Source organism: Oryzibacillus soli, assembly GCF_051594765.1.
Taxonomy (GTDB): domain Bacteria; phylum Bacillota; class Bacilli; order Paenibacillales; family NBRC-103111; genus Paenibacillus_AR.
This window is the reverse complement of record NZ_JBPPGJ010000013.1, coordinates 115,344-173,014: the sequence shown is the minus strand read 5'-3', so window position 1 is coordinate 173,014 and position 57,671 is coordinate 115,344. Positions and strand designations below refer to the sequence as shown.

At 55.3% G+C, this 57,671-nt stretch carries 45 protein-coding genes and 1 pseudogene (2 of these 46 cut by a window edge); 33 read left to right on the top strand and 13 right to left on the bottom strand.

Features of this window, described 5'->3' with window-relative positions; translation table 11 throughout:
• A pseudogene (locus ACSEXW_RS18610) lies at positions 1-227 on the bottom strand (aldo/keto reductase) (its annotated part extends 505 nt beyond the left edge of the window); the annotation flags it as partial.
• Between the two features lie 392 nt (positions 228-619).
• On the opposite strand from ACSEXW_RS18610, the gene ACSEXW_RS18605 reads away from it, so the two are divergent.
• Positions 620-2,125 carry a ferredoxin-like domain-containing protein gene (locus ACSEXW_RS18605; RefSeq protein WP_438447669.1) on the top strand — a complete coding sequence of 502 codons (1,506 nt, stop codon included), beginning with the start codon at positions 620-622 and terminating at the stop codon, positions 2,123-2,125.
• A 23-nt stretch (positions 2,126-2,148) separates the two neighbouring features.
• Complete coding sequence (locus tag ACSEXW_RS18600) at positions 2,149-2,970, top strand: formate/nitrite transporter family protein (protein WP_438447668.1); 822 nt, start codon at positions 2,149-2,151, stop codon at positions 2,968-2,970.
• A 309-nt stretch (positions 2,971-3,279) separates the two neighbouring features.
• Here the strand turns inward: ACSEXW_RS18600 and ACSEXW_RS18595 are convergent, their stop codons facing one another.
• Positions 3,280-4,248 carry a helix-turn-helix transcriptional regulator gene (locus ACSEXW_RS18595; protein WP_438447667.1) on the bottom strand — a complete coding sequence of 323 codons (969 nt, stop codon included), beginning with the start codon at positions 4,246-4,248 and terminating at the stop codon, positions 3,280-3,282.
• A 165-nt stretch (positions 4,249-4,413) separates the two neighbouring features.
• On the opposite strand from ACSEXW_RS18595, the gene modA reads away from it, so the two are divergent.
• Entirely contained in the window at positions 4,414-5,283 is an 870-nt protein-coding gene (modA, locus tag ACSEXW_RS18590) for a molybdate ABC transporter substrate-binding protein (RefSeq protein ID WP_438447666.1), read from the top strand.
• 10 nt (positions 5,284-5,293) lie between these two features.
• Positions 5,294-5,968, top strand: a complete 675-nt coding sequence (modB, locus tag ACSEXW_RS18585; RefSeq protein WP_438447665.1) for a molybdate ABC transporter permease subunit — start codon at positions 5,294-5,296, stop codon at positions 5,966-5,968.
• Between the two features lie 151 nt (positions 5,969-6,119).
• Here the strand turns inward: modB and ACSEXW_RS18580 are convergent, their stop codons facing one another.
• Positions 6,120-6,614 (bottom strand): P-loop nucleotide/nucleoside kinase family protein, encoded by a 495-nt coding sequence (locus ACSEXW_RS18580; RefSeq protein ID WP_438447699.1) that lies wholly within the window; start codon positions 6,612-6,614, stop codon positions 6,120-6,122.
• A 374-nt stretch (positions 6,615-6,988) separates the two neighbouring features.
• Here ACSEXW_RS18580 and ACSEXW_RS18575 point away from each other — a divergent pair, with 374 nt between their 5' ends.
• The 3 genes from ACSEXW_RS18575 to ACSEXW_RS18565 all read left to right on the top strand — a co-directional run bounded on the left by ACSEXW_RS18575 (position 6,989) and on the right by ACSEXW_RS18565 (position 10,123).
• Positions 6,989-7,453, top strand: a complete 465-nt coding sequence (locus ACSEXW_RS18575; protein ID WP_438447664.1) for a tripartite tricarboxylate transporter TctB family protein — start codon at positions 6,989-6,991, stop codon at positions 7,451-7,453.
• Between the two features lie 15 nt (positions 7,454-7,468).
• The gene (locus ACSEXW_RS18570) at positions 7,469-8,989 is read left to right on the top strand and encodes a tripartite tricarboxylate transporter permease (protein WP_438447663.1); all 1,521 of its coding nucleotides are present in this window, start codon (positions 7,469-7,471) and stop codon (positions 8,987-8,989) included.
• Positions 8,990-9,055: 66 nt separating this feature from the next.
• On the top strand, positions 9,056-10,123 hold the full coding sequence (locus ACSEXW_RS18565) for a tripartite tricarboxylate transporter substrate binding protein (RefSeq protein ID WP_438447662.1): 1,068 nt from the start codon (positions 9,056-9,058) through the stop codon (positions 10,121-10,123).
• A 68-nt stretch (positions 10,124-10,191) separates the two neighbouring features.
• Here ACSEXW_RS18565 and ACSEXW_RS18560 read toward each other — a convergent pair whose 3' ends face one another.
• Entirely contained in the window at positions 10,192-14,478 is a 4,287-nt protein-coding gene (locus ACSEXW_RS18560) for a GGDEF domain-containing protein (RefSeq protein ID WP_438447661.1), read from the bottom strand.
• A 269-nt stretch (positions 14,479-14,747) separates the two neighbouring features.
• Between ACSEXW_RS18560 and ACSEXW_RS18555 the strand changes: the two genes are divergently transcribed.
• The 11 genes from ACSEXW_RS18555 to ACSEXW_RS18505 all read left to right on the top strand — a co-directional run bounded on the left by ACSEXW_RS18555 (position 14,748) and on the right by ACSEXW_RS18505 (position 31,370).
• Positions 14,748-16,106: an extracellular solute-binding protein gene (locus tag ACSEXW_RS18555; protein ID WP_438447660.1), complete on the top strand. Its 1,359-nt coding sequence runs from the start codon at positions 14,748-14,750 to the stop codon at positions 16,104-16,106.
• Positions 16,107-16,245: 139 nt separating this feature from the next.
• A complete protein-coding gene (locus ACSEXW_RS18550; RefSeq protein ID WP_438447659.1) occupies positions 16,246-17,136 on the top strand; it encodes a carbohydrate ABC transporter permease in 891 nt (296 codons plus the stop codon).
• A gap of 15 nt (positions 17,137-17,151) precedes the next feature.
• Positions 17,152-18,036, top strand: coding sequence for a carbohydrate ABC transporter permease (locus ACSEXW_RS18545; protein ID WP_438447658.1), 885 nt, complete (start codon positions 17,152-17,154; stop codon positions 18,034-18,036).
• A 169-nt stretch (positions 18,037-18,205) separates the two neighbouring features.
• Positions 18,206-20,071 (top strand): cache domain-containing sensor histidine kinase, encoded by a 1,866-nt coding sequence (locus tag ACSEXW_RS18540; protein WP_438447657.1) that lies wholly within the window; start codon positions 18,206-18,208, stop codon positions 20,069-20,071.
• Positions 20,049-21,218 carry a response regulator transcription factor gene (locus tag ACSEXW_RS18535; RefSeq protein WP_438447656.1) on the top strand — a complete coding sequence of 390 codons (1,170 nt, stop codon included), beginning with the start codon at positions 20,049-20,051 and terminating at the stop codon, positions 21,216-21,218. Before ACSEXW_RS18540 ends, ACSEXW_RS18535 begins: the two co-directional genes overlap by 23 nt.
• Before the next feature lie 217 nt (positions 21,219-21,435).
• Positions 21,436-27,714 carry an RHS repeat-associated core domain-containing protein gene (locus tag ACSEXW_RS18530; protein ID WP_438447655.1) on the top strand — a complete coding sequence of 2,093 codons (6,279 nt, stop codon included), beginning with the start codon at positions 21,436-21,438 and terminating at the stop codon, positions 27,712-27,714.
• A gap of 12 nt (positions 27,715-27,726) precedes the next feature.
• A complete protein-coding gene (locus ACSEXW_RS18525; RefSeq protein WP_438447654.1) occupies positions 27,727-28,095 on the top strand; it encodes a hypothetical protein in 369 nt (122 codons plus the stop codon).
• A gap of 522 nt (positions 28,096-28,617) precedes the next feature.
• Positions 28,618-29,130, top strand: a complete 513-nt coding sequence (locus ACSEXW_RS18520; RefSeq protein WP_438447653.1) for a hypothetical protein — start codon at positions 28,618-28,620, stop codon at positions 29,128-29,130.
• A gap of 213 nt (positions 29,131-29,343) precedes the next feature.
• Positions 29,344-29,787 carry a hypothetical protein gene (locus ACSEXW_RS18515; protein WP_438447652.1) on the top strand — a complete coding sequence of 148 codons (444 nt, stop codon included), beginning with the start codon at positions 29,344-29,346 and terminating at the stop codon, positions 29,785-29,787.
• A 54-nt stretch (positions 29,788-29,841) separates the two neighbouring features.
• Positions 29,842-30,531 (top strand): hypothetical protein, encoded by a 690-nt coding sequence (locus ACSEXW_RS18510; protein ID WP_438447651.1) that lies wholly within the window; start codon positions 29,842-29,844, stop codon positions 30,529-30,531.
• A 527-nt stretch (positions 30,532-31,058) separates the two neighbouring features.
• Positions 31,059-31,370, top strand: a complete 312-nt coding sequence (locus ACSEXW_RS18505) for a hypothetical protein (protein WP_438447650.1) — start codon at positions 31,059-31,061, stop codon at positions 31,368-31,370.
• Between the two features lie 108 nt (positions 31,371-31,478).
• Here the strand turns inward: ACSEXW_RS18505 and ACSEXW_RS18500 are convergent, their stop codons facing one another.
• Positions 31,479-32,384 carry a helix-turn-helix domain-containing protein gene (locus tag ACSEXW_RS18500; RefSeq protein WP_438447649.1) on the bottom strand — a complete coding sequence of 302 codons (906 nt, stop codon included), beginning with the start codon at positions 32,382-32,384 and terminating at the stop codon, positions 31,479-31,481.
• A gap of 266 nt (positions 32,385-32,650) precedes the next feature.
• On the opposite strand from ACSEXW_RS18500, the gene rhaA reads away from it, so the two are divergent.
• The 4 genes from rhaA (at position 32,651) to ACSEXW_RS18480 (ending at position 36,728) form a co-directional block, all read left to right on the top strand.
• The gene (gene rhaA, locus ACSEXW_RS18495) at positions 32,651-33,892 is read left to right on the top strand and encodes an L-rhamnose isomerase (protein WP_438447648.1); all 1,242 of its coding nucleotides are present in this window, start codon (positions 32,651-32,653) and stop codon (positions 33,890-33,892) included.
• 173 nt (positions 33,893-34,065) lie between these two features.
• Complete coding sequence (locus ACSEXW_RS18490) at positions 34,066-34,833, top strand: stalk domain-containing protein (protein ID WP_438447647.1); 768 nt, start codon at positions 34,066-34,068, stop codon at positions 34,831-34,833.
• Between the two features lie 143 nt (positions 34,834-34,976).
• Positions 34,977-35,612, top strand: a complete 636-nt coding sequence (locus ACSEXW_RS18485) for an FMN-dependent NADH-azoreductase (protein ID WP_438447646.1) — start codon at positions 34,977-34,979, stop codon at positions 35,610-35,612.
• Between the two features lie 147 nt (positions 35,613-35,759).
• Positions 35,760-36,728 carry a 2-hydroxyacid dehydrogenase gene (locus ACSEXW_RS18480; RefSeq protein WP_438447645.1) on the top strand — a complete coding sequence of 323 codons (969 nt, stop codon included), beginning with the start codon at positions 35,760-35,762 and terminating at the stop codon, positions 36,726-36,728.
• Between the two features lie 76 nt (positions 36,729-36,804).
• On the opposite strand, the gene ACSEXW_RS18475 is transcribed toward ACSEXW_RS18480, so the two are convergent.
• Complete coding sequence (locus ACSEXW_RS18475) at positions 36,805-37,620, bottom strand: PadR family transcriptional regulator (protein ID WP_438447644.1); 816 nt, start codon at positions 37,618-37,620, stop codon at positions 36,805-36,807.
• Between the two features lie 117 nt (positions 37,621-37,737).
• Between ACSEXW_RS18475 and ACSEXW_RS18470 the strand changes: the two genes are divergently transcribed.
• Positions 37,738-39,213, top strand: a complete 1,476-nt coding sequence (locus tag ACSEXW_RS18470; protein WP_438447643.1) for an MDR family MFS transporter — start codon at positions 37,738-37,740, stop codon at positions 39,211-39,213.
• A gap of 43 nt (positions 39,214-39,256) precedes the next feature.
• On the opposite strand, the gene ACSEXW_RS18465 is transcribed toward ACSEXW_RS18470, so the two are convergent.
• Genes ACSEXW_RS18465 through ACSEXW_RS18455 form a run of 3 tightly spaced genes read right to left on the bottom strand, consistent with a single transcriptional unit; the run spans position 39,257 to position 40,656 of the window.
• Positions 39,257-39,901, bottom strand: a complete 645-nt coding sequence (locus ACSEXW_RS18465) for a hypothetical protein (protein WP_438447642.1) — start codon at positions 39,899-39,901, stop codon at positions 39,257-39,259.
• A gap of 3 nt (positions 39,902-39,904) precedes the next feature.
• On the bottom strand, positions 39,905-40,330 hold the full coding sequence (locus ACSEXW_RS18460; protein ID WP_438447641.1) for a permease prefix domain 1-containing protein: 426 nt from the start codon (positions 40,328-40,330) through the stop codon (positions 39,905-39,907).
• Between the two features lie 2 nt (positions 40,331-40,332).
• Positions 40,333-40,656 carry a PadR family transcriptional regulator gene (locus ACSEXW_RS18455; RefSeq protein ID WP_438447640.1) on the bottom strand — a complete coding sequence of 108 codons (324 nt, stop codon included), beginning with the start codon at positions 40,654-40,656 and terminating at the stop codon, positions 40,333-40,335.
• Positions 40,657-40,980: 324 nt separating this feature from the next.
• Between ACSEXW_RS18455 and ACSEXW_RS18450 the strand changes: the two genes are divergently transcribed.
• The 5 genes from ACSEXW_RS18450 to ACSEXW_RS18430 all read left to right on the top strand — a co-directional run bounded on the left by ACSEXW_RS18450 (position 40,981) and on the right by ACSEXW_RS18430 (position 47,602).
• Positions 40,981-42,834, top strand: a complete 1,854-nt coding sequence (locus ACSEXW_RS18450; protein WP_438447639.1) for a sensor histidine kinase — start codon at positions 40,981-40,983, stop codon at positions 42,832-42,834.
• Entirely contained in the window at positions 42,809-44,134 is a 1,326-nt protein-coding gene (locus tag ACSEXW_RS18445; protein ID WP_438447638.1) for a response regulator transcription factor, read from the top strand. Before ACSEXW_RS18450 ends, ACSEXW_RS18445 begins: the two co-directional genes overlap by 26 nt.
• 153 nt (positions 44,135-44,287) lie before the next feature.
• Positions 44,288-45,157, top strand: a complete 870-nt coding sequence (locus ACSEXW_RS18440; protein ID WP_438447698.1) for a carbohydrate ABC transporter permease — start codon at positions 44,288-44,290, stop codon at positions 45,155-45,157.
• A gap of 1 nt (position 45,158) precedes the next feature.
• Positions 45,159-46,031, top strand: coding sequence for a carbohydrate ABC transporter permease (locus tag ACSEXW_RS18435; protein WP_438447637.1), 873 nt, complete (start codon positions 45,159-45,161; stop codon positions 46,029-46,031).
• A gap of 131 nt (positions 46,032-46,162) precedes the next feature.
• Complete coding sequence (locus ACSEXW_RS18430) at positions 46,163-47,602, top strand: ABC transporter substrate-binding protein (protein ID WP_438447636.1); 1,440 nt, start codon at positions 46,163-46,165, stop codon at positions 47,600-47,602.
• 171 nt (positions 47,603-47,773) lie between these two features.
• On the opposite strand, the gene ACSEXW_RS18425 is transcribed toward ACSEXW_RS18430, so the two are convergent.
• Positions 47,774-48,622, bottom strand: coding sequence for a helix-turn-helix domain-containing protein (locus tag ACSEXW_RS18425; protein WP_438447635.1), 849 nt, complete (start codon positions 48,620-48,622; stop codon positions 47,774-47,776).
• Between the two features lie 164 nt (positions 48,623-48,786).
• Here ACSEXW_RS18425 and ACSEXW_RS18420 point away from each other — a divergent pair, with 164 nt between their 5' ends.
• Genes ACSEXW_RS18420 through ACSEXW_RS18410 form a run of 3 tightly spaced genes read left to right on the top strand, consistent with a single transcriptional unit; the run spans position 48,787 to position 51,745 of the window.
• Complete coding sequence (locus tag ACSEXW_RS18420; RefSeq protein ID WP_438447634.1) at positions 48,787-49,950, top strand: Gfo/Idh/MocA family protein; 1,164 nt, start codon at positions 48,787-48,789, stop codon at positions 49,948-49,950.
• A 12-nt stretch (positions 49,951-49,962) separates the two neighbouring features.
• Positions 49,963-50,724 carry a sugar phosphate isomerase/epimerase family protein gene (locus tag ACSEXW_RS18415; RefSeq protein WP_438447633.1) on the top strand — a complete coding sequence of 254 codons (762 nt, stop codon included), beginning with the start codon at positions 49,963-49,965 and terminating at the stop codon, positions 50,722-50,724.
• Position 50,725: 1 nt separating this feature from the next.
• Entirely contained in the window at positions 50,726-51,745 is a 1,020-nt protein-coding gene (locus ACSEXW_RS18410) for a Gfo/Idh/MocA family protein (protein ID WP_438447632.1), read from the top strand.
• A gap of 148 nt (positions 51,746-51,893) precedes the next feature.
• Here the strand turns inward: ACSEXW_RS18410 and nagA are convergent, their stop codons facing one another.
• The 3 genes from nagA to ACSEXW_RS18395 are packed head-to-tail and all read right to left on the bottom strand — an operon-like array spanning position 51,894 to position 54,681.
• Positions 51,894-53,096, bottom strand: a complete 1,203-nt coding sequence (gene nagA, locus ACSEXW_RS18405) for an N-acetylglucosamine-6-phosphate deacetylase (protein WP_438447631.1) — start codon at positions 53,094-53,096, stop codon at positions 51,894-51,896.
• Entirely contained in the window at positions 53,093-53,821 is a 729-nt protein-coding gene (nagB, locus tag ACSEXW_RS18400; RefSeq protein WP_438447630.1) for a glucosamine-6-phosphate deaminase, read from the bottom strand. The genes nagA and nagB overlap by 4 nt, the downstream gene beginning before the upstream one ends.
• The gene (locus tag ACSEXW_RS18395; RefSeq protein WP_438447629.1) at positions 53,818-54,681 is read right to left on the bottom strand and encodes a MurR/RpiR family transcriptional regulator; all 864 of its coding nucleotides are present in this window, start codon (positions 54,679-54,681) and stop codon (positions 53,818-53,820) included. Before ACSEXW_RS18395 ends, nagB begins: the two co-directional genes overlap by 4 nt.
• A gap of 228 nt (positions 54,682-54,909) precedes the next feature.
• Here ACSEXW_RS18395 and ACSEXW_RS18390 point away from each other — a divergent pair, with 228 nt between their 5' ends.
• Positions 54,910-56,580, top strand: a complete 1,671-nt coding sequence (locus ACSEXW_RS18390) for a pectinesterase family protein (protein WP_438447628.1) — start codon at positions 54,910-54,912, stop codon at positions 56,578-56,580.
• 229 nt (positions 56,581-56,809) lie between these two features.
• A protein-coding gene (locus tag ACSEXW_RS18385) for a sensor domain-containing diguanylate cyclase (protein WP_438447627.1) crosses the window boundary here: on the top strand, positions 56,810-57,671 show its 5' portion. The gene runs 779 nt beyond the window's last position; 862 of the gene's 1,641 nt are visible here — the first part of the coding sequence; the start codon lies at positions 56,810-56,812; the stop codon falls past the right edge of the window.

The following is a 57,671-nucleotide window of genomic DNA, read 5'->3' as shown; positions in this document are numbered from 1 at the left end:
ATCTTGCCTGCCTGCACCTGCTTATCCAGAGCCGTCCAAAGCGCATCATTATCGAACTGGGCATCCGATCCGGAGTGGAACTGGTACAGATCGATGTAGTCCGTCCGCAGTGCGCGAAGCGAATTGTCCAGCTGCTTCAGCACATCCGCAGCGCTCCAGAGCTGCTCCCGTTCGAAGCGGTCGGTGTAGTGGTGTCCGAACTTGGTGGCGACGAGCCAATCCTCGCGCCAACTAAGTATCAGAGGGGTAAGGAGAAGGTTATAAAAGGCGAATGATAGATATGAAATCGACTATCAACATTCGGGAAACGACCGGTTTGGTTTGGAGTTCAACCCCGGCCGGTTATCCCGCGGATGGCTTGCAGATTGGGAAAGGAATGGAAAAGGGGCATGACTGGACATATAAGTCATGTCAGGTTTATGCACAACAGTCCCTATTCAATTGTTGAAATTGCCACCAAAAAACGAACAAAACAAGATTTTAAGTATATATCGTTCGGAATAACTAAAATTAAATGTAATAAAAACTAACATTACGTATGGATTTTTTCTGAAACTTCATGTATATTACCAATATAGAGAGAATGTTTGTTAAGAATCATTACATAGGAGTGGTTCTCATGAATAAGATGGAGAAGCTGAAGCAAGAAAAACACGGGCTGCTGGTCCTGGAGGATATTCTGCGTTATGCCGCCGGCACGGTGGAGGATATTCCGGAGGATGATCTCATGCGATTCCGCTGGTACGGCTTGTTCCATCGGAAGAGAGAAGGGGGCTTCATGCTCCGTCTTCGGATGCCGAACGGCATACTGCCATCGGAGCGGCTCCGTGCCCTTGCCAAGACGGCCGACCGTTATGGAGACGGGACTGTAACGATTACGACCCGTGCCGGGGCACAGCTCCGGACTATCGATCTGGCCGACATCCCGGCAGTGCTCGAAGCGATGAGGGAAGCGGGTATCGAGGTCCGCCAGACCGGTTCGGACAACATCCGGAACCTGATGAACTGTCCGCTGGCGGGCCTGCAGGAAGAGGAGGCCTTCGACGCTACGCCGATTCTCGACGAGATCTCTCGCCGTATCGTCGGCAACCCGGCTTACAGCAGCCTCCCCCGCAAGTTCAATATCTCCGTGACCGGCTGCTATCAAGACTGCGCCCATTCGTTTTTGAACGATGCAGGGCTGATCCCGCAGGTTCATGAAGGACGTCCCGGATTCCGGGTCCGGATCGGAGGGGCTCTGGGCAAATTCTATGCAGAGGTCGCCCGGGATCTGGGCATTTGGTTCCCGAAGGAGGAGGCGGTGGACGTCGTCATGGCGATCCTGGATCTCTTCGACCGGAACGGCAACCGGGAGAATCGGAACAAGGCACGTATGCTGCATCTGCTGGAGGAGCTGGGGGAGGAAGGTCTGATCAACCGTCTGGAGGAGCAGCTGGGGAAGACATTTCTGTGCACTCCGGCGGACGATATCCGGAAGGATCATCATCATGATCATCTGGGCATCACGGATCAGAAGGATCCTCGTTATGCGGCGGCGGGATTGTGTGTCCCTGCAGGCAAGATGACGGCTGACCAGGCGCTGGAGCTGGCCCGGCTGGCCGATGAGTACGGCCGGGGCGAGATCCGCCTGACACCGCAGATGAATGCCATTGTTCCCTATATCGAGAAAGAACGGTTGGATGCTTTCCGCAAGGAGCCGTTACTCCAGGTTCTGTCCTTGGAGCCGGCGCCGGCTGTAAGGGGACTGGTCTGCTGCACCGGCAAGGAAGGCTGCGATCTGGCCGTTGTCGACACCAAGACCCCTGCCCTGGAGCTGGCCCAACGGCTGGACGCCGACAAGATTCTGCCCGAGGGAGTCCGGATTCATTGGTCCGGCTGTCCTAACTCCTGCGCAACCACTCAGGTGGGCGACCTCGGATTCCGCGGAACGAAAGCCCGGGTGGACGGCGTGCTGGTGGATGCCGTGGATATCTTCGCCGGCGGACGAATCGGCCATGAAGCCCGGATTGGCGAATTGGTCATGGAGAAGGTTCCGGTATCCCGGCTGTATGAGGTGCTGGCGGGCATGTATACGAAGAAGAGCAAAGGAAACGGAGAGTCCGTTCCGCTGCCTAAAGTGCAATAATGCATCCGAAGGGAGAGCACTATATGGATTACATTAAACCGCAGGACGTATTGGAGCAGATGGTGGCGGCAGGTGCCGCCAAAGCGAAGCTGGCTGTGAAGGACCTGCTTGTCAGAGGCTTTCTGGGAGGCGCCATCCTGGCCTTCGCCACCACCCTGGCCTTCACCGCTACGACTCAGACGAAGCTGGGGATCGTGGGTTCGCTGGTTTTTCCGGTCGGATTCGTGATGATCATCCTTCTGGGGCTGGAGCTTGTCACCGGCAGCTTCGCGCTGATTCCCTTGGCTGTATTGGAGAAACGGGCAACGGTAGGGGAGATGCTGCGCAACTTCACCTGGGTCATCCTGGGCCACATTGCAGGCGGAGTCGTATACGCGGGGTTATTCTATGCGGCTGTTACGAACTTGGGGCATTCCATGGACCATGCCGTCGTGCAATTCATCGTCAAGACGGCGGAGGCCAAGACCAACGGGTATTCCGCACTGGGCTTGGACGGTATGATCGCCGTATTCGCCAAAGCCTTGCTGTGCAACTGGATGGTGACGCTGGGCGCGGTGATGGCGATGACCTCCAGCTCCACCTGGGGGAAGATCGCGGCGATGTGGCTGCCCATCCTAACCTTCTTCGCCCAAGGCTTCGAGCATGCCGTCGTCAATATGTTCGTCATTCCGGCAGGGATGATGTACGGCGCACATGTAACCTTCGGAGGCTGGTGGTTATGGAATCAGATTCCCGTGCTGCTCGGCAACTTCGCCGGCGGCGTTCTGTTCACGGGCATCCTGCTGTACGTGACTCATGCGAAGAAAGAACATGCTGGGCTGCGTAAGCAGACTAAGGCGGCATAAGGAGCGGTCACGAAGCTCAGAATGGATAGGGAAAGAGACGCAGGGGATTGCTGAACGAAGTATAGAAAATGTAGGGCTCCCGAACGGCCGATGAGCGGTTGGCGGGAGCTTTTTGGCGTTCACAAAATCGTGAAGGGGATAATATTGTAAGGAAATATAACATGAGTTACAATGAAAACCATATCACTTATAGCGCGATATGCTGAATTATAAGGGTTTGGTAAGGCGTCTGGTTTGGTGGATAAGATTTTGTGTCAATATATATGACATAATAAAAAGCAAGGACGTTATGGCCCTTGCTTCGCATCATCAATCCGTTTCCCAGAGGATGTGCCCGGTCTGGGCCAGGTCGTACCCGCTGATGGACTGGAGCTCCTTGCGGAAAGCCTCGGATTGCAGGATTCGCTTCACCGTATCGATCCATTCCAGATTGCCGGGCTTCTTCAGCATCACGAGATCGTAGCGCTCCTGAATCAGGGGGACGAAGCCGATGCCCACCATAGCGGCGGCCTTCTCAATGCCGACTCCCGCATCCGCTTCGCCTCGTGCAATCTTGCCCGCCACGCCGAGATGGTTGCTCTCCTCCAGCTGGTATCCTTGAATGGAGCGGGGGGAGATGCCCCGGATTCGCAGCTGCTCCTCAAGCAATACCCGTGCGCCGGAGCCTCTTTCCCGGTTCACGATGGTGATGCCCGGCTTGGCCAGATGCTCCCATGCGGTGATGCCGTAAGGATTTCCCGGGGCCGTATACAAGCCTGCCCAGCGGGATGCGAGATTCACCACGACATAGGGGCAGCCGATCAAGAGCTTCTGAATATACGGCAGGTTGTATTCGCCCGTATTGCCGTCGAACAGGTGCGTGCTCACGATGTCGGACTCTCCGTGGTACATGGAGATCAGGCTGTCCAGGCTTCCGACGAAGGAGCGAAGGGGGCGGACGTTCTTGTTCGTCTTCTCAATATGCTGGGCTAGAATGTCCAGGATATGGTCCTGACCCGTGATGACCAAGGGTCTGAAGGTTGGGGCAGGAGCGCCGGCGGCAGGTATGTAGGCTTGGGCCGGTTGAGCGTCAGGTTGGCCAGGGTAGTTCATGAAGGACGGCAGGCCGGTTTTGGCCCGGGATTTATACGTGTCCAGGTCCGACGCATCGACGCGCATCTGCTTGCCTACACGATAAGCAGGAAGGTCCCCTTTCTTGATCAGGTCGTATACGGTAAGCTTCGATACACGAAGCAGCTTGGCGATTTCTTCAGTGGTATATGAGATCTCATCCGGCATAGTGTCCCTCCACAAGCTCTTGCATGCTCCCATCTTAACCTGCATAAGGGTTGGAATTCAAGAAATAACTGATTATATCTAAACATATCTAGTTATATCTAGATATAACTTATGATATACTCCCTTATATACATAGAGCGATATCATGGAGCGGAGGGAAACAAGATGGAGCGATGGAGAAGAGACTGCAGGAGGTTGGCCAAAGGAATCGCGCTGTTGGCGGCAGCCGGGATGGTACTCGCGGGATGCGGGGATGCAGGGAGCAAGAATGGGGGGGCGGCCTCTGCAGGCGTGGCGCCGACACCGGGGGCAAGCGCCGTGACTCAGCCGAAGGGAGAGCCTGTGGAGCTCCTGGTATCGGCTGCCGCCAGCCTGACGGAGAGCCTGAATGAAATCAAGAAGCTTTACGAGGCGAAGGAGCCGAATGTGAAGCTGACCTTCAATTATGGCGCTTCAGGCACCCTTCAGCAGCAGATCGAACAGGGGGCGCCGGCGGATCTGTTCCTCTCGGCGGGGAAGAAGCAGATGGATGCGCTGGTGGAGAAGAATTTGATCGAGCCAGGAACCAACAAGAATCTTCTGGGGAACGAGCTGGTTGTCATTACGTCCTCCGGAAGCAAGCTGGCCGTGGAGGGACTGCAGGATCTGACCAAGCCCGAGTTCAAGAAGCTCGGCGTCGGTACGCCGGAGTCGGTGCCTGCCGGCAGCTATGCCAAGGAAGCGTTGACCTCCGCCAAGCTGTGGGAGGCCTTGCAGGATAAGCTGGTGCTGACGAAGGATGTCAAGCAGGTCATCTCCTATGTGGAGACGGGCAATACGGAAGCCGGCTTCGTCTACAAGACGGATGCCTTGGCTTCCTCCAAGGTGAAGATTGCATTTACGGTTGATCCGAAGACCTTCAAGCCCATCGAATACCCCATCGGCATTGTGAAGGCGACGAAGGCTAAGCCGGAGGCGGAGAAGCTGTACCGTTATCTGGCCACGAAGGAAGCCATGGATGTGTTCGTGAAGTACGGATTTACCACACCGAAATGAGTGATGCCTAATGTTCGATGCAACCGGCAAGGAGTTTGTCCAACCCATATGGCTCTCCCTGAAGGTGGCGGTCCTGTCCAGCATGGGGGTCTTCCTGCTCGGTCTCTTGGTGTCCTGGATGATGACCAAGCGAAGAGTCCGGTTCAAGACGCTTCTGGAGACGCTGTTTCTGCTGCCGCTGGTTCTGCCCCCGACGGTGGTCGGCTTCATCCTGCTGGTGTTTCTGGGACGGAAGAGCTGGATCGGAAGGCTGGCGGAGCAGGTGCTGAACCATTCCATCATCTTCACGTGGTGGGCGGCGGTGCTGGCTTCGGTGGTCGTAGCCTTTCCGCTGGTCTACCAGACCTTGAAGACAGGCTTCGCCTCCGTGGACAAGGAGCTGGAGGATTCGGCCCGCTCCCTGGGAGCCAGCGAGCTGCAGGTCTTCCTGCATATCACGCTGCCGTTGTCCTGGCGGTCGCTGATCGCCGCATTCGTGCTGGGATTCGCACGAGGACTGGGGGAGTTCGGCGCCACGCTCATGGTGGCGGGCAACATCCCGGGCCGGACCCAGACTATCCCGACGGCCATCTATTTTGCCGTGGATGCGGGCAGAATGAATCTGGCCTGGGCCTGGACGGCCGCGACGATCCTAATCTCCTTCGGACTCCTGCTGTGCACGAACATGCTGAAGCGGAACCATTAAATAGACACCTCCCGTGGTGCTGCTGCGGGAGGTGTTGTTTTGTTGGGACAGAGCACTATCGTACTTCGTTACCGTGATGAGGTTAAGAACGCTCCAAATCGTCCCAACCGGCAGCCTGAAGGACGTTCTCCGACTTCATCCGGTTCTCTCCTTAGGAACGTTGTAAAGCGAGTTGGTTATATAGTGTCATCAAGCTCTCTTCCGTCGTTTGATGGGCGGTGTCGATGACTAGGTGATCCCGGTCCCAAACATCGTACTGCCGATTCAGAACCTGCTCCCATGTCGGCAGAGTCAAGCCTGGAATATCGGTTGTACGTGTTTCGATTCGATGCTTGTGGACCAGAGGGTCGGAACAGACCACTTCAATTTCCAAAAAGGGGGCTTCAAGGCACTCCGCTACATTACGCCAAGCCTCGCGAGTGATTCGAATGGGATTGACGGTATCTGCAATGACGTCCAGACCCAGCCGGAGCTGCTGTGATGCGAGTGCATAGCACACGGCATACCCTTCTGGTCCTTCGATCCTCATGCCGCTATCCCGCATAGCCTGTTCTATGACATCGACCCGGAGATAGGCTGCCTTAAGTTCTCTAGCCAATGCGGATGACAACGTGGTCTTCCCGGTTCCTGGCAACCCGCTAAATATAGAGCATTACATTCGACTCCTTTTGTTTTAAGGATACCCATATATAGAATCACGGAGATACGGAAGAATGGGTCTAGGATAATCGTTCTCCGACTTCATCCGGGCACATGTCTTAGATAAGAACTGCGGGATGGGAATCAGTATGAGCTTGATTTAAGGCCGTTGCGGCCGCCTAAGGCGGAACCGCGGCGGCCTTTTCACCTTTTGGCGGGCCTCTCCATATACTGTCATCACCTGGGTGAATGTCTCGGAACAATCCGCTTGTTATAAGGAAAACTTATGCGCCGGAACAGAACGCCTTATGAATCGGCGTTTCGTATCCATCGACGCTGACGTACACAGGTGGATCGTCCGTTCGGGAAGGAAGAGGTGCGATGAAGCATATCTGGCAAGATCGGCTGGCGGGCCTTCTGGTATTGATCGCGGGAGCGCTGTCGCTCCGGGAGGCGGAGAAGCTGTACCGGTTTCATAACGGGGCCTGGATCGGGGACCACGTATTTCCCGCATTGGTTGGCGCCGGGTTCGTCGTCTTGGGTCTTATTCTGCTGGTCCGTCCCGGACTGGGACCGGCAGCGGACGAAGGTGAGCGAACGGAGCGGGGGACCGTCATTCGGGTAGCCGCCGTTCCGGCCATACTTCTCGGCTATACGCTGCTGCTGCCTTGGGCGGGGTATCTGCTGGGCACCTTTGCGGCGGCGGCCTTGCTGTTCCGGACGGTGGGGACCTACCGTTGGCGAATATGCCTGCCGGCCGCGCTCCTCGTAACGGTCTGCCTGGATCTCCTGTTCATTCGCTGGCTTAACACCCCGCTGCCTGCGGGCCATATTCTATGGTTGTAAAAAGGGGGTGCTCCCATGAATTCCATACCCATGCTGTTGGACGGCTTCGCCCATGCGCTGACCCTTATGAATCTGCTGATGGCCGCCATAGGGGTGCTGATCGGAACCTTCGTCGGGGTGCTGCCGGGACTGGGCCCTACATCCTCCATCGCCATTCTGCTGCCCGTCACCGCCGTCCTCGACCCGACGCAGGCCATCATCATGCTGGCCGGTATCTACTACGGTGCCATGTACGGAGGCTCCACCACGGCGATCCTGCTTAATATTCCGGGCGAAGTGTCATCCGTCCCCACCTGCCTGGACGGGTACCCCTTGGCCCGGCAGGGAAGGGGCGGCCCGGCTCTCGGCATCGCCGCCGTCGCCTCCTTCGCAGCAGGCGTGCTCGGCATCGTGGGGCTCGTCTTCTTCGCCCCCGCTCTGGCCGATCAGGCGCTGCGCTTCGGGCCCCCGGAGATGATCGCCATTCTGCTCCTGGCCCTAACCGTCATGATGGGGCTGACCGGCGGCTCCTTCGTCAAGTCCGCCGTAATGGGCCTTGCCGGCATCGGCATCTCGCTGATCGGGCTCGGGCCCAGCTCCGGGATGTACCGCTTCACCTTCGGCTCCGGCAGCTTGGCAGGGGGACTGGATATGGTCAGCATCCTGATCGGGCTCTTCGCCATCACGGAGGTGCTGAAGGGGATGCTGGACCGGCAGACCGCCGTGTCGGGCGGACAGATCGGAAGCGTCTATCCGAGCCGGAAGGACCTGGCGCAGAGCGCGCCTGCCATGGCGGCCGGCGGATTGATCGGCTTCGTCCTGGGTCTGCTTCCCGGCTGCTCCGCCGCCGTCACTTCGTTCTTGTCCTATGACCTCGTGAAGAAATTTTCCCGGCGCAAGAAGCTTTTCGGCAAGGGGGCCATCGAAGGGGTGGCCGCGCCGGAAGCAGCCAATAACGCCACCAGCTCCGCCGGCTTCATTCCGCTCTTCGCCCTCGGCATTCCCTCGTCGCCTCCGTTGGCGGTCCTGCTGGCCGGACTTATGATCTACGGCCTTGCGCCGGGCCCCCTCCTGTTCGAGCAGAAGGGCAGTTTCGTCTGGACGGTCATCGCCAGCATGTTCATCGGCAATGTGATGCTGCTGGTGCTGAATCTGCCGCTGGTCGGCTTATGGGCGAAGCTGACCCGGGTACCGTTCGGCGTCATGGCACCCATCATCCTTCTGCTCAGCATGGTCGGCGCCTATTCCGTGCGCAACAATCTGTTTGACGTGCAAGTGGCAGTGGCGTTCGGCGTCATCGGCTATTTCCTGCACCGGTACAAGTGGCCCGTCATGCCCTTTATCCTATGCTATATCCTCGGTCCGCTGATGGAGCAGTCCTTCATGCAGACCATGACCATCACCGGAGGGGATCCCTCGGTCCTGCTGCATCACCCGATTTTCCTGATTCTGATGGCGGCCACACTCGTGCTGCTGCTCCTGTCACTCATCATGGTCCGCCGGACCAAGCGCAGGGTACAAGAAGAGGTTGGCGAGCCGGCCGGCATACTGGATTAACCGGCTTCCCGGAGCAGACCGCTCAGGCTGGACGGAATCTTCGAGATGAACGGAGGTTGACCTATCATGAGAAAAACATCCATAGCCGCCATTATGGCTATGACCCTGGGCATGACGGCGCTGGCGGCGGGCTGCGGCCCGGCGGACAGCGGCAAGAGTAAGAGCGATCCGGCTCCCGCCGCTTCGGGAGCAACATCGGTGACCACTGCCACCGCCTCGCCCAAGGTGGACTATCCCACAAGAGGCATCGAATACGTGGTGCCCTTCTCCGCCGGAGGCGGGGTGGACCTGGTGGCGCGCACAGTGGCCGAGGCCCTGAGCAAGGAGTGGGGCCAGCCGGTCAGCGTCGTGAACAAACCGGGAGCTGGAGGCGCCACAGGGGCTCAATACGCGCTGAAGCAAGCGGCTGCCGACGGGTATACAGTGCTGGCGGACAACGTATCCAACACCACCATGCTGGCCGGAGGCTTCAAGGAGCCGCCGGTCCGCATGGACGACCATATCTTCGCAGCGCGGATCGTGAAGGATGCGGCGGCTTTTGTGGTGAATGCGGATGCGCCGTGGAAGAACTTCAAGGAATTCTCCGATTGGGTGAAGAGTAACCCGGATAAGCTGACCTGGACCAGCGTGGGGCCGGCGGGCTTCTCCTCGTTCGTGGTGGCGGAATGGCTCAGTGCGATCCAGGCCGACTTCACCAAGACGCGGATGGTCACGACCAAGGGGGCTTCGGAATCCCTGCCGATCGTTGCCGGCGGCAATGCCGTACTGGCCGTTCATACGGTGAACGAGGTGCATACGCTGGTCAAGGCCGGGAAGCTGAAGGTGCTGGCCATCCAGGCGCCCGAGCGGAGTCCGTACTTCCCGGACGTCCCTACGACCGGCGAGCAGGGCGTAGCCGGCCTGAATGCCGGCTGGTGGACGGGAATCAGCTTCGCCAAGGGCACCAACCCCGCGATTATCCAGAAGTGGGAGGACGCCCTCGCCAAGCTCTCCAAGGACCCGGCTTTTGCGGAGAAGCTAAAGAACCTTCAGCTGGAGCCTGCCTATCTGTCGGGCAAGGAGTTCTCGGACTTCCTGAAGAAGGAGACGGATTATTACACGGAGCTCGGCGGCAAGTCGGGCATCCGCAAATAAGGCTGCTATCAAGGCAGCAGGTTAACGAAAAGCAGCCAGGGAGCATCCGCTCATCCTGGCTGCTTTCGTTAGATCGACCATGCGGAGACCACCTTGTTCTTGCCGGTTTTCTTGGCGTGGATCTCGGCGTTGTCCGCAAACTTGATGAGCTCCTCCATGGAGGAGACCTCCAGATGATCAACTGAGGAGACGCCGATGCTGGCCGTCACCCGGTACGGCCGCCCGTAGGAGAAGGTATCTTCGATCAGCCTGCAGATCCGCTGGGCTTTGCGGAGTGCTTCCTTGCCGTCGGCCTTGGGGAGGATGACGATGAATTCTTCTCCGCCGTAGCGACCCAGAATGTCCTCGTTGCCGGTGCTTGTCCGCAGCAGCGAGGACACCTCCTCCAGCACCCGGTCCCCCTCCTGGTGGCCGTGCTCGTTAACCAGGCGGAAGTTGTCCAGATCCATCATGATGACGGACAGCCCCAGGTTGTAGCGGCGGGAGATATCGAACTCCCTGGCGAGCAGCTCCATGAAATGCCTGCGGACGTAGAGACCCGTCAGACTGTCGGTGATCATCTCCATATACAGCAGGCAGTTCTGAATGTAGGGCTTCGTCAGCTGCAGGAAATAGCGGAGGGACTGCACCTTGGTGTCCGACGAGCTTCGCATCCCCAGGTCCATGCTGATGGACTGGCCGTTCTGGTTCATCCATTCGAAGGACAAGCGCTCCTTGGAGAACTGGACCATCTCCTGGGCCCGGGCGGCATCCACGATGCCGTGGGGCACCCGGATCTCGGTGGTGTCCGTATGCTTGGAGCGGAAGCGGATCCGGCAGTCCCGAACCGGATAATAATGGAACAGAAAATGGGTGATCCGCTCCATGGTCTCCGGCAGATTCAAGGATTGATTGAGCGATTCCGCCAGCAGCTGGTGCACCCGGAGGTCCGTCAGCTGGTCCATCATGGCGGACCGGTCCTTCAGAAGGGACAGCACCATCGGGGACAGGCAGACCCTGCGGTCCTCCTCCCAATGGGCCGGCCGGGCGGCTTCCTCCATCCGGTCGGCGACCTGCTCCGCCTCTTCCTCTTTGCCGATGGCCTGGAAGCCGTTCCTGGCGCTGCGGAAATGCAGATAGGCTTCGTCCCGTTGGCCGAGACGCATCAGGCATTCTGCCTTCAGCCGGGAATAGTCCGGAGTGAACAGATCGAATCCCCGGGTATGAATGAAGCTGTCGAACCGACCGATCCACCGGTCCAGCTCTTCCGCTCCGACGTCAGGATCGGCGAGCTTCATCCGGAGCAGCTCCCGGAAGGACCATCCCACGATGATGTCCAATCCATGGGGGGAGGGGGTCTCTTGCTCGATGATGCGCTCCAGAACGTCGAGACCCTCGGCCTCCTGTCCGTCCACAAGATGCGTGAGCGCCGCGATGAAGGAATCGTCCGGCGCCTCCGGATTCGCTGATCCCGGCAGAGGCTCGCCGCGGCGGAAGGCTTGATAGCTTCGGCACAGCTTCAACCGTCGCTCGGCGGTGGGCGAGAGCGTCCGGGATTCCTCGAAGTACGAGTTCGCTTGGTTGTATACCTCCCAGTCTTTCCATTCCGCCGCATACAGCAGCTGGAAGACCATGTAGGAATTCAGCAGCGATTCATAGTCGAACTGATCCGGATTGATCTTGGATAGGTGGTACCGATAGCTTGGGACATCACCCACAAAAATGGAAACGGCCAATGCATTCAGATGGCCGATCTGGGCGGCGTTGGCTACGCCGCTTCGGTTGGCGGACTCGATGAAGAGCCGGTTGTATTCGGCCATCGTCCGGATGTTCGACTGGAAGGTCAGCGCATTGTAGATCCGGAGCGACAGGTACGGAGAATGGGACTCCTCGATGGTGCCCAACAGCTTGCGGAGCAGAGCCAGCGTCCACTCCTTCCGGTCCGGGAGCATCCGGAAGGACATGCCGGCGTATACGGCGCACAGCTCGCTGTAGATCCGCAGGGGCAGCTGATTGCGGCTGGGGAAGATGACCTGGCTGAAGTAACGGTCCATCTCCGCCACCTGTTCTTGGGGCAAGGGAGAGCTCATCATGCTCTGCATCATGAACTGAGCCGCCAGGGCACGGATCAGAATGGGCTGATCGGGACTGTAGAGGTACGGGTAGAGCTCGTCCCGGGTCTCGTCCACATTCAGTTCATTCAGCGACAGCTTCAACAGCAGGAGGAACAGGCGGTCCGACTCACAGCCGTGCCGTTCGTACAGCTTCCGGGTCACCTCGGCGGCGGCGGTGTCCTGTGCCAGTGAGAGATAGACCTGGCCCAGCAATCTGGCCCAGCCCTTGTTCTCGGGCTTATGGACTTGAGGCTGAAGCTCGATGATGCTGCTGAGAAGCCCGGCTGTCTTCTCCAGAGACAGATGGCTCCGGTTCCGCCGGTAACTGCGGATGAGAAAATATTGCTGGCGGTACGGATCCGAAGCCGCCCGGGCCAGCTCATACAGCGGCGTGAAGCTGTGGGGGCGCACGCGGGCCAGCCACTCCAGCGCTTCGATCTGATGGTAGCGGATCTCCGCAGGGGACAATCCCGACATCAGCCAATCCCGATAGCGGGCCGGGATGAACAAGCTGTTGGCGTGGAATACGGCGGCCGCGCCTTGGTCATGGAACTGCTCCAAGGCTTGGAACAAGGCGTGCCGGTCCAAGCCGCAGAGCTGCAGCAGCGATAACGGACGGACGGGCATGGGCAGCCAGGAGAGGGTGCGAATCAGCTTCAGCGAACCCGGAGGGAGCCTCCGGAGCGCAGTCCGGTAAGCCTGCTCCACCGTGGGCACCCGGTTCTCCCAGTCGGGGAGACCGGCTAGCTTCCAGCCGGTTTGCCCGCTGACGATAAGGCCGTCGGAGCGGAGCGCCCCGAGGATCAGGCGGCAATCGTGGGGACTCCGTGCTTGGCCGTGGAACGCGGCGGCCAGCTTCTCCACGAGCGTGTCTTCCGCACGGCCCATAATGCGGAGCAGGATCCTCTCGTAGTGCAGGACCGAGGTGAGATCCGTATGCAAGACGGGGAAATGGGGAGGCGTTCTCCATACCTCGGGAAGGCGGCCTCCGCTGAAGAGGACGCGCAGGCCTTGGACTTGGTCCCCGTAGCGTCTCCAGAATTCGGCCAGGATGAGAGCCGAGAGGGGATCCATGGCCTGGCAATCCTCGAAGATGTAGCACAGCCGCTGGGGGAACAAGGGGCTAACGGTACGGAACAAGCTGTAGAGCCATTCAACGATCTCCAGATGGCCGTCCTTTCCCTTATAATACTGCTTCAACAAATATTCGAAGCTGCTGCGCCATGTATTCATGGCCGCTGCTGCCTCCGGAGCCCAGCCGGCGGTATTGGACAGCGTCCGGTCGATCAGGTCCTTCAGAACGCCAAGCGGCGTGTCGCTGCACAGTATGGTGAAGAACAGATTGAATTCGGAGCATTCATTCATCTTCCAGCGCAAGGCGGAGAAGCGGTTCGGCTGATCCCGGCCGATCAGCGCCAGGATACCCGCGTCCTCCGAGCTCAAAAATTCCCGCAGCGTCCGGTCCGTATCCGGATCGGGGTGGGAGACGGCCGGGTGAAGCTCCGGAGCAGCGGGCGCGTCCGGCAGCTCCTCGGGAACCGCATCCGAAGCCCCGCCCGCCAGTTGGACCAGCTCCTGCCGGACCTCGCCTATATGGCGGTAGCCCTCGGGGTGGTGGAGAAGCCGAAGGCTGAAGGAGGTTAAGGGATCTTCCCGCCGTTCCCGCTCTGGATTCTCCAAGAGCGTGGCGGGCAAGCGGCCGTGGAGCAGGACATAGAGGATGAGTCCCAGCAAATAATGATCGGCCGCCGGAGACGACCGATACAATCGGGCATATAGACTGAAGAGCGCGGACGGAAGCCGGTTGTCCACATTCTCAATCAACGGCGTGGCTGCAGGCAGGGGCTGCAGCAGCAGGAGGAAGCTCCCCGTCTCGGGATGAAGGTAGATCAGCTCCGGCAGGGCGAAGCCGTAGATGAAGCCGGCAGCATGCAGCGCAGAGAACGTGCGGGCCAGTCCCAGGGCGGCCCGGTGTACGGCCTTGCGCGGGAGTCCCTGGGAAGCGGCCTCCAGCCAAGGGAGGTATCCGCCGGGAATGGGCTCCATTCGGATGGCAAGGCCGGACTCGCTCCTGACGCTGTCCTTGATGCCCAGGCAGCCTTCGAGGGGCTCCATGGACTCCCAGTGCCGGATTCGGGCATGGGTCAGACGTTCATCATACAGGGAGAGCGCGGCATGGGAGATCCGCAGCTCGGTACAGTCCGGAGCATATAGAGAGACGGACAGGTCGGCACGACCTGCCCGGGTAGACGTCATCGTCATAAGAGGCCCTCCGCGGAAGGGTAGTCATAGATGCTGGTCGGTTAAATCGTTAGCTTCATCATATGCTATCGCGCCGATTTCTTCAATGGATGAACGCGCGAAAGGGGGGATTCAAAACAATCCAATAACGTCCCGATTCGAGGCAAGCTCTTCGGGTTACGGCCGGATATCTAAAAAAACTCTACCTGGTTCCCTAAGTTTACCGCATTGTAAACCCTTTCAAATGGAGGGATAATTACGCTATCAAATCCATTGAGGGGGTACAAGATATGAAGAACAGATTCAAATTGGTGAGTGCGGCTCTGGCGGCCACCATGACGTTGGGCCTTGCCGCATGCGGCAGCGGAAGCGACAGCGGCAGCTCCGCCAGCTCTTCGCCGGCGACGTCCAAAGCTCCTGCAGCCTCTACGGCTGCCGAGACTCCGAAAGCGGAGAAGGTCACCATTACGTTCCAAAATATTTATCCGGACCCGACCGATCCGAAAAACGGCATGTTGAAGAAGATTGTGGCCGCCTATGAGGCGGAGCATCCGAACATCAAGATCGAGCTGGATTCGCTGAATACAGACCAGCAGAAGCTGAAGCTGAAGACCCAGGCGGCCTCCAAGGAAGTGCCGGACATCACCATCGTGAACCCGGCGGCCCAGATGAAGCCGTACGTGGATGCCAAACTGCTGGCCCCGCTGAACGATATGGTGGAGCAGAACGGACTGAAGGGCACCTTCCAGGAGGGCATTCTCGATTGGTATACCTTCGACAAGAACCTGTACGCCCTGCCGGACGGCAATAACATCGCGGTCGTCTTCTATAATAAAGAGCTGTTCCAGCAAGCCGGCGTCCAAGTGCCGAAGACCTTCGAAGAGATGGTCGACGTGGTCAAGAAGCTGAAGGAAAAGAAAATCACCCCCATGGCCATCGGCGAGAAGGACACCTGGACCGGATCCTTCCTGTTCATGAACATGCTGCTCCGCACCAACGGCGGATCGGGCTTCCTGAGCGACGTGATTGCGGGCAAGAAGACCTTCGAGGATCCGGCCTTCATCTCTGCCGTAGACGCGTTCCAGTCCCTGGTTCAAGCGGGAGCCTTCCAAGAAGGAGCCACCTCCTTCGACTATAATGCAGGCGAGAACCTGTTCAAGACCGGCAAAGCAGCCATGTACTTCATGGGCAGCTGGGCGACCGGCGGCATCGAGACCTCTTCGGTTAACGGCAAGGTCGGCGTCTTCAAGTTCCCGACCATCGGCGGCAAGGGCAACCCGAACGAGTTCATGCTGGCACCGGGCAGCGCCTTCGCCATCTCTGCCAACAGCAAGCACCTGAAGGAAACCAAGGAATTCCTGAACTACTTCATGCTGAACTTCCCGAAGGAAGCCTTCAAGGTTAAGGGCGCCGTGGGCATCGCACAGAAGGTAGAAGGCGACTTCAAAGCCGCTGGTTACTCCGATATGGCAATGGAAGTACTCGGCTTGTTCAAGGAGGTTAAGGGCGGCGACCTGGCGTTCGACAACACCATGAATCCCGGAACGGCCCAAGGCCACCTGCAGAGCATCCAGAACCTGTTCGTGCAGAAGGTGGATTCCAAGAACGTCGCCAAGGAGCACCAATCCGCTTACAATTCCAACAAATAAAGAACGGTGGTTGACCCGACGCGCGGAAGGCGCTTGTCCCAAGCCCTTCCGCGCCCGGTTCTCCGGCGGCAACATCCCAAGCCCGCAGGTCTTCCCGCCTCAGGGCTCAAAGAGAGAGTAATGAAGGAGGGAATCCCCTGTGAATGTTCTTCGGGTATCCAAACTCACCATCGCCTTGTTCGTGCTGCCCTGCCTCTTGCTGTACGTGGGATTGGTCTTCGTTCCGATCATCGTGTCGTTCTACAACGGCCTGCTCGATTGGAACGGCATCGGCGAATCCACGTTCATCGGATTGGACAATTTCAACCGACTCCTGTTCCATGATCCGGTCTTCTGGCCGGCGGTGGGCCGGACGCTGAACTTCGCCTTGTTCTCCATGGCGGAGATCCCGGTGGCCCTGCTGGTCGCCATCCTGCTCAACCGTTATGTGAAGAAGCCGAATTTTCTGGTTTCCAGCTATTTTATGCCGGTTATCTTGTCGGTCGTCATCATCGGCCAACTCTGGAAGACCATCTACAATCCTTCCGCCATGGGAGGCATGCTGAACCAGATTCTCGAAGCCGTAGGCCTCGACAGCTGGACCCATTCCTGGCTGACGGACCCTTCCGTCGCCATGATCGCCCTGTACTTCGTGGCCCTGTGGCAGTATTTGGGCTACCATACCTTGATTCAGTTCACCGGAATCCAGAACATCCCGTCGGATATCTATGAAGCCGCCCGCATCGACGGTGCGGAGGGCTGGAAGGCGGACTGGCATATTACCTTCCCCATGAATATTCCGATTTTCAAAATATCCATCGTCCTGGCGTTCATCGGCTCGCTGCAGGCCTTCGACATGATCATGGTCATGACGGCCGGCGGACCGGCCCATGCTACGGACGTCATCTCCACCCACATGTACAATATGTCATTCCTGTCCATGAAGTACGGCTACGGCTCCTCCATCGGCGCCTTCCTGGTGGTCCTGTGCCTGGTGGCCACGGTCTTCATCAACTACCTGTTCAACCGGCTTGAACGCAAATATTCCTGATAGGAGGAAGCAGACATGAGCACTTCCCTACAAACGGCCGGCGTGTCCAGGCCCGTAGCTTCCTCCCGGAAGAAGCGGTTCTCCCTCGTCAAAGGCTTGGTTTGGATTCTGTTCGCCATACTCTTCGTCACACAGCTGTACCCGCTCCTGTGGCTCTTCATCTATTCCCTGAAGACCAACGAGGAGATTCTGTCCGGCCGGTTCTTCGCGCTGCCCCACGTGCCGCAGTTCAAAAATTTTACGGACGCCATCGATGCGGGCAACTACTTCCGGTATCTCCTGAACAGCGTGAAGGTGACCTCCATCACCATGGTCAGCGTTCTGCTGCTCAGCTCCATGGTAGCCTTCGCCATCAGCCGGTTCCGGTGGAAATACGGGCAGGCGGTTATGGTCCTGTTCCTGATCGGGATGATGATTCCCCTCCAGGCCACGCTGCTGCCGCTGATGATCATGTTCAAGCATATGAAGATTCTGAACACCCATTGGGCGCTGATCTTCCCGTATATCGCCTTCCAGACGCCTATCGCCGTCTTCATCCTAAGCGGCTTCATGAAGTCAATTCCCCATGAGATCGAGGAGTCGGCGGTGGTGGACGGAGCCAGTATCTTCAAGATCTTCACCCGCATTACGCTTCCGATCTCGATTCCTCCGATGATGACCGTGTGCATCCTGACCTTCATCAGTGTCTGGAACGAGTACATTCTGGCCGCTACCTTCGTCTCCAAGGAGGCGCTGAAGACGCTGCCCTTCGGAGTGAACAGCTTCGTGAGCCAATACTCCGTCAATTACGGGGCCATCGGGGCATTCCTGGTACTGGGTGCTCTTCCCGTTATCCTGATCTACTTCCTCTTGGCGGATAAGATTACCAAGGGTATGGTTGCCGGAGCCGTGAAAGGGTAAGCGTTCCATACCTTTCGTATAGAGTCCTTGCTCTTCCGTCGGTCCTCATCGTTACGGTTCCAAACAAGCCTCCCTGCTCTGCCGCGTACGTGGTACAATCCAACTATGCGGCGGGATAGGAGAGGTTTTTCCGCGCCAAAGCGATACGTCACATCCGGGAGAGTGCTGCATGCGCAGATTCAATTCGTTGCACAACCGTCTCTTTCTCTATTTTCTCTCCTGTATGATGGCCTTGATCCTCGTGTTCAGCTTCATCTATTACCAGCGGCTGACGGGTATCATCCATGGACAGACAGAGGAGATGGCGGAGAAGAACATTTCCCAGACCGTGGATCTGTTCGATCTCCTGCTGAAGGGCTACGACAGCATCACCAAGTCGCTGAACAGCAACTACGAGATGCTGCGGCTGCTGAAGGAGCGGGATTCCACTCAGGAGCCCGCCGTGAAGGTGATTAACGAACGGACCATTACGAACAATATCGGCGCCGTCTATTTCTCCCGGGACGATATCCTGGCGATTCATGTTATTACCGACGGCGGCATCATCTATAATTACGAGCGGCGCTTTGCCGGTGTGGTGGACGTTCATTATTCCAACAAGGAGTGGTTCCGCAAGCTTCGGGACTCCACGGGGGAGATGGTGTGGCTGGGTCTGTTCCGGGGCTCCGTGCTGAATGAGACGCAGCAGGATCCTGTCTTCGTCTTCGGCCGGCGGCTCTACGACCTGACGGACCACCGGTCCGTGGGCATCGTCGTGTTCGAGACGAATCCGCAGCCCATCATCTCGGCGCTCTCCAACGCATCGCTGACCTCCAACAGCAAGGCCTATATCACGGATATGCAGAACCGGATCATCGCCTCAACGGATCCCGGCGCCACCCAGGCCATGTTCTCGGAGGGCGGGGAGCCGCCTCCGATGCTGGATCCGGCAGCCGCTTCCGCCGACCAGCTGGTGGTGACGGCCATGCCGAAGCTGGCCAACTGGAAGGTCATGAGCATGACCCCCAAGACCGACATCAATGCCCGAATCGCCAAGACCCGGCAGTATCTCATCGTCATCATGGGGGTGTTGATCCTCTTGTCCACCGTGCTGGCGTCGGTCATCTCTCAGACCATCGCTTCGCCGCTCAAGCTCCTGATCCGCGAGATGCGCCAGGTGGAGATGGGGAATTTCCGGGGTTCCCTGAATGTCCGCTCCTTCGAGGAGATCAATAGTCTGGTGGCGTCCTTCAACCGGATGGTGTACCGGATGGATGAGCTGATCGACCGGATCACGGCGGCTTCCGTCAGCGAGAAGAATGCGGAGCTGGCCGCGCTGCAGTCCCAGGTGAACCCTCATTTCCTCTATAACACGCTGGATATGATCTATTGGATGCTGGACGAGCGGGGGAATGACCGGTTGGGCGATCTGATCCTGGCCTTGTCCCAGATGTTCCGGTACAGCAGCGATTGGGAGGAAGCCTCCAAAACCACCCTGCGCCGCGAGTTGGAGCAGATGCGCCACTACCTGACCATCATCGAGAGCCGGCTGGCCGGACGGGTGCGGACGGTGGTCGAGATCGAGGAGATCTGGCTGGACAAGGTAATTCCGAAGATGACCCTGCAGCCCATCATCGAGAATGCGGTGAAGGCGGGCTTGGAGCCGCTGAACCGGCCCGGGCAGATCCGGGTGTACACGGTGACGGAGGGGGCGGAGTTCCAGCTTGTCATCGAGGACAACGGAGTAGGGATGGATGCGGCGACGCTGGAGCGCCTCCGGGCCTCCCTTCAGGAGGGGGCCAACTTTGCAGGCAAACGGAGCGTCCGAACGGAAAAGGGCTTGGCGCCGGAAGGGACTGGGTCTGCGGAGGGGAAGACCACCGCACCGGGACGCCGGGGCATCGGCCTGCCGAATGTGCACCGCCGGCTGGTGCTTCAATTCGGCGAGCCCTACGGCCTGCGGGTCGAGAGCGAGCAGGGCCGGGGCACGACGGTCGTCATAGCCATGCCGATGGAGACAGGAGGGGATGAGGATGGAGCTCTTAATCGTGGATGATGAAGCGGTCATCCGGGAAGGAATCAAGCGGACGCTGCAGAACCGGTTCCCCGGCTTCCGGGTCCATCTGGCGGAGGGGCCGGAGCAGGCGGCGGCGCTGCTGCATGATTATCCGATCCAGGCGGTGCTGACGGACATTCTCATGCCGGGGATGACCGGCCTGGAGCTGATGTCCGTCTGTTCGCCGAGACATCCCCACGTGAAGTGGGTGGTGATCTCCGCCTATTCAGAGTTCGCCTACGCCCAGGAAGCGGTTCGGCTGGGGGCCAAGGACTACCTCCTGAAGCCCATCGGCAAGGATGCGCTGATCGGATTGGTGGAACGGCTGGTGGCGGAGGTGGCGAAGGAGCAGGAGCAGACGGAGGAGGCCCTCCTCTTGAAGCAGAACCGACGCTTCCTCCGGGAGGCGGTCTTCCAGCGGTGGGTGTCGGGGCTCGATATCGGGGCCCTGGACATCCGCCCCTTCGTGGAAGCCTATCCCGCCTTCCAACTGGTGATGGTGAAGATGGACAGTGACAAGGCGGTGCACCTGGAGCATTTTATCATCGAGAATGTGATGGGGGAGCTGATCGAGAAGTACGGCAGCGGTTTCGTCACCATCTATAACAGCAACAGCCTGCTGGGGCTGGTTATGTTCAAGGAGGGCCACGCCATGCAGCAGCTCCGCGACGAGCTGACCCGGCATCTGGCCCGGTATCTGCGGATTCCGTTCCAGATTCTGCACTCACCCGTGCTGGACGACTTCCATCGGGTGCCCAAGGAGGTGCAGAAGCTCCGCGAGGCGTCGGCCACCCACTCGTACACACCGCTCGAGGTTGGCAGTGACAAAGCGGTGGAGGTGGCCCTCCAGTATATCAAGGCTCGGTACCGGGAGGAGCTCTCGCTGGAGAAGGTCGCCTCCGTCGTCTACCTGAACCCGGTCTACTTCTGCCAGCTGTTCAAGCAGAAGACGGGCCACGGCTTCAAGGAGTACGTCATCCAGCTGCGGATGGACCAGGCCAAGCGGATGCTGCAGGACCCCAAGCTGAAGCTGGCGGAGATCAGCGAGCGGGTGGGCTACCAGGACATGCGCCACTTCACTCAGCTGTTCCGCAAGAAGTTCGGCCTGACGCCGTCGCAGTACCGGGAGACGTTAGGGGAGGGGTAGGACCTAACATAACGAAGTGATGCGCAAGCCGCTGTTCTCCTGTGGGAGGACGGCGGTTTTGTTGTTCCAATCCGTGAGTGCGTCGCAATGTTTGAAAATTCTAATGCAAGTGTATTACATACAATAGTGCTAAAAAATAATACAATTTTTAGGTTACAACTAATAAAGGGAATTATTACAAATTTTAAACAATACAAAATCTAACGGAGGGTTTCCATTGATTTATGATTCTAGTCTGTCCTTCAAAAAAATAGTTCTTGGTTGTTTAATTTTCTTCATGTTATTGCTTATTCAGGTAAACAATACCGTTTCAGCTGCTGAACAAACGTTCGAAAATGGTGATCGACTTTCTTGGTTCAATCCGGACGATTATGATACATTTCTTGTCTCTCCATCCGGAAGATTAACAAAAGAAGTGGTAACTAGATGGGTTTCTGAACAAGAATCTAAAGGTAGGATAGTTTGGGTTCTAACTTGCGTAGGGAAAAGAACAGGAAACTCAATAGGTTTTTACTCGACTGCTACAGACTTAAGGCCTACGGTGGAGATAACAAGTAATGATGATGCAACTGTGAGCTTCAATCAATCTTCACTTCAGTTAAAATCTGATGGCTCGTCATATTCTCTTTCTTCTAAAATAGGCTTAAGTACTATTAATCTACCCTCATCTATATTAATTACAAAGTTGGATGAACGAGCAAATATACCAGGGCATAAGATTCGGTTTATGAATAACACTACTTTCTTAGAATCGTCCACAATGTTCCATCAAACGCTTGCCCCGAGTGATCTGTTGTTTTCCCACGAGAATACATATGGGTTTGATATACATCTAAATGGGACTTTGATCAAATCAGAACGATATTCTTCCCCACAATCCGGTGAAGAAATATTATCACGAAGCTTATTTGAAAATAAACTCCGCTATGAGTCATGGAATAATTTTATACTGATAACTTGGTACCATGAATCCGGAGAAGTTTCCTGTACAACATATAGATTTACCCATATGTTCCCAGAGAAACGGATATCTTGGTTCAATCCTGATGATTATGAATCACACCCGGCATTTATTTTTCCTAGTTATCGATTAACAAAGCAAATGGTAATCGAATGGATATCAGAAGAAGAAGCAAAGGGAATGAAGTTATGGGTTATTACTGCTCAAGATATTAAAAGTGGTTTTAACCAAGTAATGTTTTTTGCAACACCAACAGATATAATGCCAACGATTAAAAATTATACTAATAGGGTAACAGTCTTTTTTGACCAGCTAGTATCTGAACCTCGTAATGACGGCACCAATTTTTATAATTACGTTTTAAATAGGGGTAATCCATTGACTATTGGGTTGGATTCATATCCTTCCACTGTCTTAATTACTAGTTTTAATGAACGATCAGCTCTTCCAACACTCACCGGCAAGACATCAATCGGAAAGCTTCGAAAAGTAAATCCATACCGATTTGACCTTGCTTCATTCTTAGCAGATCCGATCAATATGTCAACCGGCGCTCATGTGATCGAGAAAACATATTTTCAACAAAATGGGGTCAACAGCAATATAAGCCTTTCTCTTCATTATGACTCTTTATTGCTTGCAAGGGGACCTCTTGGCAGGGGTTGGACCCATAATTATGAAACCAAGCTTGTGTCCCAAGCAGATGGAAGTATTATTTTACAGTGGAATTCGAATCGTACGAATACGTTCACTCCAGTCGGTAAAAATCAGTTTGAATCAAGGGACAAAGAGGTGCGCTTCGATGTCCTAATGAGGAATTCCGATAGTACATACACTCTGAGCAGATCGGATCAAAGTCAATACCTCTTCGATGCTGCTGGTAAGCTGGTTACTTATAAGAATAAACAAGCACAAGTCCTGAACTTAGAATATGAAACTAATGGACAACTGAAAAAAGTCGTTGAAACGATTAGCGGTGCCTATTTGTCATATGCTTATAACGGTAATGGCTTGATCAATAGTGTAACAGATAACACAAACAGAAGTGTTGTCTTTACATATGATGCCAATCAGAATATGGTTCAGCTAAAGGAACCGGCAGGTAGCAGCACCTATTATACATATAACGCCGATGGGCGGGTACTTACAGGCAAGGATGATGAGGGTGTCAACCTGTTTAATAATGCCTATGATTTTTTCGGTCGAGTTGTTGAACAGGTTGATGCAAATAGCAACATGACTCGTATGCAGTATGATGAGCAGAGCGAGAATGGTTACCTTATAACGACGGTAACTGACAGGGCTAATGCGGTTCGGAAGATAAAGCATGATTCGAACTATAATATTGTTGAGGATGTAGATAATCTAGGGAGATCTACTACTTACACCTATGATTCTTTCGGTAACCGGATAACCGAATCAGACGCCAACGGTCACACAACAACCATGACCTACGACGCTCTAGGTAACTTGCTGACCCAGACCAACCCAGCGGGCGAAACCACAACCATGACCTACGATGAGCGGAATAACTTGTTAACCGTCACAAACCCGGCTGGACAGTCCATCATGAATACCTATGATGAATGGAACAACTTGACCTCCACGACTGACCCAATGGGCAACACCACCGTTTACAAGTATGATAGCAATAACTTGTTGCTGACCAAAATAGCTGCAGATGGTGCTGTTACCGCATACAGCTATAGCAATGGGCGGATGAAGGGGATGACGGATCCCGAAGGGAATACTACAACCTACAGCTATGACGCTGCTGGCAGACTCGCAGCATCCAAGGATCCGATGGGCAACACGACCACATATGCGTATGACGGTAACGACCGTCTTCTGGAGACAACAGACCCTCTCGGTAATAAAACAAGATTTACATACAACAGCCACGGAGAAATATTAACGAAGACTGATGCCATGGGAAATGTTACAACTTATGAGTATAATGGCAACGGTAAACGAACCAGAAGTACGGATCCATTGGGAAATACGACCCATTATGAGTATGATGCAGAAGACCGTCTGGCACGGATTACGGATCCATTGGGCTATATCACCAAAAAGGTTTACGATGCTAAAGGACGGTTGATCCATACCGTGGATGCGCTAGGGAACGTTACCAGCATAGAATACGATCCCGCCAATCAGCCCATACGACATGTAAATCCGGATGGTAGCGCCACTACATCAGAGTATGACGCAGCAGGTCGTTTGACGAAGAGAACGGACAGTTTGGGTCAAACAAGCCAATACCAATATAACAATGCCGGCAAAATCATTCGAGAGACGAATCCGCTCTTACAAGAGAATATATACTCCTATGACGAGAACGGAAATGTCCTTGCAAAAACTGAGCCAGGCGGAGTTACCAACAGGTATATTTATGACCAAGCAGGACGTATCGTTTCAAAAATGGATGCACTAAATCATACCATTTCCTACACGTACAACAAAAACGGCAAAATAACTGCAATGACAAACTCCGAAGGAGCCACAACCTATTATCAGTATGATGCAAATAGCCAATTAGTGAAGGTGATCGATGCCGAGGGTCAAGTTACTTCGTATGAATACGATGCTAAGGGAAGATTGATTCTGACTGTGGAATCTGACGGCGGTCAAGTACGGTTGCAATATGATGCATTAGACCGTTTGATACGACGTACTGATGCAGAAGGGTATTCGGAAACCTACACCTATGATGCAAACGGACACCATCTGACTACAACCGATGCAGCAGGTCAAGTCACTCGTATGAACTATGACGCTAACGGGCGTTTACTTGGGATATTGGATCCCAATGGTGCATCGACAACGTATACTTATGACGCGATCGGACAAGTGCTGTCACAGACTGACGCTAACGGGAACACTACCCTCTATGAGTATGACATGAATGGTAGAAGGACAACTGTTGTGGATGCTCTGGGCAATCGGACTAGCTATACCTACGATAGTGTAGGACGGTTGTTAGGAATCAAAGATCCGATGGGAAGTGTGACATCCTTCCAGTATGATGCGCTAGGCCGAGTAATCGGGACCAAAGATGCATTGGATCATGAAACCAGCCTAACCTTTGATAGCGCCGGTCATGAAGTTAGTCGAACGGATGCTTCAGGTCATATAACGTCAACGGTCCATGATCTTCTGGGGCGTCAAACGAGCGTAACGGATCCTCTAGGTAATACAAACCGCTTCGAATATAATGGCTTGGGGCAGCTTACTCATCATTGGGATCCGGAAGGTCGCCATTCGGAGCGAGTGTATGATAACTTGCAACGACTGGTTCAAGTGAAAGACCCGATGGGCCAGATCAGCCTACAAACCTATGATTCATTGGGGAACGTTGCAAGTCTGACAGATCCGAATCAGAACAAAACGACTTATCATTACGATAGAAATAAACTGTTGCGCAAAGAAACGAATAGTGCAGGCCAAACCATCCAATATGAATACCAGGCTAGGGGGCTTTTGGCATCCTCGACTAATTCGCGGGGACAGATAACCCAATACAAGTATGATAATGGAGGCCGCTTAATCGGTTTTACTGACCCAACGGGAACGGTATCTTATGGGTATGATCCTAATGGTAATGTCACGACGATTAGAGAAAATGCAGGAGTAATAACCCGTCAATATGATGCTTTAAATCGTGTAATCTCCTATACCGATGAAAGGGGTAACACGATTCGTTACGAGTATGATGCTGCTGGACAACTCATCACGTTAACCTATCCGGATGGCAAACAGGTACATTATACTTATGATGCAACTGGTAGCATGACCACGGTAACAGATTGGCAAAACCGTCTCACATCGTATTCATATGATGAGAATCAAAGATTGATCCGGACTATCAGACCAGACGGATCCGTAGAATATCGGGAATATGACGCGGCGGGCCAACTTGTGGTGTTGCGTGACAAAACGGTAAACGATTTGGTTTTGCAGGAGTTTACCTTCACGTATAACGGATCCGGCGATGTGCTTCAGGAGCAAGAACAATCCTATATATACGATCTGAATGGCCGTTTGATTGGGAACAGCACCGAAAGGTATACTTATGATGCCGGCGGCAATATGACCGTAAGTAGCGCCACTTATGGCACTCGCTCCATGACTTACGGACCGGATAACCAGCTTGTAAATATTGACGGCATACAGGTCATATACGATGCGGATGGGAACCTCTTGGAGGCACCTCTAAAGGGGAGTCGAACCACCTTCGTGTATGATTCACGTAACCGGTTAATCGAAGCAGGGGGAATAAGCTATTCCTACGATGCGGAAAACAAAAGAAGTACAGTGACCGATGCCACGTACGGGACTACCCGCTATGTGATTAATCCACATGCAGGACTCAGTCAGGTTCTGATGGAAATAGGCGAAGATGGTAAACCAAAGGCGTATAACATCTATGGAATTGGATTAATTGGTAGGGAGGATGCCGCTGGCAGCTACTCGGTCTATCACTTTGATCGCCGCGGCAGCACAACGGTACTGACGGATGTATACGGGGCCATTACAGACCGATACGGCTACGACAGCTATGGGGAGCTTATAATCAAGGAAGGCTCAACAATAAATCCGTTCCTGTATAACGGGCGAGATGGGGTCATCACTGATCCCAACGGCCTATACTATATGAGGACGCGTTATTACAGCCCTGAATTGAAAAGATTCCTAAATCGGGATGTCGTTACCGGTTCAATCGAAAACAGTCAGAGCATAAATCGCTTTTCGTATGTACAGGGAAATCCGATTTCGAATGTGGATCCTCTTGGATTAAGCCCCTTGGACAGCAGTGTGTTAGCACAGCTGAATTTGGCGAAGGTTGATTATGCATTCCTTTTTAACAATAGCTCTTTGAATGGTTTCCCAATAGAAAAAAAATTTCTAGTTCTCCAGATCATAAAAGGCAAAGGAAAATTAACGGGCGATGACTTAATCCGCCTGGGCATGGCAAGCGAAGACAAGGGAAATTGGTTCGTTCGTCTGTTCAAATCAAATTCTGCAGATAATTTTGCATCCTTGTTAGAAGCTAGTTATCGGGCCAACAAAATGGACTCTTCCCTTGAAGAATACAGCTGGGAAGACCAGAAGCGTCACTTTGCAGAACTCTCAGGCCTGTTTGGAGCGGTGTCTTTTGGCAAAGACACTGGGACAAGGAGCAAACCCGTTAGTGAGGGGCCGGGTAAAGATGTTAAGGCTACCGAAATGCCTGTAATAACTAAAGGAAGCAAAGAATGGGATAATGCGGTAACAAAGTTGAAGGATGGTGGATCTTCAAACTTTAGAGTTGAGTCTGCATCTGACGCAAAAGCATTAATGCAAGAAGGCAGAGGTAATATGAATAGGTATAAACAATATTCTACAAAAAAATATGACAAGGGATATGAAAGGCATCCGAATGAAAGTCATACCCAAAATGCGCCACATAATGACCTCCCACATATAAAGTGGAAGGATTGGCATTCTAATAACACTGGTAAAGGTCATATTTTTTACACCAAACCTAATTAGGAGGTGCTTACAATGAGCATTTTCCCTGGAAATCGAGTTAGTCATGATAAAGCAAATCAAATAATGAACGAGTTATTGCAACAAATTAATCCTCAAAATGTTGAACCAGTGGAAAATATCAAAAACTGGGTGCAAGTAAATAATCAAGTTTATAATACAGATGCATTTTCTTCTCAAAAGGGGTACTACTTATTTTATAAGCACCCAATTCATAACTATCAAGATAAGTTATTTTTGACGAATAAGTCAGATGTAATTGCTTTTCTAAAGGATAGAATCTATCCTGATAGGGAGGAAGGACTAGACGTGATAGTAGCAACTGAAGATTATTCAAATATTATAGTTTGTAATCATGACGGGCAGATTTTCTTAGTAAAGTAATCATTCAAGTGGAATATAGCTAATAAAATGAACACTATCAGTAAATTGTAACCTTGATTGGCCCTGTGCCTTTCAAGGTTTCTTTTTAGGTAACGTTAGTCTGACCGGAATATACTGTTTGGTCAACGTCGAATTGCTGATACGTTCAGAAAAGATAATGGAGCCCCAGATTACATTGATGGTCGGAAGATAGCCAGATGTTGCAGAAGACCTAAGGACTGGGAAATTACACCCTGACCAATTTGAGGTTGAGTTTTTTATGCATCCGACTACAGGACAAAAATGAAAGTAACAGGACTCTTGCATCACTGAGTATGGCCGGTATGTAACCAACAAAGGTAAAAGAAATTATACCTAGTCTAGAAATTATAAACCGACTAAAAGAAATGCCGTTACGCCACCGAGGTGAGATATTTGGTATGCCAGGACGGGCAGTACCAATTACCCCATGACAGAATAATTTGAAAGTACTAGATATTGTAAGACTTCCATAGTGAAAGAAGCTAGATTAGGAGGAGACATATGGTTAAATCGAAAGTTATTCCTGTGAAAGTACCATGGATGATAAGCCCATCATTCGATTTTTCAAGCTTTGTAGGCGATGACGAAGGAGATGTTAGTGTACGAGTTATATGCAATTTTAATGAGAAGACTTATGATGAAGAAATATCAAAACTTCAAAAACAATACGGTGAGGATATTCCTGATGACGAGTACAACAAAGCTGGTAGTTCAATGATTGAGATTAATTTTACACCTAGATGTCTTTTTAATATTTATGGTAAAATTGACGGATATGAAAGATACGATTTCAGTATTTGTGACCAGTATTACTATGGAGGGGTATCATTAAGCCATGAGTGGAACCATAGTGGAATTTGCCCTAACCCAGGATTCTATGAAGTTGTTGACTCAAATTTAAATGAGATATTTGGATTTACATCACCAAAAGTAAAACATTGGCTATTATGCGGTCATGATTCATGTATTGATGTTTTAGCATATTCCTTTGAGTGGAAAATACTTGAGTGGTAAGTACCTAAAATGCGTGGGAAAAAGTGGAGTATTTCAGAAAATTTGGCATAAAGAAACCTAGAAAATTAATTAAACAGGTCTTGACAGGGTCACTCTGTTGAGACCTTTCTCTTTTACCCGCTGGGTAGATATAATGACATTACACTAAGATTATTGAGCCAGCCATGCCCCCATAACGTTCTAGAATAGAATTAGTAAGGGGCCGGGGATCAATTGCTTCAGCAGTTAAGTTACCATTACCCTAGCTACAACAAGTTTATTTCAGAAATAGACGGTAAAGCAGCCCTTTTGTTCTGGCACAAGTACCCCAGCCCTAAAAGCTTGGAAGGTGTGTCTGTTGAGGAATTGGCAAAGGTTCTCCGTAAGGCAAGCCATAACACTCTATCCACCAAGAAGGCTGCTGAAATCTTGGAGTGGGTGGGCTATGATGGGAACAACATCCGAAACTATCAGGAGCAGCGAGATTTTCTCATACAATCCCATGTCAGAGACTTACGCTTCAAGCAAATTGATATTGATCGAGTTATGAAGGAAATTCGTGGTATTAAGAGGGAGCTAGGCTATCAATTGGAATCAATGGATGGCATTGATACGGTCATAGCAGCATCGCTGGTTGCCGAAATTGGCGATATATATCCAAGTATAGTTTTGGGTTAGATAGAGATGAGCATAGCGGCTTGCTCATCTCTTTCATAAAAAGGGGGAAATCAATTGAAAGTTGAGTGCTTGATAAATGAAGTAAATAACAAGGACTATGATGCATTAACAGTGGGGAAGCGTTATATTGTTTTATCGATTGAGATTTACGATAAGGAAAATTCTATCTTTGCTCAATCGGTAGGAAACCATATTCTATATAGGATTGAAAATGATAATGGAAGCGTTGTTCCGTATCCTTCTACTATATTTCAAATAATATCCGGTAATTTTTCAAGGGGGTGGATGGCAATTCAAGAGCAGGGCTGCTTTAAACTGATTCCTGAAAAGTGGAAGGTTGATGGCTTTTGGGAAAGTTATTATAACGATGATAGTAAAACAATGGAATTATACGAAAATGAAAAACAAAACATCTTACTTGAAGAACTAACAAATGATGAGATTATTAGCATTATTAGTAATAAAGATTCTTTTAATTTAAAAACAATATTACTTGCACTAAATAATCATGAAGATGAACGGTTCATAGATTCTGTTCTGGATTATTCAAAGACTTTATTACAAAACGACAACAATTACCATTCATCAAAAAAGGTGTCAGACTTATTGGTTTTAGCTTTCACTTATTTGAGTAAGTTCAAAATAACTCAAGTAGAAGAGTTTTTTATAGACTATTTAACAGAGTATAATCAAAAAGAATATTTAACAAATATAGTTAATGGCTATTTCGCCGCAAGATCTTAGTATGTTGGGGCTACCCTGTACCAAATGAACAAATCATTCAATCCCAAATAAAGATTTAGTCATTTCGTTGTACGCACTTTAAAGGTAGATTATTAAAACCTAATTAACGTAGAAGTGTACGTTAAACGGGTCGATTATGGTCAGATACCACCATAATTGATTTGTTTTTTGTATTTCCTGTCTAACAGATGCAATAGCAAGCTCGTCCCAATTGTTACGCCAGGAGCGGATAATGAGCGGGTACTTGGTTCCTCAGGTCTCTTCCAAACGATTCGGTTCGACCAAAGCTGCCTCTTCTGTAGGGGCATGTAAATCGGCTTCAAGTCCACTGTAACCGTATTCAAGTCCTGATGCATGGGACCGGCTGACCCAGGCCGGAAACGTCCGGTACACGTACAATGCAGAAACGGCTGTTCAAAGTTTTGCTTTATTATAACTCAGGAGCCGGGAGATTTATAATAGGCAACAGGGCACTTGAACCTTGATATACTTCGTGCTTGTCAAGGTAAGTTGAAGGGGGAATGAAAATGGACGATACCTTAAAGCAAAAAATTATCAATAATACTTTTGTTGATAAGGTAAGAAACGAAATGGTGATTGATGAATTGGATTATCTGGCTTTAAAAGAAACGTTGGATATGTTGTCTATTGAATTAAAGAGCTATCAGGTAGTTGATAAGGAGTTGGCATTAGTCCTGTATAGTATGCCTCAAGTTATTAGAAACATATTTATTAGTTTTGGGACTCATGATAATGGATCAGGAATAAAAGATAGGCTTGAAACCATATGGATGGAGTTGGATGAACTGGTTGTAGAGAGTTTATCCGAATCTGTTTGACCTTGATTGGCCTCTGTGCCTTTCAAGGTTTCTTTTTACACAGAGCTCGTGATGGTAACGTTACATGGTAAACGTAGTATTACGAAGAACTACATGCGTGTAAGACCGCTACATCATCACCGGGTGGCTCTTCCGATAGTCGGTCGGATTGACTCCCTCGAAGCGCTTGAACAGGCGGCTGAAGTAGTAGGGATCCTGGAAGCCGACGGCCTCCGAAATGGTCTTGATCTCCAAGCTGCTGTTCATCAGCAGGTGCTTGGCCCGTTGGATCCGCAGGCGGTGAACGTAGGTGAGCATGGACATGCCGGCGTATTTTTTGAACACTTGGCACAAATACTCGTAGTTGCGGTCCAACAGTGTCTCCAGTTGGGCGCGGATGAGATCCTTGGCGTAGTTCTCGTTCAGATAGTTGACGATGTGCCGGTAGGTGGTGAAGGCGGCGGGGACGGGAGCCGGTCCGTGGGACTGGTTCAAGGTGTCCTCCGCGATCAGGTGCAGAATCTGGCCCAAGAGCAGGGAGGCGCGGTAGCGGAAGTAGCCGTGGGGGCGCTCCATCTCCTGATGCAGCTTCTCGAAGAGATTCAGCGCCTCGAACCGCCGGACCGGCTGGCCGTGCCGCGGCAGGAACAGATGCTCCGCCTCCGGTGAGGAGTCGGTGCGCAGCTCCTGCTTGCTCTTCTCGAACAGACTCTCGCTTAGAGAGGACTGCAGCTCCTCGAGGGAGCCTGTGGTCAACCCGGGCTGGGTGAAGAACTGAACCCAGAAGAAGCTGGCCTGCTCATGGGTCAGCTTCCAGGCCGTATGCCGCTCCCAGGGCTTCAGCAGGAGGCAATCGCCCGATGAGAGCTCCAGACGGCGGTCGTCCAGCTGGAAGAAGATCGGACCTTCGGTGACCATAATCAGCTCGAAGTACGGGTTGGTATGCTCGTAATCGGCCAGAGGGTGATTGCCCCGGTGCAGACCGGTCCACTTCACGTCCAGCTGGTTCAGACGGGACAGCTTGAAGAGCTCCATCGGTGATCCGCTCCTTGTATGAAATTTCCGTGATGTATGGATAGATAGAATTTAGAATAGTCCATAATATCGTAGAATGAAGAAAGTGTTTACAATGCTATGAATCTATCGTACAACGCTTTGTCGAAGGAGACAATAGTAAGATGAAAACCGGAGGATATTTAGATTTTGTTGAATGACTTTCCGGGCGGGAGCTATTCCTTCCGGCGGGGGGCATTTGCTATCCTTAGCGTATAACCTAATCCATTACGGGAGTGATCCTTCGTATGAATTACCAAGAAGCCAAGAAGCTGTACGAGAAGCATGGCATTAACGTGGACCAGGTGCTGGAAGACCTGGCCAAGGTGAAGATTTCTCTTCACTGCTGGCAGGGCGACGACGTCCGCGGCTTCCTGAACCGTGACCAGGAGCTGACCGGCGGCATCTCCGTTACCGGCAACTATCCGGGTGCGGCCCGCACGCCGGAAGAGCTGCGCCAGGACATGGACAAAGCGTTCTCCATGATCCCCGGCAAGCACAAGGTGAACCTGCACGCCATCTACGCCGACACTAACGAGACGGTATCCTGGGATAAGCTGGAGCCGAAGCACTACTCCAAGTGGGTGGACTGGGCCAAAGCCAACGGGCTCGGTTTGGACTTCAACCCGACCTGCTTCTCCCACCCCAACTCGGACGACGGCTTCACCCTGTCCCATCCGGATCCGGAAATTCGCAAATTCTGGATCGAGCACTGCAAGGCATCCCGGAAGATCGGCGCATACTTCGGTGAGCAGCTGGGCCAAACCTGCGTAACCAACGTCTGGATTCCGGACGGCTACAAGGATGTTCCGGTGGACCGCTTGGCGCCGCGTCAACGGCTGAAGGCTTCCTTGGACGAGATCTTCACGGAGGAGCTGAACCCGGCCCATAACCTGGACGCCGTCGAGAGCAAGGTGTTCGGTATCGGTTCCGAGGCTTACGTGGTAGGCTCCCATGAGTTCTACATGGGCTATGCGGTTCAGAAGCAGAAGCTGCTGTGTCTGGACGCCGGCCACTTCCATCCGACCGAAGTCATCTCCAACAAGCTGTCCTCCGTCTCCATGTTCGCGCCGGGCATCCTGCTGCACGTCAGCCGTCCGATCCGTTGGGACAGCGACCACGTGGTCATCATGGACGACGAGCTTATGGACATCGCCCGCGAGCTGGTGCGTCACAACCTGTTCGACATGACCCATATCGGTCTGGACTTCTTCGACGCCAGCATCAACCGTGTAGCAGCTTGGGTTATCGGTGCCCGCAACACCATCAAGGCGATTCTGCGTGCCATGCTGGAGCCGGTTGAGCTCTTGAAGCAAGTCGAATTGGAAAAAGATTACACCTCCCGTTTGGCTCTGGTGGAGGAGTTCAAATCCTATCCGTTCGGCGCCATCTGGGACCACTACTGCGAGAAGATGGGCGTGCCGGTCCGCGAGAACTGGCTTACTGAGGTGAAGACCTACGAGAAGGAAGTTCTGCTGAAGCGTAATTAAACCGAAGCGGTACAAATACGCAAGATACCTGCGGTCCTCCTGCCATCAGTCATGATGGCGGGAGGGCCTTTTTTCTTTACCGGGATTCTGTGGTGCGGCGGAAGCAACCTTTTGCAGTTTGGTGCGTCTATCTAGATGGATACATATAACATATTTAGAAAGGACTGTATCAAATGAAGCGTAAAGGAATGCTGCTTGGCGCCGTTCTTCTGCTCCTGTTGTCCGGGCAGGCGCATGCCGCTTACAAGGCGGTGGAGGCGACGGTTTTGGAAGCTACACTCTACGTCAATAAAAAGATGGTCCAGATGTACGATTACGATCGGGATTGGTCGACGAAGAAGGAGCTGCCAGTTCTGATGTACCAGGACCGGACCTATGTGCCGCTTCGGAAATTGGCTGAGAAGATGGGAGCCGTGGTCGGCTATGACCCGGAAACGCAAGAGGTCCGGATCGACCAACCGAGCTACCTGCCGGTCAAGTCCGCGGCGTCCCGTTCGGATGTCAATGAGGACTTCAAGCTTACCCTCTATACAGCCAAGCTGGAGTACGCCATAGGAGAGCCCATTCAGATCTGGTCCCGTGTCTCCAACGAAACGGAGCAGGAGAAGAAGGTGTTTCACAGCTTCAGTATGGTGTATTATTCCATAACTGATGAGAACGGGCTTCTGTCACCCCCTATGGAGCTCTTTAGCTTGGAAACCAGCGCATTCCAGCCGGGAGATGAATACCGAACCCAACTCCTGCCCGAGGATCTGTATCAATACAACCTGAATCGGCTGGGCCCGGGCGCCATGAAGAAGCTGGACCAATCTCCGCAGCCCGCTCAGCTGCCCAAAGGAAAATACACCGTGACTGCAATGGCCGGGTACAGCACGGACAACCGGAACCTGGACGGTACTCAGCATAAGCTGAGTGCATCCATCGACATAACCGTCAAGTAGAGGCCGCTGCCTGCAATCGGCGCGATGTTCCTCTGTTCTGTCCCGTCCCGATTTTGTTCACAGCCGATATCGCATAGCCCATTCCTTTTCGGCGGAATCTATAGGGGTGCTTCATCCACTCCAACCACGAAAGGATATGTTGTATGGCTACCGTTCTGTACATTACCGCGCATCCCCATGACCATCAGACCTCCTACAGTATGGCCGTGGGCAAAGCCTTCATCGACGCTTACCAGCAGGCGCATCCTAACGACACCGTGACGAAGCTCGATCTGTACAACCTGTACATCCCTCACATCGATGCCGATGTGTTCAGCGGCTGGGGCAAGCTGCGCAGCGGCTCGGAATTCACCTCCTTGTCGGCCGAGGAGCAGAAGAAGGTGGGCCGGCTGGGAGAGTTGGCCGATCAGTTTGCCGCAGCGGATAAATATGTATTCGTGACGCCCCTGTGGAACTTCTCCTTCCCACCGCTGATGAAGGCTTATCTGGATGCCATCTGTGTGGCGGGCAAGACCTTCAAGTATACGGAGACCGGCCCGGTAGGACTTCTGTCAGGCAAAAAAGCGCTCCACATTCAAGCCCGCGGCGGAGTCTATTCCGAAGGACCGGCAGCGGCTATGGAATCCGGCCACCGGTATATCAGCATCATCATGAGCTTCCTGGGCATTCCGGAGACCCAAGGGATCTTCGTAGAAGGGCACAATCAGTTCCCGGACCGCGCAGCCGAGATCAAGGAACAAGCCATCGCCCGTGCGAAGGAAGCCGCCCCATCCTTCTGACTCCCGTACCGCAGCAATAGGACTATTCTGACTGCGAGATGCTTTCCCAACCGGGAAAGCATCTTTTTTGGCGTTGGGATGCCGGACAGGCCGTATGGTAGAATAGAAGGGTACGCCGGAAGTCAGGCACGGTCAGGAGGAAGAACGGTGAAACCGAAAGCGATCGTCTATAGAAAAATGGACCCCGGCATCCTGGAGGATATCCGGAATTATTGCGACGTCACCAGCTTCGACAAGCTGGACGACGATAGTCTTCCGGCCTTCCGGGCGGCATTGGCCGATGCGGAGGGGCTGTTGGGCTCCGGTCTGAGAGTGGACCGGGAGCTGCTGGAGATGGCGCCGCGGCTGAGGATCGTCTGCAACAACTCCGTCGGCTACGACAATCTGGATCTGCAGGAGCTGGAACGCCGGGGAATTATGGCGTCCAATACGCCGGAGGTGCTGAACGAAACAGTGGCGGATGCCGTCTTCGGCCTCATTCTGGCGGCGGCCAGGCGGATCCCGGAGCTGGACCGGGCTATCCGGGAGGGCAGGTGGACCGAGCACGCGGGCAGCTCCTGGTTCGGCGTTGATGTTCACGGCAAGACGCTGGGCATCATCGGCATGGGTGGCATCGGGGCCTCCATCGCCAGGAGGGCCAAGTTCGGCTTCGGAATGAAAGTGATGTACCACAACCGGTCCCGGAAGCCGGAATATGAAGCGGCATACGAAACGATATACGGTTCGTTGGACGACTTGCTGAGGGAGTCCGATTACGTCGTGATCATGACTCCCCTGACTCCGCAGACGCGCCATTTGATCGGAGAGCGGGAATTCGGTCTCATGAAACGAAGCGCCATCTTCATCAATGCATCGAGAGGAGCCACCATAGATGAGGAAGCTTTGATCCGGGCTCTTCAAACCGGCCTGATCCGGGGAGCAGGCCTTGACGTATTCGAACAGGAGCCGATTCAGCCGGATCATCCGTTCTTAACCATGGACCAAGTGATGATGCTTCCCCATATGGGTTCTGCCACCCGCGAGACGCGTTATAAGATGGCTCGCCTCGCTGCCGACAATCTGATAGCCGGATTGACGGGCGGACATCCGCCTTCCTTGATCCGGAGGAAGCCCTAAAATAATCCCCCCCCACAAAACAAAAGCCGGGAAGGCGCCTGATGGTACAGGCTACTTCCCGGCTTTTGTTTTCTACTCATACCTGCTCCAGAATCCCGCGGCACCACTCCAGCTCCGCTTCCGCCATCAGGATGGCCTTGCGGATCAGGATGGAGGCGCCGAAAAAGGGGGAAGGCCATGCCACGTCGTGAACGTCCGGCAACTCTTCCTTCAAGGCCTTCTCCATAACTCCCAGTGGGGCTCGCACTTGGTCAGACACGCGTTCCGTGTCCGCCGCTACACCGCTTGAGGCGCCCGCAGCGTCTGTACATGCGGCGCCCAACGCTGCGGGCTCCGGTTCTCCCGGTTCCTCATCCCGGTCTCCCAAGCATTCCGCCCCGCGGCCCCGCGTTCGGATCTTATGCTCCGCCATGGCGCTAAGCCATTCCCCTTCCTTAGCGGCCGGCGCCTCTGTGCTGCTACCCGCCGCTTGGGAGGCTGCTGTCACCCGGGCCAGATCCACCTGCCGCTTGCGGAGGCGGGAGAGCTTATCCATAAGCAGGTTCTCCCGCTCCTGCAGCAGCTTCCTCACGCTCTCCCGGTCGGCGAGCCATAAGCTGAACACCTTCAAGGAGAACTCGTCCCGGTGCACAGGCGGATCCGTAGGCTCCAAAAGCCAGCCAAGGATCATCGCACGGCCTTGCTCGGTAATCGTATAGATCTTCTTATCCGGCTTGTCTGCTTGCGCCACGTGCTCGTGGCGGACGTATTGCTGCTCTTCCAGCTGGGCCAGAAGAGGATAGATCTGGCTGTGCTTCGCATTCCAGAACAATTGAATGCGTTGGGTCAGATCATATCCGGTGCATGGAGCGATCGCAATCAAGCTGAGCAGGCCGTAAGCCAATGGGTTCATCCTCGGACCTCCAAATCATCCATATGTATCGTTTGACATATGCCAAAGATCGATGTATGATGACTTCAGTCTATTATATGTCTAAAGTTACATATCCACAAGGAGGGGAGTGCCACAATGCAAAGCAACAATAAATTACCAGAGGTTCGGTTCTGGCCGATCATGGTCGCGCTCTTCTTCGGAAGCTTCGTGTCCATGCTGGCCACGAGCACGATCAATATCGCCTTGCCCGTGCTGACCAAGGATTTCAACACGACTCTTAGCACCATCCAATGGACCCTGACTGGCTTCATGCTGGCCATGGGCACCTTTGCTCCCGTGACCGGCTACTTCGGAGAACGATTCAGCTATAAGCGGGTATATCTGGTTGCGCTGGCCGGATTTACTCTCGTTTCCGTCTTCTGCGCCTTGTCCAACGACGTCACCTGGCTGATTGCCTTCCGTACCCTTCAGGGTGTGTTCGGCGGGGTTATCGTTCCTTCCGCTATGGCCGTCATCTACCAAGTGATTCCCCGGGAGAAGCAGCCGGTGGCCATCGGCATCTGGGCCGCATCCGCCATGCTGGCTCCGGCACTGGGACCGACATTCGCCGGCTGGCTGCTGGAGCACGTCTCCTGGCACTGGCTGTTCTGGATCAACGTTCCGTTCGGCTTGATCGCCATTCTGATGGTTCAGCTGTTTATGCCTTACTACCGCATGAGCATTCCCAAGTCCTTCGACTTGGTCGGATTCGTCACTGTAATTGTAGCCAGCTCCTCGCTTCTGGTAGGTCTGTCCCAAGGACATTCCTGGGGCTGGTCCTCGGTGAAGACCGTTACGCTGTTCGTAGTCGGGGCCGTCTTCCTGGCCTTGTTCATCTGGAGGGAGCTCACCACCGAGACTCCGCTGCTGAACCTTCGGGTACTGAAGAACAACCGATACACGCTGACGCTGATCATCTCCATCATTCTGACGATCAGCCTGTATTCCGGCATGCTGCTGACTCCGGTCTTCCTGCAGAACGTACAAGGGGTTACGCCGCTTGATACCGGCTTGATCCTGCTGCCGTCCTCGCTGGTCATGGCCTTCGCCATGCCGATCGTAGGCAAGCTGTATACCAAGCTGGGCGCACGCCCCCTGATCACCACCGGCATTCTGCTGGTGGCGGCCGGCACACTTCCGCTCAGCTGGCTGTCCGTACACGCCTCCCACAGCTTCATGCTCTGGTGCATGGTGGTGCGGAACCTCGGCATATCCCTGACGATGATGCCGGTCAGCAACGCCGGTATGGAAGAGATTCCGCCCCATATGTCGGGCCATGCTTCTTCCTTGAACAACTGGATCCGCAACGTGTTCGGATCGTTCGCCATCGCGGTGTTCACCACGATGATGGCCACCCGTTCGACCACACATGCCAAGGAACTGATGACCTCGGGGGTCAAGGACAAGCTGCAGCTTCAGCTGTCCGCCATGACCATGGGCATCGACGATGTGTTCTACGCGGCCACGCTGATCATCCTCGTGGCGCTGCCGATTATCCTCTTCATCCGCAAGAAGCCGAAGAAATCCGGCTCCGAGCCGGACGCCGCGGTGCTGACGCCGCAGGAAGCCTAAGAACAACGAAGAGCAGCGCCCTCGGGCAGCTGCTCTTTTTGCTTTAGATGCCGGCTTTCTTGCGGCGATGGACAAAATAGTACATGCTTAAAGGCCACCAGACCAAGGTGAAGGCGGGGTAGATCACCCATATTTCCCTAGGTGTCGTAATGGCGTTTACAACAGCCAGAAGCAGAATCGTGATGCCGCTGCCGAAGAGGGAGAAGCCGAAGTGTCCGCGCTTGCGGGAATAGTGAATGGAAGCAGGCCACCACAATAAGGCGTAGAGAATATAGATGATCCAGGGATGGCCGGGCGACAAGGCAACGTTCAGCACCAGATAGTAGCCGACGGTGATGAAGCTGGCCGTCCAGGCATAGAGGGGCGTTCCTGCCCGTGAGCCCAGCCCCACGGAGACCGGCCACCAGATCAGCGGGAAGACGGCGTAGAGAAACCAAGGCGTATCCGTCGGTGAGATCAAGAGATTCTCGAGAATCAAGAACGAAGCCAGCAGGATGCTTCCGGACACGGCCTGTGCCAGCAGCTTCCGTTCCATGCCGAAGTAGAAGCTGGAGAGGGCGATCAGCACGCCGAAGCCCGGGTAGAAGAACCAGAAGATTCCTGGCGATAGGACCAGATTGATGACGAACAGGAACACCAGGGTCATGGCCAATCCCGCGGCAACAAAGTGAAACACCAGCTTTTTCATCCGTTAACCCTCCTTATTCTGATGCTTCTTCCAATGAAAATACATGACCAAAGGCCACCACAGTACGGCGAACGTCGGATAAATGAACCATATGGCATCCGGCGTGTAATACAGGTTGACGAACAGACACAGTCCGATGATGAGCAGGCTTCCCCAGATCGAAAAGCTGAAGTTCAGCCAGAGTCTGGTGCTGCGTTCCGACACGGCGCCGGCCGATCTTGCGGTCACCAGCTCCTGCTTGATCTCCTCGATGTCGCTGAATTCCACGATCACCTTGTTCAGAGCGTCCTCAGCGGATTTCCCTTGATCCATGAGATCCTGAACCTTCTCCTCCAAATTCTCCATAATCTCCTGCATCAGCTCCGTCTTGCGCTCGCTGTCCGGGATGCCCTTGAAGAGCCTCTCTACATGCTCCTGAATTCGATTCATGCTTATTCCTCCATAAAAATGTCGATGATGTGCCGGGTGGTGCGCCATTCCTCGATCAATTCCTTGACGTATGCCCGTCCCAAGCTGGTGATCCGGTAATACCGGCGCTTGCTGCCGAACGAGACGTCCCCGGTATAAGACTCGATCAGCTCCTTCTTCTCCAGCCGCTGGAAGACGGCGTACAGCGTCGGCTCCTTGATCTGGAACTGCTGGTCCGTCCGGGCCGCAATCTCCTTGGAAATCTCATATCCGTACCGGTCCTTCTCCTGAATGAGCTTCAGAATAATCGCATCCAGATGGCCGCGGATCATATCGCTGTTTAACATAAGGTCCTCCGTTCCTGCAAGCTTGCCGCAGAGGGCATCCGCCCGTCTCCATGCCGTGTATGGCTCTGCGAGAAACCGCTGGGCACAACCACTCTGCGTGGTACAACTCTGCGAGACACAACTCTGTCTGATATAGCTCTATGTCATGAAGTAATCATAGCTCAGGACTACTCTGTCTGTCAATGTAGTTTCTCCAGTTTGTGTGAAAATCGTAAGATCGCCTACATTCTCAGCGGCATCACGCCTGCTGCTCCGCAGGATTCCGTATTACGGGCGTCGAAGACGATGGGCAGGAATTTCATTCCAATCCGACAAGGGGTCGCTATGGTGCAGATTTACCTCTCCAACCCGCTCAAAAAGCTGAATTTGAAGCAGCAATTGGTCCTACTGTTCTTGGTCATGGTCATTCCGGTGTTCCTGCTTCATGCGTACGGAAACGAACGGACCGAAGAGATCCTGACGAAGAATGTGACGGAAGCCTATGCGGAGCTCAATAAGCAGAACAGCATTCTTATCAGCCGCGATATCGACACCATCAACCGGATCACCACCACCATCATCCGGCACCCGCTGGTACAGCAGTTCGCATCGCTGCCGGGGGAGACGGAATTCGCCAAGGTACAGCGCTACGGGGAATTGGAGAACCTCTTAATGGGCTATTCCACCGGGCTCGACGGAGGGGAAGCCGTCAATTATTCCTTATACATCTATGATCCCGACAACTACTATTCCTTCGCCCCGAAGGTCTCCATGACCCACCGGGGCGTCTATTTCTTCGGAGACGGGGGCAAGCCTCCCTGGTTCGACGAAGCGGTCGGGCTTCGGGGCAAGGGCTACCTCCGGATCGTGAACCCCTTCGGCCCGTATGGCCGGGATACGACGCTGGCGTATATCCGTGCCGTGTACCGGATAACCGGCAACGACGAGGTCATCGGCGTCCTGTTCGCCTCCAATGTAGAGAAGAAGGTGCAGGAATCCCTGCAGTCCGTTTCCCTGCCCGGCGGCAGGATCTACATGACGGACTGGGATAACCGGGTGCTTGCCTCCACGGTTCCGGCGACAGGAAGCACGCTGGAGGTGCCTTCAGGATTCGCCGCGTTGGCCGAGGGCAAGGAGAGCTTCCACCTCCGCACGCAGGATTCCATCTATGTGGTCAGCAATCACGCCGCACAGAAGCAGCGCTTGATCTATCAGCTTCCGGTCGAGGCGCTTCTGCATCAGCAGAGCGAGCTGAAATCCATCCTCCAGCTAATCTCCGTCGCTTATGCGCTGTTCGGCATCCTGCTGTTCATCTACTTCTGGAGATCCCTTATGGCGCCGCTCCAGAAGCTGGTCGGCTTCGTGAGGCGCTATGAGCCGGGGAACACCGTGCCGGACCTGCCGGAGACGAACCGGTACGACGAGGTGGGGATTCTGATGCATTCCATGCACCAGATGGCGCGAAGGCTTAATGATCTGTTCCATTCCCAGTACCGGATGGAGATCCGGCAGAAGGAGGCGCAGCTTCAGATTTTGTACCAGCAGATCAATCCGCACCTGCTGTACAACACGCTGGAGAGCATTTATTGGAAGAGCTCGCTTGAAGGCCACTCGGATACCGCCGGGATGATCAAGGAGCTGTCCAAGCTGATGAAGATCAGCCTATCCCGGGGGCGGGAGCTGATATCGCTCCGGGAGGAGATGGAGCACGCGGATGCTTATGTGAAGCTTCAGAAGCTCCGGTATGAATATACCTTTGAAGTGTATTGGCATCTGGACCCGGAGCTGGCCGAGGTCCGGATTCCCAAGATTGCAGTCCAGCCGTTGATCGAGAACGCCATCATCCATGGGGTCAGGAATATGGACGAAGATGGGGAGATCCATATCCGCACTATGATCGTGGGAGACCATGTGGAGGTCCGGGTCGAGGACAACGGCTATAAGAAGGTGGACTACGAAGCCCTGCGCCTGCTCCTGGACAGTCCGCAGGGCGAACCGTCCATCGGCTATGGCATCCGGAACATTCATGAGCGGATCCGGCTTCATTTCGGCATGCCGTATGGGCTGCGTTACCGTACGGGAGAGCTGGGAGGGACGGAGGCATCCATCGTCATTCCGGGACCGCCGGCCGTAATGCAAGTTGAGACGGAGAACAAGAAGGAGGAAGCGACGCATGTACCATATTCTGATCGCGGATGACGAGCCGCTGATCTGCAAAGGGCTGGAGAACCTTCTGTCCCATTCGGGGCTGTCCATCGGACAGGTGTTTACGGCGGCGAGCGGGTATGAAGCGCTGGACCTCCTGCGCATGGAGGAGATTCATCTCTTGGTGACGGATATCCAGATGGGCGAGATGAACGGCATCGAGCTGATGCAGCAGGCCAAGCTGATCAAGCCCTGGGTGCAGACCATCATCATCTCCGCTCACGAAACGTTCCAATACGCCCAGATGGCCATCCGCCTGGGGGCCAAGGACTACCTGATCAAGCCGCTGAACAGCGCCCACTTCCTGGATTCCGTGCGGGACGCGCTCCTGAAGTCCGCCAAGCCGGAGCAGAATCCGGAAGAGGTGATCTCCGGCCTGCGGGACAGCTTCCGCATGAATGCGCCCGACCGGGAGAGAAGTCTGCTGCTGGGACAGCTGCTGGAGGCTTCTCCGGAGGAGAACGCCCGGATTGCGGAAGCGCTGGCTTCTCGCGGCGTCCGGCTGTCCGGACCGTATTACAGCGTGCTGAAGATCAAGCTTCGTATGGATCAAGATATGCTGGGCCGCGCCGTATCCCGCCCGGATGGGGAGCTGCTGCAATACGGCGCGCTCAACATCATCTGTGAGCTGCTGGACAAGGAGTGGGACTATCACGCTTTCCATATTGCAGAAGGAGAGATCGGCGTCATCTTGGAGTGGAGCCGGGAGAAGGCGGAGGAATCCGGCGTTAACAAGGTGAACCAGCTGGACATGATCGGACGCAGCCTCCACCACCATATCAACCGATACCTGAATCTCGGGTGTGTGATCGGGATCAGCCAGCTCCTGAAGGGGCTGGAGTTCATGGGGGAGCTTAGCGGTCAGGCGGGCACAGCCCTTCTGTGGAGCCGGGAGCATGCGGATCACGATGTTTTTTATTACGGCGATTATCATTGGGGGATCTACAAGGAGCCGTCGGAGGAGGAGCTGGCCGCCCGCAACAACCTGATCGTGGAGAAGGCCAAAACTTATATCCGGGAAAATTATGCCCAGAAGGGGCTGACGCTGCACGAGGTGGCGCAGAGAAACCATGTGAGCCCCAACTATCTGAGCTATCTGTTCAAGAAGTATACGTCCATGAATCTGTGGGAGTACGTCATCAAGCTCCGGATGGAGGAGGGCAAGCGGCTGCTCCAGACGACGGATCTTCGGCGCTACGAGATCGCGGAGCTGGTGGGATACGAGTCTCCCGAGCATTTCAGCAAGATCTTCAAGAAGTACTTCGGCGTCAGCCTCCGCGAACTGAAGAAGTAAGATCGCCTACCATATGGATAGAAGCACACCTGTGCCCGCGTTCTCCCGTGCCGTACAATGTGGCTAAACCACAAGAAAGGACGGGAGACTCCCATCATGGACCAACAAACCGTCACCTCCTCCGGTTCCGGAGGGGCGGCTCTTGGGCGGGGAATGCTGCCGAGGCGCTTCCGCAAGTATGCTTCCGGCGTGGCCTTCCTGCTGCCGGCCGTCATCCTCTTCCTCGTTTTCCTCTGGATGCCGATTCTGAAGGGGTTCGTGTACAGCTTCTACCGGATCGACTTCGTGAAGGGCAACGAATTCGCCGGGTTGGACAATTACCGCACAGTCTTCCAGGATTCCACAGTCTGGATTGCACTGAAGAACACGCTCTATTACATGCTGTTATGCTTGGCCATCGGCTTCGCCGTTCCCATCTTCTTCGCCGTGGCAATCTCGGAGCTCCGGCGGCTTCAAGGCTTCGTCCGAGTAGCGGCGTATTTGCCCAATGTGCTGCCCCTCGTGGTGCTGTACGGCCTGTGGCGCTGGTTCTACGACCCCGTCGGACCCATCAACGGCGCGCTGACCCAGCTGGGGCGGGAGCAGATCTCCTTCATGACGGACAAAAGCTGGTCCATGCTCTCCCTCGTCATCATGGAAACCTGGCAGTCCTTCGGCTCCGCCATGCTGATCTACCTGGCTGCCGTGCTGTCGATCCCCCGGGATTGGTACGAGGCGGCGGAGCTGGACGGAGCCGGGGTCTGGGGACGGGTCCGGCACATTACCCTGCCTTCCATCCGGGGCTTGATCGGGCTGATGCTGGTGCTGCAGCTCATCGCCACCTCCCAGGGCTTCCAGTCCCAGCTGGCCATGCTGGACGGAGGACCCGACAACGCGACCCTGACTTATGCGCTGCTGGTGGTCCGTTATGCAACGGCCAAGCTGCAGTTCGGCGTTGCGTCGGCCATGGGCGTGCTGATGTTCCTCGTGCTGGGCGGTCTGGCTGTCCTGCAATTCAAGCTCACGAACCGGGGGGGCGGCTGAGATGGCGAATCCGGAACGCGGCATTATCTCCCGCTATGACATGAAGCGGGGGCCGGTCAAGGTGTTCTACTCCCTAATGGTGGCGGTGATCGCCATCATGGTTTTCAGCATGCTGTACCCGCTGCTGGTCACCTTCTTCAACGGGCTGAAGCCCAACGAGGAGGTCAATTCCTTCCCGCCCCGGCTCCTGCCGTCCGTGTGGGAGTGGGGGAATTACCAGAAGGGCTGGACGTTCATCAATCTGCCCCTATTCACCAGGAACACCCTTCTCATCTTTGGCGGCAATCTGGTCATGACCGTACTGGTGCTGGGACTGGCCGCCTTCAGCCTGTCCCGTCTGGCCGTGCCTTGGCGCAGGGCGGTGCTGGCCTTCTTCCTGTCCACCTTGTTCATCCCCCCCACGACCTATCTGATTCCGAACTTCCTGAATCTGAAGGACCTGGGGCTGGTCAATACGTTCGCAGCCTTCTGGCTGCCCGCGGCGGCGAATGCGTTTTACCTCCTGCTGCTGAAATCATTCTTCGACGAGATCCATCAGGAGATGTTCGAGGCGGCCCGGATCGACGGGGCCTCGGAATGGCGCTGCTTCATCGGGATTGCGGTGCCCTTGTCCGTCCCGATCTTCACCACTTTGTCCATCTTCGTCTTTTCCACGGCCTGGAACGACTGGTTCTGGCCCTCCCTCGTCATGCACAGCGACAAAAAATACCCGTTGGCGACGGCCATCAACCGGTACGTCATCAATGCGCGGAGACTGGACACCAATGTCCGCTTCGCCATCCTGACCATGGTTATGGTGCCGCCGATGGGGGTCTTCCTCCTGTTCCAGAAGTACATCATGCGGGGACTGCAGCTGGGGGGCGTGAAGGGATAAACACCGGGACAACTGAGGCGGGAAGCCGTAAACCTGCACATATTCGTCATAGGAACACACATCGTCCGGGCGGGGCGTCACCCGTTATGATGGGCGTGTAAGGGAAAATCATAGCGAATAGGGGAGTTCCAATGCGTAAAACATCGGCAATCGCAATCAGCCTCACGATGACCGCCTCCTTGCTGGCCGCCTGCGGTGACGGGGAGAAGGAGAGCGCCGCCAGCGTCAGTCCGGCCTCCAGTCCGTCCGGCACCCAGCCGGCCACGGCCGCACCGGCCACCCAGAAGCCGGCCGAGAAGGTGACGATCAGCATCTACTATCCGCTGCCGGACCAGGTGGAGAACCGGAAGCTGGAGGATGACAAGATCAAGCGGTTCCAGGCCAAATATCCGAACGTTACCATCGAGAAGAGCGAGTGGCACTACAACGTGAATGAGATCGGCATCAAGATGGCCGCCAACGAAGCGCCCACCTTCTACAACACCTTCGCCACGGAGGCGAAATTCCTGGTGGAGCGGGGCTGGGCCGCCGACATTACGGAGCTGTGGAACAAGTACCCGTACAAGGATCAGATCAATCCGGTACTGCAGAATCAATTCATCCTGAACGGCAAGGTCTACGGCGTGGCGCAAAAAGGCTACGTCACCACCACCGTGGTGAACAAGAAAATGCTGGATGCCAAGGGCGTGAAGGTCCCCTCCTACAACTGGACCTGGGAGGATATGCTGAACACGGCCAAGGCGGTGGCGGACCCGGCCAAGGGCGTAGCGGGGATCGCCCCGATGGGCAAGGGGAACGAGTCGGGCTGGAACTGGACCAACTTCCTCTTCGAGGCGGGGGGCGAGATCCAGAGCGTGGCCAACGGCAAGGTCACGACGGCTTTTCAATCGGAGGCGGGCTTGAAGGCGCTGGAGCTCTATAAGAAGCTGCGCTGGGAGGCCAACGCCATTCCGAAGGATTGGGCGCTGGGCTGGGGCGATGCGGTGGGAGCCTTCGCCCAGGGGCGGACCGCCATGGTCATCGCCGGAGCGGAAGGGCCGCTGGAGCAGGCTCTCAACCAAGGAGGGCTGAAGCCGGAGGAGGTGCTGACCTTCCCGATGCCGGCGGCGACCGCAGGAGGCAAGCACACCGGGGTGCTGGGCGGCGATTATCTGGTCATCAACCCGAAGGCGACCAAGGCCCAGCAGGAGGCGGCCTTCAACTATATCGTGTTCGACTATTTCACGGATGAAGCGCTGAAGTCTCTGGAGACCAACATCCAACAGCGGAAGACCGAGGGCAAGTATTACATTCCCCCGCATATGAACTACTTCGGCGCCGATTCCGAATACGGCAAGAAGAACGAAGCCATCTACAAGAAGTACGACAACGTGTACCAATACTCTCCCGAATCCAACAAGCTGCTGGACGGGAAGCCTGAAGCCCAGTACAACACCCAGGAATATTATGCCGCTATGACCAACGCGGTGCAGAAGGTGTTCAGCGAGAAGGACGTGAACCTGAAGGAGCTGCTGGACTCTACGGCCCAGAAGGTGCAGAAGGAGAACTTCGACAAGATCAAGGTTCAATAGGCAAGGTGCAGGCTCCTCCCCGGCCCGGGGGACGAACCGCCTGTCGGAGGCTCATTCAGCCTGCCGGCAGGCGGTTTTTTGGCATGTCGGAACGAAGCGGGAGGAGCCGGCCAAGAGCTGGACGATTCTGACGAACATCGCGGATATGATCAGGATCCATCGGAAGCCAGTTTATGTCTTCCCACTCCGTGGGGATTGGCCGGTCAGCTTGCGGTAAGACTTGAAGAAGTTGGAGTAGCAGTTGAAGCCCGACATGAAGCAGGCCTCTGTCGGAGGATGTCCCTGCCGCATGAGCTCGTCGGCCATCCGGACTCTTTTGTAGGAGATGTAGCGGTTGATGGAGAAGCCGGTCTCCTCCTTGAACGTATGGCATAGATGATACTTGTTGACGAAGAAGCGCTCCGCCAATCCGTCCAGGGTCAAGGGCTGGTCCAAGCTGGAGTTGATGTATTCGAGCACGGCGCCGATCTTGACGTTGGCCCGCTTGAAGGTTCGAGGGCTGCCGCTCTCTGCGATCCGGTTGATGGCCGATAGAATCTGGACCAGGATGCATTTGGCCACAATCTCGCTCTCCGCGCCGGGAGCCTGAAGCTGCTCCTCCAGCTTCCACAGAAGATCCAGGAGGCCGGAGCTTTGGACGATGTCCGCCTTGATCTGGTTACCGTGCCCCAGCTTGCGGAATTTGATCGAGCGGAAGAAATCCACCCCGTTCGGAAGAAAGGGGGGGAGGAAGCCTTGGGCGATGGTCAGGACCACGCGCTCATACGGGCAGTCCTCGGATATATTCAGGACATGCAGCTCGTCGGAATTCATCATCAGAATGGAGTAAGGCTCCAGGCTGTACTTGTTGCCCTCGATGGTATAGGTGCCTTCCCCGCTGATGAACATGTAGATCTCATACCCCTTCTCATAATGGGGCTTATAGTGTTCGGGGTTGGGGCGCTCATCCCGGCCGTGGTGATACCGGAAGGACTGGTCCGCTGCAGCGAAGTGAAAATGGGGGGGATAGGTTAGACTCATCTCGATCACCTCATATGCTTCATAATACCGCAAGATATTCATAGTTTCCAACAAAATCAGTGAAGTTCATGGAAACGATTAGTGATACATTTAAGAGGAAATGTCCACCTAGATCAGACTATTGCCAACCGTAATCAACAACCGTCCCAGGGAGGAAATCAGGAATGGAAAATGTAAGAATAGGCATCATCGGGCTGGGGAACATGGGCTCCTCGCACTGCATGCAGATCCATATGAACCGCAAGGTTCCGGGCATGGTTCTGGGCGCCGTATGCGACATTAGCGCAGAGCGCAGGGAATGGGCGGAGAAGCAGCTGCCTGGAGTACCGGTATTCGACAATGCCACCGACATGTACAAAAGCGGGCTCATCGACGCCGTCCTGATCGCCGTTCCCCACTACGATCACCCGCCGCTTGCCATCGAGGGCTTCGCCCATAATCTGCACGTGCTCGTGGAGAAGCCGGCCGGCGTCTATACCAAGCAGGTGCTGGAGATGAACGCCGCCGCGGAGAAGTCCGACAAGCTCTTCTGCATCATGTACAACCAGCGCACGAACCCGGTCTACCAGAAAGTACGGGACTTGGTTCAGAGCGGGGAATTGGGAGCGCTTAAGCGGGTGGTCTGGATCGTCACCGACTGGTACCGTCCCCAATGCTATCACGATTCCGGCTCTTGGCGCTCCACCTGGGAGGGGGAAGGCGGAGGGACGCTGATCAACCAGAACCCACACAATCTGGACCTGATCCAGTGGATGCTGGGCATGCCCAAGCGGCTGCGTTCCTTCTGCAGCTTCGGCAAATTCTATAATATTGAAGTGGAAGACGATGTGACCGCTTACCTGGAGTACGCTAACGGAGCTAGCGGCGTCTATATCACCTCCACCGGCGAGGCTCCCGGCACCAATCGTCTGGAGGTTTCGGGCGATATGGGCAAGATTGTGGTCGAGAACAACAAGATGACCTTCCACCGTAACCGGATCTCTGAGCGCGAGCACAACCGGGTCAACCAAGAGCCGTTCCGCAAGCCGGAGGCCTGGGTCTGTGACATTCCGGTGCCTCATGACGGCGGTGAACAGCATGTGGGCATCATGAAGAACTTTGCGAATGCCATCCTGAAGGGCGCCAAGCTGCTGGCTCCGGGGGAAGAGGGCGTCTACGGCTTGACCATCTCCAACGCCATCCATTATTCCACTTGGACCGACAGCTGGGTGGATCTGGAGAACTTCAACCACGACCATTTCTATGAGCTGCTGCAGGAGCAGATCCGGCAGTCCACCGTTGAGAAGAAAGTCGCACACAAGGTTGTCGACGTATCCGGCAGCCATTAAGGAGGATCGACCATGGCCAACGTATTAGGCGCCCAGCTCTATACCGTCCGCAACTACGCCAAGACCCCGGAGGAGCTTGACCGCACGCTCCGGCAGATTAAGGAAATGGGCTACACGACCGTTCAAGCTTCCGCCCTGTGGCATCTGCCCGTAGCCGAGGTGGCCTCCATCGCCAGGTCCCACGGGCTTCAAATCGTGCTGACCCACATGTCTTACGACCGCTTCACGAAGGATTTCGATGCGCTGGTGGCCGACCACCATACGCTGGGCTGCCAATTGGCAGGTCTAGGCGGTCTGCCGCCGGAATTCCGGAATGCCGAAGGCTACGCGGCCTTCGCCAAGCAGTTCCGGGAGATTGCGGATGAACTGGGGCGCAACGGCCTGAAGTTCAGCTACCATAACCACCAGTTCGAGTTCCAGCGCTATAACGGCAAGACCGGATTGGAGATCCTGATGGAGGCAACGAACCCGGAGACCTTCCTGTTCACCCTGGACACCTATTGGGTACAGGTGGGCGGGGGCAGCCCGGCCGCATGGATCCGCAAGCTGAAGAACCGGATCGACGCCATCCACCTGAAGGATCTGGCCATCATCGACTCGCAGCCGATCATGGCCGAGATCATGGAGGGCAATCTGGAATGGGCGGAGATTCTCCCCGCCGCCAAGGAAGCGGGCGTCAAGTGGTATCTCATCGAGCGGGACGACGGGCCGACCGAAGCACTCGAGAGCTTGCGCATCAGCTACAACAATTTGAGCAAGGCCGGGTTCGAATAAGATGCGCCCGGCGAATGCGGTCATTATCGGCTGCGGCGCTATCGGCCCAATCCATGCCGCAGCTGTTGCACAGTCGGAATCGGTGAAGCTGTACGGAGTTTGCGACATTCTAGAGGACCGTGCCGTGAGAATGGCGGAGCCTTACGGCTGCAAGGTGTTCACGGACTTGGAGCAGGTTCTGGCTGATCCGGAGGTGGACAGCGTCCACATCTGTACGCCCCATTACCTGCATGCGGAGATGGCGATCCGTGCAGCGCAGCGGGGCAAGCATGTGGTCCTGGAGAAGCCCGTCTCCATGAACGTGGCGCAGGCACGGACCGTGGCGGAAGCCGTAGCGTCCTCGGGTATCCGGTGCGGGGCGATTCTGCAGAATCGATTGAATCCCTCCATCGAGAAAGCGAAGCAGCTGGTGGAGAGCGGGGAGCTCGGCCGGGTATTGGGGCTGAAGGGGATCCTGACCTGGATGCGGACACCGGACTACTACCGTTCGGAGCCGTGGCGGGGCAGATGGGACACCGAAGGCGGCGGACTTCTCATCAACCAGGCGGTGCACATGCTCGATATGATGTACTATCTGGGAGGCGATGTGGAAGCAGTCAAGGGACACATCGACACCCGGGTGCTGCAGGATGTCATCGAGGTGGAGGATACGGCGGATGCCACCTTCTATTACAAGGGGGGCGTAAGGGGCTTCTTCTTCGCCACCAACGGTTATTCCACCAACAGCCCGTTCTATCTGGAGCTGCACCTGGAGCGGGGGACGCTCCGGTACATGGACAACGCGCTGATCCTGAAGGGCGACGGCCCCGATCAGGTGCTGGCCCGCGACGATCAGGGGGCGCTGGGCAAGTCGTATTGGGGCATGGGCCACGCCCGCGCCATCGGCGATTTCTACCGGAGCCTGGCGGACGGCACGGACGGCTACATCGCCCTGCAGGAGGCCTCCTGCTCTATGGGTATGCTGGATGCCATCTACGCCTCCTCCAAGAGCGGCCGCCGGGAGACGGTGGAGCGGTTTTAGCGGCAAATAAGAAGCATCCTACGGTATGTCGTAGGATGCTTCTTTTGCAATGGTAGCGGCTCGATGGGACTTGCTCACATAACTTCGTCTTGTGTCAGCAACCATTCCGCTGACAGCTGAAATATCATCCACCGCCACCTTGAGCGGATCACAGCTCCAGCTCCTGGCCTCCGATCCAAACGCGGCGAAGCATAAGCTCCGGCGAGACCAGGAGCAGGTCCGCCTGCTTGCCGGCGGCCAGGCTGCCGGTGCGGCCGTCGATGCCCGCGGCCCGGGCCGGGTTGCCGCTGGCGGCGCGGCTGGCCGCCGCGATGCTGAGACCGGCCTGCTGCACAGCGAAGCGGAACGCCTCGATCATCGTCAGGGTGCTGCCGGCCAGCGCTCCGCCTTCGGTCAGCCGGGCAGCTCCGTCACCGGTCACCGTGACGTCCAGGCCGCCCAGCTGATAGGAGCCGGGGCCGAGCCCTGCCGCAGAGATGGCGTCCGTGATCAGCACCAGGCCGTCCGGTCCTTTGCAGCGGGCCAGCATGGTGAAGACGGCGGGGTGAACGTGCAGCCCGTCGGCAATCACTTCGGCCCGGATCCGGTCGTCCGCCAGTACGGCTCCGGCGGTGCCGGGTTCCCGGTGGTGCACGCCCTTCATGGCATTGAAGGTGTGCACCGCATGGCGCAGCCCGCTGTCGCAGGCGGCCATCATCTCGGCATAGGTCGCATCCGTATGGCCGGCAGCAGCGAGAATGCCGTGAGCGGTCAGCCAGCGTACCGCCTCCAGGGCGTTCTCCCGTTCGGGAGCGAGGGTCACCATCCGGATCAGGCCGGGATAGCGGCGGTGCCATTCCTCCAGCCAATCCACCCGTGGAGGGGCGATATGGGCTGGGTTCTGGGCGCCGGGCCACTTGGGGCTGATGAAGGGGCCCTCCAGATGGACGCCGGCTAACCGGGCTCCCGGTGTACTGCTCCCGTGGCGCTTCCGTTCGGCCGCTTCCAGAACCCGGTCGATGTCCTCCTTGGGCGCCGTAACGGTAGTCGCCAACATCGAAGTGGTGCCGTGACGTCCGTGGAACGAGGTGATCCGGTCATAGGAGGAAGCCTCCGCATCCATGAAGTCGCCGCCGAAGCCTCCGTGCACGTGGACGTCCACAAATCCGGGAAGCCAGTAGCCCCCGTCCGCACGGATTTCCGTGAAGGGCTCCGCCGCGTAAGGACTGGACCGGAAAGCCTCGGCCGTTCCGACCCAGACGATCGTGTCCCCCTCCACCAACAATAGGCCGTCCTCCAGAATGCCGGCTTCCTCCGTTACGACGGCTGCACCCGTATATAACCAACGTTCTTGCCGTTCGATTCCACTCATGCGAATAACCTCCCCGCTTCCGCATCCAGCAGCACGACCACATTGGGATGAGTCTGAAGAAGCGAGGCGGGGAGCTCGGTCCGGATCGGACCTGTCAATGCTTCGTGGACGATTTCCGCCTTATCCGCTCCGCGTGCGATGAACAGGATGGTCTTCGCCTTCAGGATGGTTCCCACACCCATGGTCAAGGCATGGGTCGGCACCGCGTCCAGCGTGGGGAAGAACCGGGCGTTGGCCTCCCGGGTGGTCTCCCGGAGCTTCACGATATGGGTGCCGCTCCGGAGCGCATGATCCGGTTCGTTGAATCCGATGTGGCCGTTGTGGCCGACACCGAGAATCTGGAGATCAATCTGCTTGGCATCCTCCAAGAGACGGTCGTACCGCTTGCATTCCGCCTCCAGATCCGGTGCGTTGCCGTCCGGAATATGGCTCTGACCGGCGGGCAGATCGATGTGGCTGAACAGATGGCGTTCCATGAAGCTGCGGTAGCTCTCCGGATGGTCGGCCGGAAGGCCGGCGTATTCGTCCAGGTTGAAGGTGGTCACGGACTTGAAGCTGATGAGTCCCTTGCGGTACACGCGGACCAGCTCCTCGTAGATTCCGATAGGGGTGCTGCCGGTAGCCAGTCCCAGGACAGCCCGGGGATTCGTTCGGATGAGTCCCGTAATGATGCCGGCACCCGCTTCATTAAGCTCTTCGTTGGTTTTGAAAGTCAGTATGTTCATTTGGATCGTCCTTTCTCCCGGCGGTATCGGGTGACCATCTGATAGGAATGCTCCAGTCGGGGTACATATTCATCGAAGGCGCCGCTCACGAGAGCGGTGAACAGGATATCCACGACATGCAGCTGAGCGATCCGGGAGGCCATGTCTCCACGGCGCATGCCGGACTCCAGCGAAGTGGTGAAGAGGGGGATGTCGGCCAGGCCGGCCATCGTGCTGGAGCCGTACCGGGTCAGCGTTATGGCGGCGGCCCCGCATTCCTTCGCGCAGCGGACGGCGTCGATGGTTTCGGGAGTTTCGCCGGAGTAGGACACGGCGAAGATGATGTCTCCCTCCTGCAGAGTGGACGCGGAGGTGATCTGCATATGAGGGTCGGTAAAGGCTTGTGCCCGCTTCCCGATCCGGACCAGCTTCTGGGCGAAATCCATAGCAACGATTCCGGAGGTCGCAACCCCATACAGATCGATCCGATCCGCCGTTCGGAGCCGTTCGACAGAGGCCTCCAGCAGCTTGTAGTCCAACAGCCGGGTCGTGTCCGAGATGGAACGGATATGGTTGGCTTCCATGGCGGTTACAATGCTGGCCAACGGATTCCCCGCTACGATATCCTGGTAGGTGTCGGGCACCGGCTTCAAGGCTGTTTCCGCTGCAAGCTTCATTTTGAAATCGGTGAAGCTGTTGAAATGCAGCATCTTGCAGAACCGGGATACGGTGGCCGTGCTGGCTTGCGTGGCCTGGGACAGCTCCTTGATCCCCATCCGGACCGTCTGCTCCGGGTTCTCAAGAACGAACTGGGCGATCTCCCGGTCCTTGGGATTCCATTCGGTCCATCGGCTCCGGATGGTGTGCAGGATTCCGGACATGGGGGACACTCCTTTTGTGTAAATATTTTCGCAAAAACGTATAAATATCATTAAAATAATTTACATACCTATCATAACAAAGGACCTGCAAGCCCGTCAACGGGCGCAGCTCACATACAGGAACTTCACAAGAATATTGAATTATGAAGCGAAACGTGAAAAAGATTCGAAGTTTTTAATATCTACATCTGCTACAATGAGAAGAAACCGAACTGGGGAGGATCCATCATGATTACCGTAGCTAAGGACGGCAGTGGAGAATACAGCACTCTGCAGGCCGCCATCGACTCCATTCCGGAGGAACACACCGGAGGAACGACGATCTATATCAAAAAGGGCGTCTACGAGGAGAAAATCCACATCCGCCGCAACCGGGTTCATCTGATCGGGGAGGACCGGGACCACACGATCCTGACTTACGGCGACTATGCCAAGAAGCAGTTTCCGAACGGGGAGTCCTACAACACATTCAATTCGTATTCCTTCTTCGTTTCCGGGGATGACTTCACCGTGGAGAACCTGACCCTGGTCAATTCCTCGGGGAGCGGGGATGTGGTCGGACAAGCTCTGGCTGCCTATGTGGATGCAGACCGGGTCGTCTTCCGGAACTGCCGGCTGTTGGCGCACCAGGACACGCTCTTCACCGGACCGCTTCCGCCCAAGCCGGTGGAACGGGCGACCTTCGGCGGACCGAAGGACGGCGACGAGCTGAAGCCCGGGCGTCATTATTACGATAGCTGCTACATTGCCGGCGACGTGGATTTTATCTTCGGTTCGGCGACAGCGGTGTTCGACCGGTGCGACATTTTCTCCAAAAAACGGGACCGGCTGGAGGGGCCGGAAAGCACGGCAGCCGTTCACGGATACATAACGGCCGCTTCCACCCCGCAGGACGTGAAGGTGGGCTATGTGTTCCGCAGCTGCCGGCTGATCGGGGATGCTCCGGAGGCTTCCGTCTACCTGGGCCGGCCCTGGAGAGAGTATGCAGCGACCGCCTTCATCGAATGCTGGATGGGCGAGCATATCAAGCCGGAGGGATGGCACAACTGGGGCAAGCCGGAGCGGGAGGCCACGACGCGCTACTGTGAATACCGGAGCTTCGGCCCGGGCGCGGCCGCGGATAAGCGTGTGAGCTGGGCGCCGATCCTGACGGAGGAGGAGGCCCGGGCTTATGATACCGCTAAGGTTCTGGCCGGAAAGGACGGCTGGAACCCGCAGGCCGGGCGGATGACCGTCTACTTGGCCGGAGACTCCACCGTTGCGGATTATCCCCATGAGAAGCATCCGATGCTGGGCTGGGGGGCACGGCTGCACAGCCTGCTGGAGCCGGGCATCCGGATCGTCAATGCGGCGACCAACGGGCGCAGCTCCAAGAGCTTCATCGACGAAGGACGCTTGGACACCGTGCTGGCTGCCATTGCAGAAGGAGACGTGCTGCTCGTCCAATTCGGGCACAATGACAGCAAGCCGGATGCCGAGCGGCGTACAGAGGCTTGGAGCACGTATCAGGAGCACCTGCTTCGGTACATTGAGGGAGCGCGCGCCAAGGGAGCCTACCCGGTGCTGATCTCCTCGGTGGCCCGGCGCAAGTTCGACGAGAACGGTGTGCTGCAGGATACCCACGAGGAGTATCCCGCGGCCATGAAGCAATTGGCGGAGCGGGAAAAGGTGCCGTTCGTCGACCTGAGCGCCAAGAGCTTCGCCCGGATGCAGGAGCTGGGACCGGAGAAATCCCTGGCCTGGTTCACATGGCTCCGTCCGGGTGAGAACCCGAATTATCCGGAGGGGGTACAGGATAATACCCACCTGAACGAGACGGGTGCGGATACCGTTGCCCGGCTGGTGGCCGAGGAATTGGCTCTTCTGCCGACACCGCTTGCGAAGCGGATGAAGCTGTAACTTAGGAACAAGCCGGTGTGCTGAAAACAGCATGCCGGTTTTTTTTTGCGACAACCGATACGAGACCTACCACATTATACCAATTAAACTTTTGGCTATTATTCATGCAGGATAACAAGGATTTATGTCGAAACTTATTATATTCGGACCATACGAACCTATTTTATATATATTTATACCAGTTTTTCTCGATTCCGGTGTCTTTTGTAAGATATAAAGGGGGAGCCATATGGATGGGAGAGAGAAGAAACCGGATCATAAGTACCAGGAGCTGTTGAATGTCAAGAATGCGGTTATCTATCGGATGGATCCAGAAGGCCGCTTGACCTACCTGAACGAGGAGTGGCAGCGCATCACAGGCTATACGGAGCTGGAATCGCTCGGCACCCGATTGATCCGCTATGTCGACCCGAACGGCCGGGAGGTGTTCGATAATGTTGTCCGCGATCTCCTTCAAGGACACAAGGATGGGGAACACCGGGAGGTCCGGCTGATTTCGGCAGGCGGTCAAGTGATTTTGGTTCATCTCTTTATGCGGGCCGAGCTGCATGAGGGTTCCGTAACCGCATTGTCGGGAACGCTTACAGACCTTAGCTCCCGCAAGCCGGGCATCAATTCCTTCCTGGAGAACGAGAGCAACTTCCGCTTCATCTCCGAACATCTGACGGACATGGTTGCCGTTCTGGCGGAGGACGGGCTGGTGCTCTATGCTTCCCCCTCCCATACGACGATTCTCGGAAGGACGCTGGAGGAATATATCGGGAGCTATCCCATCACCCATATGCATCCGGATGACTGGGAGCGGGTCTTCCAAGCGTTCCACCGGGCGGTCACGGAATGGAGCGTCTTCGAGATCGATTACCGCTGCAAGCACAGCAACGGCCATTGGGTCGATATCGAGATGAGGGGCAAGCCCATCAAGGGTCCGGACGGTACGACCCAGGTCATACTCGTCAGTAGAGACATCACACTCCGGAAACAAGCCGAGCGGGATTTGAGACAAACGATGATCAAGTTCAAGACCCTGCTCGCCTCTCTTCCCTTCGGGATCAAGGTGGAGGATGAGGACGGCCAGCCGATTCTGACGAACG

What these genes read in the sequence shown, in the direction of transcription:
- ACSEXW_RS18605 (WP_438447669.1), top strand. Translation starts at nt 620, where the DNA reads ATGAATAAGATGGAGAAGCTGAAGCAAGAAAAACACGGGCTGCTGGTC.
- ACSEXW_RS18600 (WP_438447668.1), top strand. Translation starts at nt 2,149, where the DNA reads ATGGATTACATTAAACCGCAGGACGTATTGGAGCAGATGGTGGCGGCA.
- ACSEXW_RS18595 (WP_438447667.1), bottom strand. Translation starts at nt 4,248, where the DNA reads ATGCCGGATGAGATCTCATATACCACTGAAGAAATCGCCAAGCTGCTT.
- modA (WP_438447666.1), top strand. Translation starts at nt 4,414, where the DNA reads ATGGAGCGATGGAGAAGAGACTGCAGGAGGTTGGCCAAAGGAATCGCG.
- modB (WP_438447665.1), top strand. Translation starts at nt 5,294, where the DNA reads ATGTTCGATGCAACCGGCAAGGAGTTTGTCCAACCCATATGGCTCTCC.
- ACSEXW_RS18575 (WP_438447664.1), top strand. Translation starts at nt 6,989, where the DNA reads ATGAAGCATATCTGGCAAGATCGGCTGGCGGGCCTTCTGGTATTGATC.
- ACSEXW_RS18570 (WP_438447663.1), top strand. Translation starts at nt 7,469, where the DNA reads ATGAATTCCATACCCATGCTGTTGGACGGCTTCGCCCATGCGCTGACC.
- ACSEXW_RS18565 (WP_438447662.1), top strand. Translation starts at nt 9,056, where the DNA reads ATGAGAAAAACATCCATAGCCGCCATTATGGCTATGACCCTGGGCATG.
- ACSEXW_RS18560 (WP_438447661.1), bottom strand. Translation starts at nt 14,478, where the DNA reads ATGACGATGACGTCTACCCGGGCAGGTCGTGCCGACCTGTCCGTCTCT.
- ACSEXW_RS18555 (WP_438447660.1), top strand. Translation starts at nt 14,748, where the DNA reads ATGAAGAACAGATTCAAATTGGTGAGTGCGGCTCTGGCGGCCACCATG.
- ACSEXW_RS18545 (WP_438447658.1), top strand. Translation starts at nt 17,152, where the DNA reads ATGAGCACTTCCCTACAAACGGCCGGCGTGTCCAGGCCCGTAGCTTCC.
- ACSEXW_RS18540 (WP_438447657.1), top strand. Translation starts at nt 18,206, where the DNA reads ATGCGCAGATTCAATTCGTTGCACAACCGTCTCTTTCTCTATTTTCTC.
- ACSEXW_RS18535 (WP_438447656.1), top strand. Translation starts at nt 20,049, where the DNA reads ATGGAGCTCTTAATCGTGGATGATGAAGCGGTCATCCGGGAAGGAATC.
- ACSEXW_RS18525 (WP_438447654.1), top strand. Translation starts at nt 27,727, where the DNA reads ATGAGCATTTTCCCTGGAAATCGAGTTAGTCATGATAAAGCAAATCAA.
- ACSEXW_RS18520 (WP_438447653.1), top strand. Translation starts at nt 28,618, where the DNA reads ATGGTTAAATCGAAAGTTATTCCTGTGAAAGTACCATGGATGATAAGC.
- ACSEXW_RS18505 (WP_438447650.1), top strand. Translation starts at nt 31,059, where the DNA reads ATGGACGATACCTTAAAGCAAAAAATTATCAATAATACTTTTGTTGAT.
- ACSEXW_RS18500 (WP_438447649.1), bottom strand. Translation starts at nt 32,384, where the DNA reads ATGGAGCTCTTCAAGCTGTCCCGTCTGAACCAGCTGGACGTGAAGTGG.
- rhaA (WP_438447648.1), top strand. Translation starts at nt 32,651, where the DNA reads ATGAATTACCAAGAAGCCAAGAAGCTGTACGAGAAGCATGGCATTAAC.
- ACSEXW_RS18490 (WP_438447647.1), top strand. Translation starts at nt 34,066, where the DNA reads ATGAAGCGTAAAGGAATGCTGCTTGGCGCCGTTCTTCTGCTCCTGTTG.
- ACSEXW_RS18485 (WP_438447646.1), top strand. Translation starts at nt 34,977, where the DNA reads ATGGCTACCGTTCTGTACATTACCGCGCATCCCCATGACCATCAGACC.
- ACSEXW_RS18475 (WP_438447644.1), bottom strand. Translation starts at nt 37,620, where the DNA reads ATGAACCCATTGGCTTACGGCCTGCTCAGCTTGATTGCGATCGCTCCA.
- ACSEXW_RS18470 (WP_438447643.1), top strand. Translation starts at nt 37,738, where the DNA reads ATGCAAAGCAACAATAAATTACCAGAGGTTCGGTTCTGGCCGATCATG.
- ACSEXW_RS18465 (WP_438447642.1), bottom strand. Translation starts at nt 39,901, where the DNA reads ATGAAAAAGCTGGTGTTTCACTTTGTTGCCGCGGGATTGGCCATGACC.
- ACSEXW_RS18460 (WP_438447641.1), bottom strand. Translation starts at nt 40,330, where the DNA reads ATGAATCGAATTCAGGAGCATGTAGAGAGGCTCTTCAAGGGCATCCCG.
- ACSEXW_RS18455 (WP_438447640.1), bottom strand. Translation starts at nt 40,656, where the DNA reads ATGTTAAACAGCGATATGATCCGCGGCCATCTGGATGCGATTATTCTG.
- ACSEXW_RS18450 (WP_438447639.1), top strand. Translation starts at nt 40,981, where the DNA reads ATGGTGCAGATTTACCTCTCCAACCCGCTCAAAAAGCTGAATTTGAAG.
- ACSEXW_RS18445 (WP_438447638.1), top strand. Translation starts at nt 42,809, where the DNA reads ATGTACCATATTCTGATCGCGGATGACGAGCCGCTGATCTGCAAAGGG.
- ACSEXW_RS18440 (WP_438447698.1), top strand. Translation starts at nt 44,288, where the DNA reads ATGCTGCCGAGGCGCTTCCGCAAGTATGCTTCCGGCGTGGCCTTCCTG.
- ACSEXW_RS18435 (WP_438447637.1), top strand. Translation starts at nt 45,159, where the DNA reads ATGGCGAATCCGGAACGCGGCATTATCTCCCGCTATGACATGAAGCGG.
- ACSEXW_RS18430 (WP_438447636.1), top strand. Translation starts at nt 46,163, where the DNA reads ATGCGTAAAACATCGGCAATCGCAATCAGCCTCACGATGACCGCCTCC.
- ACSEXW_RS18425 (WP_438447635.1), bottom strand. Translation starts at nt 48,622, where the DNA reads ATGAGTCTAACCTATCCCCCCCATTTTCACTTCGCTGCAGCGGACCAG.
- ACSEXW_RS18420 (WP_438447634.1), top strand. Translation starts at nt 48,787, where the DNA reads ATGGAAAATGTAAGAATAGGCATCATCGGGCTGGGGAACATGGGCTCC.
- ACSEXW_RS18415 (WP_438447633.1), top strand. Translation starts at nt 49,963, where the DNA reads ATGGCCAACGTATTAGGCGCCCAGCTCTATACCGTCCGCAACTACGCC.
- ACSEXW_RS18410 (WP_438447632.1), top strand. Translation starts at nt 50,726, where the DNA reads ATGCGCCCGGCGAATGCGGTCATTATCGGCTGCGGCGCTATCGGCCCA.
- nagA (WP_438447631.1), bottom strand. Translation starts at nt 53,096, where the DNA reads ATGAGTGGAATCGAACGGCAAGAACGTTGGTTATATACGGGTGCAGCC.
- nagB (WP_438447630.1), bottom strand. Translation starts at nt 53,821, where the DNA reads ATGAACATACTGACTTTCAAAACCAACGAAGAGCTTAATGAAGCGGGT.
- ACSEXW_RS18395 (WP_438447629.1), bottom strand. Translation starts at nt 54,681, where the DNA reads ATGTCCGGAATCCTGCACACCATCCGGAGCCGATGGACCGAATGGAAT.
- ACSEXW_RS18390 (WP_438447628.1), top strand. Translation starts at nt 54,910, where the DNA reads ATGATTACCGTAGCTAAGGACGGCAGTGGAGAATACAGCACTCTGCAG.